47 protein-coding genes, 1 tRNA gene and 1 pseudogene are annotated in these 51078 nt (G+C 54.4%); 26 read left to right on the top strand and 23 right to left on the bottom strand.

Going from position 1 to position 51078, the window contains the following annotated elements:
• Positions 1-325 (top strand): annotated as a pseudogene (locus WCX19_RS10295) (hypothetical protein); the annotation flags it as partial.
• Positions 326-723: 398 nt separating this feature from the next.
• On the opposite strand, the gene WCX19_RS10290 reads toward WCX19_RS10295, so the two are convergent.
• The 4 genes from WCX19_RS10290 to larC all read right to left on the bottom strand — a co-directional run bounded on the left by WCX19_RS10290 (position 724) and on the right by larC (position 6437).
• Positions 724-1809 (bottom strand): radical SAM protein, encoded by a 1086-nt coding sequence (locus WCX19_RS10290; protein ID WP_373007794.1) that lies wholly within the window; start codon positions 1807-1809, stop codon positions 724-726.
• 176 nt (positions 1810-1985) lie between these two features.
• A complete protein-coding gene (locus WCX19_RS10285) occupies positions 1986-4451 on the bottom strand; it encodes a PAS domain S-box protein (RefSeq protein ID WP_373007792.1) in 2466 nt (821 codons plus the stop codon).
• A gap of 100 nt (positions 4452-4551) precedes the next feature.
• Positions 4552-5229 (bottom strand): DNA repair and recombination protein RadB, encoded by a 678-nt coding sequence (radB, locus tag WCX19_RS10280; protein WP_373007790.1) that lies wholly within the window; start codon positions 5227-5229, stop codon positions 4552-4554.
• Positions 5226-6437: a nickel pincer cofactor biosynthesis protein LarC gene (gene larC / locus WCX19_RS10275; RefSeq protein WP_373007788.1), complete on the bottom strand. Its 1212-nt coding sequence runs from the start codon at positions 6435-6437 to the stop codon at positions 5226-5228. The genes radB and larC overlap by 4 nt, the downstream gene beginning before the upstream one ends.
• A 42-nt stretch (positions 6438-6479) precedes the next feature.
• Between larC and WCX19_RS10270 the strand changes: the two genes are divergently transcribed.
• From WCX19_RS10270 to WCX19_RS10240, 7 genes are all read left to right on the top strand, one after another.
• Complete coding sequence (locus WCX19_RS10270; RefSeq protein WP_373007786.1) at positions 6480-9113, top strand: CDC48 family AAA ATPase; 2634 nt, start codon at positions 6480-6482, stop codon at positions 9111-9113.
• 905 nt (positions 9114-10018) lie between these two features.
• The gene (locus tag WCX19_RS10265) at positions 10019-10528 is read left to right on the top strand and encodes a hypothetical protein (protein WP_373007784.1); all 510 of its coding nucleotides are present in this window, start codon (positions 10019-10021) and stop codon (positions 10526-10528) included.
• Positions 10529-10585: 57 nt separating this feature from the next.
• A complete protein-coding gene (locus WCX19_RS10260) occupies positions 10586-10990 on the top strand; it encodes a hypothetical protein (RefSeq protein WP_373007782.1) in 405 nt (134 codons plus the stop codon).
• Positions 10991-11308, top strand: coding sequence for a hypothetical protein (locus WCX19_RS10255; RefSeq protein ID WP_373007780.1), 318 nt, complete (start codon positions 10991-10993; stop codon positions 11306-11308).
• On the top strand, positions 11305-11526 hold the full coding sequence (locus tag WCX19_RS10250; protein WP_373007778.1) for a hypothetical protein: 222 nt from the start codon (positions 11305-11307) through the stop codon (positions 11524-11526). The genes WCX19_RS10255 and WCX19_RS10250 overlap by 4 nt, the downstream gene beginning before the upstream one ends.
• Before the next feature lie 2 nt (positions 11527-11528).
• On the top strand, positions 11529-11885 hold the full coding sequence (locus WCX19_RS10245; protein ID WP_373007776.1) for a FeoB-associated Cys-rich membrane protein: 357 nt from the start codon (positions 11529-11531) through the stop codon (positions 11883-11885).
• A complete protein-coding gene (locus WCX19_RS10240) occupies positions 11836-12138 on the top strand; it encodes a hypothetical protein (RefSeq protein ID WP_373007774.1) in 303 nt (100 codons plus the stop codon). Before WCX19_RS10245 ends, WCX19_RS10240 begins: the two co-directional genes overlap by 50 nt.
• A gap of 60 nt (positions 12139-12198) precedes the next feature.
• Here the strand turns inward: WCX19_RS10240 and WCX19_RS10235 are convergent, their stop codons facing one another.
• The 6 genes from WCX19_RS10235 to WCX19_RS10210 all read right to left on the bottom strand — a co-directional run bounded on the left by WCX19_RS10235 (position 12199) and on the right by WCX19_RS10210 (position 19122).
• Entirely contained in the window at positions 12199-14517 is a 2319-nt protein-coding gene (locus tag WCX19_RS10235; RefSeq protein WP_373007772.1) for a PAS domain S-box protein, read from the bottom strand.
• Positions 14514-14906 (bottom strand): response regulator, encoded by a 393-nt coding sequence (locus tag WCX19_RS10230; protein ID WP_373007770.1) that lies wholly within the window; start codon positions 14904-14906, stop codon positions 14514-14516. The genes WCX19_RS10235 and WCX19_RS10230 overlap by 4 nt, the downstream gene beginning before the upstream one ends.
• Complete coding sequence (locus tag WCX19_RS10225) at positions 14903-16819, bottom strand: sensor histidine kinase (RefSeq protein ID WP_373007768.1); 1917 nt, start codon at positions 16817-16819, stop codon at positions 14903-14905. Before WCX19_RS10225 ends, WCX19_RS10230 begins: the two co-directional genes overlap by 4 nt.
• Before the next feature lie 212 nt (positions 16820-17031).
• Entirely contained in the window at positions 17032-17364 is a 333-nt protein-coding gene (locus tag WCX19_RS10220; RefSeq protein ID WP_373007766.1) for a 4a-hydroxytetrahydrobiopterin dehydratase, read from the bottom strand.
• Between the two features lie 65 nt (positions 17365-17429).
• Positions 17430-19004 (bottom strand): sodium:solute symporter, encoded by a 1575-nt coding sequence (locus WCX19_RS10215; protein ID WP_373007764.1) that lies wholly within the window; start codon positions 19002-19004, stop codon positions 17430-17432.
• Positions 18994-19122 carry a symporter small accessory protein gene (locus WCX19_RS10210; RefSeq protein WP_373007762.1) on the bottom strand — a complete coding sequence of 43 codons (129 nt, stop codon included), beginning with the start codon at positions 19120-19122 and terminating at the stop codon, positions 18994-18996. Before WCX19_RS10210 ends, WCX19_RS10215 begins: the two co-directional genes overlap by 11 nt.
• A 307-nt stretch (positions 19123-19429) precedes the next feature.
• Here WCX19_RS10210 and WCX19_RS10205 point away from each other — a divergent pair, with 307 nt between their 5' ends.
• The 3 genes from WCX19_RS10205 (at position 19430) to WCX19_RS10195 (ending at position 22311) form a co-directional block, all read left to right on the top strand.
• Positions 19430-21550 (top strand): DEAD/DEAH box helicase, encoded by a 2121-nt coding sequence (locus WCX19_RS10205; RefSeq protein ID WP_373007760.1) that lies wholly within the window; start codon positions 19430-19432, stop codon positions 21548-21550.
• A 99-nt stretch (positions 21551-21649) separates the two neighbouring features.
• Positions 21650-22090: a plastocyanin/azurin family copper-binding protein gene (locus WCX19_RS10200; protein ID WP_373007758.1), complete on the top strand. Its 441-nt coding sequence runs from the start codon at positions 21650-21652 to the stop codon at positions 22088-22090.
• Positions 22091-22092: 2 nt separating this feature from the next.
• Positions 22093-22311, top strand: coding sequence for a hypothetical protein (locus WCX19_RS10195; RefSeq protein ID WP_373007756.1), 219 nt, complete (start codon positions 22093-22095; stop codon positions 22309-22311).
• A gap of 152 nt (positions 22312-22463) precedes the next feature.
• Here the strand turns inward: WCX19_RS10195 and WCX19_RS10190 are convergent, their stop codons facing one another.
• The 6 genes from WCX19_RS10190 to WCX19_RS10165 all read right to left on the bottom strand — a co-directional run bounded on the left by WCX19_RS10190 (position 22464) and on the right by WCX19_RS10165 (position 26888).
• Complete coding sequence (locus WCX19_RS10190) at positions 22464-22667, bottom strand: hypothetical protein (protein WP_373007754.1); 204 nt, start codon at positions 22665-22667, stop codon at positions 22464-22466.
• Positions 22668-22993: 326 nt separating this feature from the next.
• Positions 22994-23078: transfer RNA gene (locus tag WCX19_RS10185), tRNA-Ser, on the bottom strand.
• Between the two features lie 151 nt (positions 23079-23229).
• On the bottom strand, positions 23230-24828 hold the full coding sequence (gene thsA, locus WCX19_RS10180) for a thermosome subunit alpha (RefSeq protein ID WP_373007752.1): 1599 nt from the start codon (positions 24826-24828) through the stop codon (positions 23230-23232).
• Between the two features lie 85 nt (positions 24829-24913).
• Positions 24914-25519 (bottom strand): orotate phosphoribosyltransferase-like protein, encoded by a 606-nt coding sequence (locus WCX19_RS10175; protein WP_373007750.1) that lies wholly within the window; start codon positions 25517-25519, stop codon positions 24914-24916.
• 22 nt (positions 25520-25541) lie between these two features.
• A complete protein-coding gene (locus WCX19_RS10170) occupies positions 25542-25997 on the bottom strand; it encodes an NOB1 family endonuclease (RefSeq protein WP_373007748.1) in 456 nt (151 codons plus the stop codon).
• Positions 25998-26042: 45 nt separating this feature from the next.
• Positions 26043-26888 (bottom strand): ribose-phosphate diphosphokinase, encoded by an 846-nt coding sequence (locus WCX19_RS10165; RefSeq protein ID WP_373007746.1) that lies wholly within the window; start codon positions 26886-26888, stop codon positions 26043-26045.
• A gap of 187 nt (positions 26889-27075) precedes the next feature.
• On the opposite strand from WCX19_RS10165, the gene lonB reads away from it, so the two are divergent.
• The 3 genes from lonB to WCX19_RS10150 are packed head-to-tail and all read left to right on the top strand — an operon-like array spanning position 27076 to position 31671.
• Positions 27076-29058: an ATP-dependent protease LonB gene (gene lonB, locus WCX19_RS10160; protein ID WP_373007744.1), complete on the top strand. Its 1983-nt coding sequence runs from the start codon at positions 27076-27078 to the stop codon at positions 29056-29058.
• The gene (locus WCX19_RS10155) at positions 29055-30395 is read left to right on the top strand and encodes a TldD/PmbA family protein (RefSeq protein ID WP_373007742.1); all 1341 of its coding nucleotides are present in this window, start codon (positions 29055-29057) and stop codon (positions 30393-30395) included. The genes lonB and WCX19_RS10155 overlap by 4 nt, the downstream gene beginning before the upstream one ends.
• A complete protein-coding gene (locus WCX19_RS10150; RefSeq protein ID WP_373007740.1) occupies positions 30382-31671 on the top strand; it encodes a TldD/PmbA family protein in 1290 nt (429 codons plus the stop codon). Before WCX19_RS10155 ends, WCX19_RS10150 begins: the two co-directional genes overlap by 14 nt.
• A gap of 305 nt (positions 31672-31976) precedes the next feature.
• On the opposite strand, the gene WCX19_RS10145 is transcribed toward WCX19_RS10150, so the two are convergent.
• Positions 31977-32555, bottom strand: coding sequence for a GNAT family N-acetyltransferase (locus WCX19_RS10145; RefSeq protein ID WP_373007738.1), 579 nt, complete (start codon positions 32553-32555; stop codon positions 31977-31979).
• Positions 32556-32702 (bottom strand): hypothetical protein, encoded by a 147-nt coding sequence (locus WCX19_RS10140; protein ID WP_373007736.1) that lies wholly within the window; start codon positions 32700-32702, stop codon positions 32556-32558.
• A 704-nt stretch (positions 32703-33406) separates the two neighbouring features.
• Here WCX19_RS10140 and WCX19_RS10135 point away from each other — a divergent pair.
• The 3 genes from WCX19_RS10135 (at position 33407) to WCX19_RS10125 (ending at position 38086) form a co-directional block, all read left to right on the top strand.
• Positions 33407-34936 (top strand): hypothetical protein, encoded by a 1530-nt coding sequence (locus tag WCX19_RS10135; protein WP_373007734.1) that lies wholly within the window; start codon positions 33407-33409, stop codon positions 34934-34936.
• Positions 34933-35808 carry a PA14 domain-containing protein gene (locus WCX19_RS10130; protein ID WP_373007732.1) on the top strand — a complete coding sequence of 292 codons (876 nt, stop codon included), beginning with the start codon at positions 34933-34935 and terminating at the stop codon, positions 35806-35808. Before WCX19_RS10135 ends, WCX19_RS10130 begins: the two co-directional genes overlap by 4 nt.
• Positions 35809-36223: 415 nt before the next feature.
• A complete protein-coding gene (locus WCX19_RS10125; RefSeq protein WP_373007730.1) occupies positions 36224-38086 on the top strand; it encodes a PKD domain-containing protein in 1863 nt (620 codons plus the stop codon).
• 435 nt (positions 38087-38521) lie between these two features.
• Here the strand turns inward: WCX19_RS10125 and WCX19_RS10120 are convergent, their stop codons facing one another.
• The 3 genes from WCX19_RS10120 to WCX19_RS10110 all read right to left on the bottom strand — a co-directional run bounded on the left by WCX19_RS10120 (position 38522) and on the right by WCX19_RS10110 (position 40301).
• A complete protein-coding gene (locus WCX19_RS10120) occupies positions 38522-38683 on the bottom strand; it encodes a hypothetical protein (protein ID WP_373007728.1) in 162 nt (53 codons plus the stop codon).
• A 212-nt stretch (positions 38684-38895) separates the two neighbouring features.
• A complete protein-coding gene (locus WCX19_RS10115; RefSeq protein ID WP_373007726.1) occupies positions 38896-39051 on the bottom strand; it encodes a hypothetical protein in 156 nt (51 codons plus the stop codon).
• Between the two features lie 8 nt (positions 39052-39059).
• A complete protein-coding gene (locus WCX19_RS10110; protein WP_373007724.1) occupies positions 39060-40301 on the bottom strand; it encodes a response regulator in 1242 nt (413 codons plus the stop codon).
• A gap of 515 nt (positions 40302-40816) precedes the next feature.
• On the opposite strand from WCX19_RS10110, the gene WCX19_RS10105 reads away from it, so the two are divergent.
• Positions 40817-41080 carry a pro-sigmaK processing inhibitor BofA family protein gene (locus WCX19_RS10105; protein WP_373007722.1) on the top strand — a complete coding sequence of 88 codons (264 nt, stop codon included), beginning with the start codon at positions 40817-40819 and terminating at the stop codon, positions 41078-41080.
• A gap of 266 nt (positions 41081-41346) precedes the next feature.
• Here WCX19_RS10105 and WCX19_RS10100 read toward each other — a convergent pair whose 3' ends face one another.
• Entirely contained in the window at positions 41347-42045 is a 699-nt protein-coding gene (locus WCX19_RS10100; protein WP_373007720.1) for a KaiC domain-containing protein, read from the bottom strand.
• On the bottom strand, positions 42042-42869 hold the full coding sequence (locus WCX19_RS10095) for an RAD55 family ATPase (RefSeq protein ID WP_373007718.1): 828 nt from the start codon (positions 42867-42869) through the stop codon (positions 42042-42044). Before WCX19_RS10095 ends, WCX19_RS10100 begins: the two co-directional genes overlap by 4 nt.
• A 347-nt stretch (positions 42870-43216) precedes the next feature.
• On the opposite strand from WCX19_RS10095, the gene WCX19_RS10090 reads away from it, so the two are divergent.
• The 8 genes from WCX19_RS10090 (at position 43217) to WCX19_RS10055 (ending at position 51015) form a co-directional block, all read left to right on the top strand.
• The gene (locus WCX19_RS10090) at positions 43217-44950 is read left to right on the top strand and encodes a type II/IV secretion system ATPase subunit (RefSeq protein WP_373007716.1); all 1734 of its coding nucleotides are present in this window, start codon (positions 43217-43219) and stop codon (positions 44948-44950) included.
• Positions 44947-46869 (top strand): type II secretion system F family protein, encoded by a 1923-nt coding sequence (locus WCX19_RS10085; RefSeq protein WP_373007714.1) that lies wholly within the window; start codon positions 44947-44949, stop codon positions 46867-46869. The genes WCX19_RS10090 and WCX19_RS10085 overlap by 4 nt, the downstream gene beginning before the upstream one ends.
• Before the next feature lie 216 nt (positions 46870-47085).
• A complete protein-coding gene (locus tag WCX19_RS10080) occupies positions 47086-47241 on the top strand; it encodes a hypothetical protein (protein WP_373007712.1) in 156 nt (51 codons plus the stop codon).
• The gene (locus WCX19_RS10075) at positions 47238-47702 is read left to right on the top strand and encodes an alpha/beta hydrolase (protein WP_373007710.1); all 465 of its coding nucleotides are present in this window, start codon (positions 47238-47240) and stop codon (positions 47700-47702) included. Before WCX19_RS10080 ends, WCX19_RS10075 begins: the two co-directional genes overlap by 4 nt.
• A gap of 127 nt (positions 47703-47829) precedes the next feature.
• On the top strand, positions 47830-48159 hold the full coding sequence (locus WCX19_RS10070) for an ATPase (protein WP_373007708.1): 330 nt from the start codon (positions 47830-47832) through the stop codon (positions 48157-48159).
• Positions 48146-50173, top strand: coding sequence for a V-type ATP synthase subunit I (locus WCX19_RS10065; RefSeq protein ID WP_373007706.1), 2028 nt, complete (start codon positions 48146-48148; stop codon positions 50171-50173). The genes WCX19_RS10070 and WCX19_RS10065 overlap by 14 nt, the downstream gene beginning before the upstream one ends.
• Positions 50174-50176: 3 nt before the next feature.
• The gene (locus WCX19_RS10060; protein ID WP_373007704.1) at positions 50177-50425 is read left to right on the top strand and encodes an ATPase; all 249 of its coding nucleotides are present in this window, start codon (positions 50177-50179) and stop codon (positions 50423-50425) included.
• 14 nt (positions 50426-50439) lie between these two features.
• Positions 50440-51015 (top strand): V-type ATP synthase subunit E family protein, encoded by a 576-nt coding sequence (locus tag WCX19_RS10055; RefSeq protein ID WP_373007702.1) that lies wholly within the window; start codon positions 50440-50442, stop codon positions 51013-51015.
• Positions 51016-51078: the final 63 nt, after the last annotated feature.

Genomic DNA, 51078 nt, shown 5'->3' with positions numbered 1-51078 from the left:
GAGCTATGTCGCAAAGGTCGTCTACCAGGACAGCGACGCAAAAGTCGTGGGGAACGACTCCGGCAAGTACAACACGGTCGCCGGCTTTAATGCCGGGGCCGCAGCCATCCTCGCCGACACCGCGCTCACGGCCGCCCACGGGGGCACGCCCGCCCGGGACTCCGACACCGAGACGTACTCGGCGACCCTCAAGTGCCATGACCCGAACGGCGAGATCTATATGATCACGTTCGGTCGGGACCAGATCAGCCTCACCTCGTACGAGGACGACGCGATCAAAACAAAGGTCGAGACCTGGGCCGACACGGTCGCAGCGCTTGCCTAGAGGTGACAACGATGGACAACGAACTCATCATTGTCGGGGCATTCCTCGGCACTGGCCTCCTCGCCTACGTCATCATCCCCGGCCTCATGGTCATCTGGGACCGGGTGCTCGACCACATGGAGTGGTAAAAAATAAACCAGCAGGGGCACGGCCCTGCCCCTGCCCTTTCATTCATGTTTTTCACATTCCCGGAACGGGTGAGGGCCTTCTCCCCTCATCTGTATTTTTTAGAGAAAACAAAAGGGGTTTTGGGGAATATCCTGTTTTTAACGCGCGGCTCTGTCAACGGATATACGTTCGCACCCCGGGAAACCCCGGCTTTTTTTGATTTTTTTTTGAAAAGTCCGGTACCGGCAATCAACTTTTTCCGGAATGTCCGGTAACCCCTCCAAACTTTTTCATGAAAACCCTGCAAGGGTTGCCTGCCGGGCCGTACCGGAAAATGCCAGGTAGGGCAGCGCCCGTTTCAGGCAGGCACCGGAGACACCGAGATCCCGGGGCGTCCGGATCGTACGGCTTTCCCGGGCCTCTAATATGGCGCGGGCAGTGACCGTCCCGATGCCGGGGACATGGAGGAGATCGGCAAACGATGCAACATTCGGATCGACCGGTTCCCGGTCACGGGCAAGGAGCGCTTTCGGGTCGTCGTTTTTGAGCGTGCCGCAATCTTCGAGAAGGGGCATGAGTTCCGCCCGGCTAAACCCGTACTCCCGGATGAGATAGTCCATCTGGTACCAGCGGCGCGAGCGCCAGGCCGGCGTGTTATCGCGGGACTCAAGCCGGGTTTTACGGAGCGCCTGAAAGGCCGAGTAATAGATCCGCGAGGGGAGCATCCGTTCGTAGAGCGAAGTGACGCAGTCGAAGATCTCCCGGTCGGACTCTCCTGCGGCACCGATCACGAGCTGCGTGGTGTGACGTCCGGGCGCCGCCTCTGCGATCCAGCCGAGCCGTTTCATGATATCGCCGGCATAGTCCTTGATCCCCGAGAGCGCACGGAGCCGGCTCTCCCCGGTCGTCTCGACATTGAGACTGATCCGGTCCGCGAACCGTGCAGCCTCGCAGATATCCTCCCGCCGGGCCCCGGGCAGGATCTTCAGGTGCAGGTATCCCGCATACCCTTCGTTTCTGAGAATCCGGGCGGACTCGATGAGTTCGCCCATCACGTCATCAGTGTCATACGGGATCCCGGAGGAAAGAAAGAGGCCCCCGGCAAGATTTTTCCGGTACAGCCCAAGGAATGTCTCTGCCAGTTCGCGGGGGGAAAACGCGAGCCCCGACCGGTCGGCCCGGACAGGACAGTAGGCGCAGTCGTACGAACAGGACCCGTGCAGGAGCACCTTGAGCATCCGGTTGCAGCCACCTGCGTTCTGGTTATACGTGATGCAGGCCCCTGATGAGAGCATCTGCATGCACTCCCCCGGCATACAGATATCATACTGGCTGCCGGAGGTCAGTTTTGCCAGTTTTTCCCCGCACCCGGGCATGTACTCCCGTTTGAGAGACACGGGATTTAAGGGGTCGGGATGCGGGGAGTGAAAGTAACTCCCGATCTACCGAAAGGGAATATGCCGGATCCGACACCCTGCGGAATGCTTTTATCCGTAGGAACGCAGATCCGTTGAAAACCGATCATGATGACGGGGACTCTCCGATCTTTTTGTCATTCCTTGTTCTTCGCAGGGATCACCCGGTCGATCCCGCGGAACCCGGCAAACGTCCCGTCACTCGTATAGTAGGGTGTCGCGTGGCTTTCAAGGATGACGAGAGAGCCCGTGCGGTCACGCCACCATGATTCAAAGAGGAACTGTTTACTGTGTGTTCTGGCCGCCTCTTCAAACACCTGTCGGTTCTTTTCGGTGCAGGACGGATCGAAGAATTCGAACGGCGTGTGACCGATCAGGTCTTCCGGGGCATAGCCGAGAATCGTCTCAACCTGAGGACTCACGTAGACAAAGCGTGATCCGGTATCGGTCTGCCAGATGATATCCGGGGTCATCGTGATCAGATCGCGGAACCGGGCCTCGCTCTCCCTGAGCGCCTCTTCGGTCCGTCTGCTTGTGGTAATATCGCGGGCTTCAATAATGAGCAACCGGACGCTGCCTTCGGGATCGAATACCGGTTTAATGGAGAAATCGACGAACAGGGTGGTATTGCCGACTCCCTGCAGTTCGGCTTCGTACCTGACAAATTTACCCGTGGCCGCACTCCCGATGACCTCCCGCAACCGCTGCATACGTGCTGCATTGCCCTGCCACCAGGGTGTCTCCCAGAAGGGGCGATTGAGGACTTCCTCCAGCCGGGCACCCACAAATTCCAGGGCCGTGCGATTGATATCAATGAGAATCCCTTTGGGTGTCATCATACCGGTGAACTGGAAGGTACTGTCAAAGATAGCCCGGAGTTTCTCCCCGCTCTCCCGGAGTGCCTCATCTGTCCGCTTCTGCTCGGTCATATCGATCCCGATCCCCCTCATTCCGGTGATCGTACCGTTGCTGACAACCGGTGTGACGTACATCTTTATCGGGAATATGCTCCCGTCACTGCGTTTGGCGCTGTATTCCAGGGTGGTGGGGAACCGGTCCGGCGGGTTGGACAAGGATCGTGCAACGAGGGCCAGGACCCGGGGCTGATCGGCAGGGCTTATCATCTGTTCTATCGTCAGCCCGCGTTCAAAATCGGCCGGAGTATACCGGTACATCGCGAAACTGCACCGGTTGGCAAAGATCAGATGCCCGGAAAGGTCGCACTCCCAGACCGATTGCGGCAGGAGATCTGCGAGCTCGTGGAATTTTCGTTCGCTCTCCACGAGGCGCACCTCTGCTGCCTTTCTCTCTGTAATATCCTCGACAATGGAGATCGTTGAAGTGACCCGGTTTTCCCGGTCCCGGAGCGGGGTGACCGTGATCGCGACCCAGAGAGCAGTACCGTCTTTTCGCAGGTACCGTTTCTCTTCCCGGACAAGGGAGATATGTCCGGCATGGATATGTTGCATATTCTCCCTGTTACGGGGGATGTCGTCAGGGTGCGTTACATCCTCGAATAATTTTCCCGACAGTTCTTCTGCGGTGTAGCCGAGCATATCGCAGAATCTCCGGTTGACGAGAGTGAACCGGTGCTCCGGATCGATGATGGTCATGCCAAGCGGGCCATCTTCGAAGATCCGCCGGAATTTTTCTTCGCTTTCCCTGAGTGCGTCCTCTGCCTGTTTGCGCCGGGTGATGTCACGCGATACGCCAAAGACCGACCGGACTCCACCCTCTCCATCCGGGATTGGCATCAGGACATGGTCGAACCACCGCGTCTCACCGTTCACCGGGAGCGGCCCCTCGCTGTGGGAGGGAATGCCGGTAGAAAAAACATGTTCCAGCATTTTTTCCTGCCGGTGCGCCATTTCAAGTGGGAACAGGTGTGCCCGGATATCCCCGATGATCTCCCCGGGAATTTTCCCGATGAGCCTTGCGGCATAACTGTTGACGTACTCGACACGGTCATCCCGGCCGATCATAAAGATCAGGTCGCTTGACGTTTCGGCTAAGATGCGGTACCGCTCCTCGCTCTCCCGCAGCAACCCTTCTGCCCGTTTCCTCACGGTAATATCTTCAAGGATGATCGAGACGCCTTTCTGCCCGTTGTCTAGAGCAGTCGGGGCAATCCGGCAGAAGAAGATGATCTCCCGGTTTGCAGGGGCGAACTCGCCGCTCCACTCGGTACCGTCGAGTCCGGCTTTCACCCGCACAAGAAACCTGCCGAAGAGATCGTCAAAGGCGGTCACCACGGGAGAATATTCAATATTTTTCCCGATCAGGTCCTGCACCGGTGTGGCAAGAAAGTGGGCAAAGGCCTCGTTGACAAAAACTATCCTCATGCTGCTAGAAAGCTGCATAATGAGTTCGGAGGAGATCGAGAGTACCGCAGAGACGGGCACGCGGTGCGCGAGGGCATAGATCTTGGCCATACCGAAGTGGCGCATCTCTACCTGACCCGATATGAGCAGCTTGTCGAGATATCTTCCTGCGGTATTCCGGTTAATACGGATCTCGCGGACGATGTCGGTGATGCTCAGGCCCTGTGGATTTTTAGCCAGGACGTCCTTGATCTGTGCGGTAATCTCCCGACTTAAAATCATTAAATAAATAATATTGGCTCAATAAGATATAATGGTTCAGCATCTCCCCTTTGTCAGGGCTCACGTCCCGGGGTTTTCCCCCGGGCCGGAAATGCCGGCATCACTCCTTTGCCCGGATCCCGTCTTGCACGATCTCGAACTCGAAACTGGCGCCCTCGGGCCGGGAACGGTGCTTGACGAGCGTTGCCCGCCGCCACCCGGGCGTGTCGAGACGGTCCAGCCGGATGATCGCCTTTGAGATGTGTTCGAGAGAGGTTCCGCCAAGGCCGGCGAACGTGTTTCTCATGGTGTCCATATAGACCTGGTTGGTGACGAGCACCGCAAGCTCGTATCGTTTCGCGTACCCGAGGAGCTGGAGCATCTGCCGGGTGAGCATCTGCATCGCATCCCTCCCCTTTTCGAGATCGGTGCGGTACAGGGCCGTCGCGGAGTCAAGGACAAGCAGGCCGGGCTTGTGCAGCTTCAAGACCTTGTCCGCCTCGGTGATCATGCTTCCCTGTTGTTCGAAGTCGACCGGCTCAAAGAGGAAGAGCCGGTCGGCAATTGCCTCGGTGTCGCTGCCGGCTACCTGGCGGAACCGCTCGATCGAGAAGCCCTCGGAATCGATGAAGACGGTCGATCCCCCCGCCCGAAGGCAGGAGACGGCAGCGATGATACAGAGCGTGCTCTTCCCGCTCGCCGGGCCGCCGTAGAGCTGGGTGATGGTGCGGAATTCGAGGCCCCCGCCAAGCAATCGGTCGAGGGCCGCATTCCCGCTCGTGAGCCGGTCGGTCTTCATGGGTCACCCGGGCGTGCATCCTGCCGTTTTTCCCGTACCTGGTTCCACGCTGCGGTCTCGATGGCGCGGAGCACGTCTCGCACCGGTAGATCCAGTTCTGCCGCCCAGTCACGTGCGGTATCAAACTCGGCCTTGAGCGTATAGATGCGTCCGTCCATCCACCCGCACTTCACCGGCAGGCATTTTTTATGCCCGGCTATCTCTACATCCACGTCTGCCATCGTACGTTCCGCGATAAACCGGTGGACCACCGGGATGCGCCGAACCCCGAGCGTGCCGAGTTCGCGGGCCATGAGCCGTGCGAGGCCGGTGCTTGTTGCCGGGAGGGCGATGACCGTGACAAGGTATCCCGGCCTGCCTTTTTTCATGATAATGGGGGTTGCACTTGCATCCCGCGCCCCGGCGGAGATGAACCGGGCCAGAGCCTCCCAGATCACTTCCCCGCTTACATCGTCCACGTTTGTCTGGAGGAGGTCGACTGTATCCTGCGGCAGCGCACCGGTCGTCTCCACCACCATTGCCCGGATCACATTTGGGGAATGCGGGGTGTCCCGGCTCCCGGCGCCGTAACCCACCGCCGTGATCGTATACGCCCCGAGTGCTTCGGGAGGAATACTTGAGAATTCTGCGAGCAGGGCGGCACCGGTCGGGGTGCAGAGTTCGCCCTCATCATTCCCCTGCATGGTCGCAAGTCCCGATCCTTTGAGGATCGCTACCGTTGCGGGAGCCGGGACCGGGATCGTGCCGTGCGATCCGGTGACCGTTCCCGACCCCAGCGCAAGTGGCAGCACCACAACGCCATCGATTTCGAGCGTGGCAAGGGCAGTACAGGCACCGATCACGTCCGCGATCGCGTCATCGGCCCCGACTTCGTGGAAATGGGTGTGGGCGCCGTGGACTTCTTCTTCTGCCGCGTTGATCCGCAAAAAGACCCGGCGTGCCATCGCAAGCACTTCTTCCGGCACCTGCGGGGCGGCATGATCCAGCCGCTTGTAAACGTCGTCAAGCGACCGGTGTGCCGGGGTTGCGTGGGTATGCACTTTCGTGGCCCGGATGCCGGCCCGGGTCACGGTCTCAACCGCCGGCTCTGCGACAACGGCTCCCATTGCGGCAACGACACGATCCCTGTCTGAGCCGCAGTCGATCAGGGCTCCTGTGATCATATCGCCTGCTGCGCCGTGGAACGGATTAAAAACAAGGACTCGCATTTACAGTACTTATAAATCCCTGCGTATATGATTTTTAAGGTAATGCCTGAAGTGCAACTGCGGGTGGATTCCGCGTATCCCGGAGACCAGGGTGGAGGGAAAGCCCGACTCGACCCTGAAACCATGCTTCTTTTGAAGATCTCCCCGGGGGATCTCGTGGTGATAGAGGGAAAGCGCCGGACTGTGGCAAAAGTCTGGCGGTCCCTTGTCGAGGACTGGAACCAGCGTAAAATACGGATCGACAATTTTACCCGGGTAAATGCCGGTGTCGCCATCGGGGACTCGGTCAAGATCTCGACGCTCACAGAAGAGATCGAGGCAAAACGGGTCGTGCTCGCGCCTCCCGAAGACCTCCCCAAGAAAATACCGATAGCGAATAACCCGCACGTGATTAACGGCCTCCTGGATTTCCCGGTCGTCAAAAACGACTCGATCCCGATTATGCTCGGCCTGCCGTTTGTCCAGCCGCAGATCGTCGCGTTCAAGGTCGTCGAGATCGAACCCGAAGAGGCGGTCATCATCACGAAGAACACCACGGTCGAGTTCTCGGACAAGCCGGCCGCGGGATTCGAAGGGGTCAAACGCTTCAGTTACGAGGATATCGGGGGCTTAAAGGACGAGCTCCAGCGTCTCCGTGAGACGATCGAGCTGCCTCTCCGGCACCCGGAACTCTTCCAGAAACTGGGGATCGAGCCGCCCAAGGGTGTTTTACTCTACGGTCCGCCGGGGACGGGCAAGACCCTGATCGCAAAGGCCGTCGCAAGCGAGAGCGGTGCGCACTTCATCTCGATTGCCGGTCCCGAGGTCATCTCGAAATACTACGGTGAGAGCGAGCAGCGCCTGCGCGAGGTTTTCGAGGAGGCGCGGGAGAACGCGCCTTCGATCATCTTCATCGACGAACTGGACTCAATTGCGCCCCGGCGGGAGGAAGTGACCGGGGAGGTCGAGCGCCGGGTCGTCGCCCAGCTCCTGACCATGATGGACGGTCTCGAAGAGCGCGGGCAGGTCGTCGTGATCGGCGCCACGAACCGGGTCGATGCGATCGATGCGGCCCTGCGCCGGCCCGGCCGGTTCGACCGGGAGATCGAGATCGGTGTCCCTAGCGAGATTGACCGGATCGAGATCTTAAAGATCCACACCCGGGGCATGCCGCTTGCAGAAGATGTGAGCCTGAATGTGCTCGCCCAGCAGACCCACGGGTTTGTCGGGGCAGACCTTGCAGCGCTCGCCCGCGAGGCGGCGATCCGGGCCCTGCGCCGGTACATGCCGGAACTCGATCTCGAGAAAGAGGAGATTGAACAGGAAACCCTCGACAAGCTCCGCGTGCTCGCAGCCGACTTCAGGAGTGCCCAGCGGGACGTGGGCCCGAGCGCGATGCGCGAAGTGATGCTCGAGGTCTCGCACGTGAAGTGGGAGACGGTCGGCGGGCTTGACGCGGCAAAGACCGAAGTCCGCGAGGCGGTCGAGTACCCCTTAACCCACCATGACCGGTTCGACGAGCTCGGGATCGTACCGCCCCGGGGCGTGCTGCTCTACGGTCCGCCCGGGACAGGTAAGACCCTGATTGCAAAGGCCGTCGCAAGCGAGAGCGGCGCCAATTTCATCCCGGTACGGGGGCCGCAGCTCCTCTCCAAGTGGGTAGGCGAGAGCGAACGGGCGGTGCGCGAGATCTTCAAGAAGGCCCGGCAGGTATCTCCGTCGATCATCTTCTTTGACGAGATCGATGCGCTTGCCCCGGCACGGGGGAGTTCAAGCGATTCGCACGTGATCGACAACGTGCTCAACCAGATCTTAACCGAGATGGACGGCCTTGAGGACCTCAAGGATGTCGTGATCATGGGAGCGACCAACCGGCCGGATATCGTAGACCCGGCGCTCCTGCGGGCCGGGCGTTTCGACCGGCTCGTTTACATCGGAGAGCCGACGTTAGAGGACCGCAGGAAGATCATCGGCATTCACACGCAGTACATGCCGCTCGAAGGCTCGGCGCTTGAAGAGGTCGTCGGCCTGACCGAAGGGTACACCGATGACACGCTCGGGGAACTGGTGGAAAAACTGTGGAGTGACGCAAAAATTACTGCGGGGACGGTCAAAGCGGCGATCGAGCCTGTGAAAGATGTGAGTGCAGGGATTACCAAAGAAGCGAGGCAGCAGATTCTGACCGACCAGATAAACAACAAGAGACTGCCGCTTGAGGACTTGGTATTCGAAGAGATTGTTAACCTGACTGAAGGGTACACCGAGCACACGCTTGGGAAACTGGTAGAAAAATTATGGAATAATGCAAAAATTACTGCGGATACCGTAAAATCTGCCATCGTGCCGATAACGGATGCCCGTACAGGGATCTCGAAAGGGGCACGGCGCCGGAGGCTGGTCGACCTGATGCACGAGAAGAACCTGACGTTCGAGGACCCGGTCCGGGACACGAACCTCACGGATCTTGCCCGGATCACCGAGGGCTTCGTGGGCGCAGATCTCGAAGCGCTCTGCCGGGAGGCCGGGATGTTTGCGCTGCGGGATGGTGCGTCAGTCGTGACGCCACTGCATTTTTCAGAGGCACAAAAGAAGGTGCACCCGACCATGAACGACAACCTGCGGGACTATTACGGCAAGATCCAGCAGCACTTCAAGGGCGGACTGCCTAAAAAGGTTCAGCCGCCGGAATACCAGTAAGTCCAATAATTTTTTTCACTTTTTTTCGATCAGTGCAGCTCGGTTCCCCAGTCTTCCAAAAAATCTTCGATCGTCGAAAATTCCGAAAAAGTGTAGTGTTTCCTTATGGACTCACAAGAGTTAGGTCTGACATCAGTACTGCTCTATTTTCACGTTGAAAGACCAACCACCAAAATTCGTATGAGCCAGATCTGGAAGCGGGAGTACCCTTTTTTGGCAGCCGCCATCCCCCTTTTATGCCAGGAGGGGGTACCCCCACCATTTGTACAAAGGTGGCACCCCCCACTCACGGGCAACAAGAGGGGGGTGGGGTATCATGCTTTTAAAAAATCGGTCGGGGGGTGGGGGTACCTCTCCTTTTTGGGAGCGGGGGGTACCCCCTTAGCAAGAAAAGAGGCCCCTACCCCCCAAGCCATCGGCGGGAAAAATATACCTTCAGACGATAACTCCACGCGAAGCACAGGTTTTGGAAATGCCGGAAAGGGGGGGTAGGGGCCCTCTTATGCCCGGACAGGGAGGTGGGGGTATCGTGCTTTTAAAAAATTGGTCGGGGGTGGGGGTACCTCTCCTTTTTGGGAGCGGGGGGTGCCACCCCGGGCTGGTTGAGGGGGGTACCCCCAATGGATCGTGAATCGATTCGGCAAGTCCTGTTAAAAAATTCTGATGTGTATAAAGGAAAATTTAAAGAAGTACTGGCCAGTGAGTTGACATGTTCGGGTGGCCGGGATGCTTGCCCTGGGGGGATGATCATTCAATGTTTATGGAGGATAATTTAGAGAAATACTGAAGGATAATAGCGGGGATATCAGGAACCCCCGGAAGACCTCCAAAAAAAACGGGACCTAGAATGATTGCGAGACTGGAAATCAGGAAGATATATACCTTTTCATGACGGTTAATCCACTATGCAGGAAGTTCGCTTAACCCTCAAGAAACGGGCATTTCCAAGCCAGGGGCGGGTGCGTCTCAATATCGCACATCTGCCCGAACTGGGAATCCATGAAGGGGAACACGTAGATCTCATCAATGAAGCCACTAAAAAATCCGTTACAACCTCCGTTATTGCGGATACCATGGTACGGGAAGGGCAGGTCCGCGTGAGTGAAGAGGATCTCAAGACGCTTGGTCTCAACGATGACGATGAGGTTCTTGTCAGGAAATCACTTCATCTGCAGGAAAAACTCTCCAAAGCCGCTGCCGAAGCCAACACTTCGATTTCAAAAGGTGTTGGTAAACTTGGCAACGCGGCCAAAAAAACTGCAGACGAGGTAAAGTCCGGGGCAGCTAAAACTGCGGATACGGTGAAAAAAGAGACTAAGAAAGCCTCGGTCAGCATCGGGAAGGCTGCTACAAAGACCGTAAAAAAAGTGAAAAAAACGGTGAAGAAGGCAACAGGCACCGGGGATGATCTGTAACATGGTCTGTTTTTGTGCAGAACCGGACAGGGAAACCCGTGACAGGGTGAAGTAACGATGGCAGCAGAAGCAGTTGTGGTACCGGTAGCTGGTATGATCACCGATACCGTTCTTGTAGGAATCCTCATCGTTCTCGCGATGGTGATAATCTATCTCATCATCCGCGAGATACGGATCATGAAGACGGCCAACCGCACGATCGAACTGGACCTTGAAAAGGACAAGCTCAAACTCCTCCAGCAGCACGAAGCGTCAAAGATGTTCCCGTTCACCCGGTTCTCGCCCGAACAGACCTCCGCGATCCGGCAGGTCGAAGATGAGAACATGGCCCTTGAGACGGATAACTTCGCAAAGGAGAACCTCCTTGAGAAGCGGCTGACCCGTCTTGAAAATATCGTGAAGACAAAAAAACTCGATAACCTCCTCAATAACATCGGGGAACAGGAAAAGAAGGTGAAGTAGATGTACCCGGTAATTAACCAGAATCCGGAGCAGAATGCGACCGGGGATTCGTTCTGGGACCAGTTCTCCCATATCCCCGGGACGATCGGATCGCATGTCCCGACATTTGACAAATCGCTCGATACGTATTTCGACCAGCACTTTGCTGCCATCATCGAGGAATGGGACCTCGTGACCGATGCCGATCTCGACCGGCTTGAACGCCGGCTGGCAAACGTGAGCGATGAGATCACCGGTCTCTACGCAGAAAAAACTGCCATAGAGGCCCGGGCTCAGCGGCTGGACGATCTTATCACCTCCATGGAGAGATCGCTATGATCGGCATGAATTCGTATCTCGATGCCTACGTAGACCGCCGGATGAAATACATCGTTGACGAATGGGACCTCTCGACAAAGGCGGAACTTTCGGAGTTCACGAGCCGGCTCGCTGCACTGGAACAGGAGATCCCCCGGATCAAGGCATTCGACCACGCCGCGGCCGACAAACTGACCGCACTTGAAACCCGTGCGGCAAAACTCAAAGGGAGGATCTGACCATGGATCTCCTGACCTTTATCATTCTCGTCATCATCCTCTGTGTCGTCCTGTTCATCGTGTATTATTTCTTCCGGGGCCAGAAAGGGAATATCTCCCTCTCCCGCCCGGTGGAGAGCCGGGTGGACGAGTACCTTGACCGCCGGTTCCAGAGCATGGTCGATGAGTGGGAGCTCGTCTCCCGCCCGAAACTCCAGGCGTGGAAAGAGCAGCGGACACATGAGATTGAACAGAACGAAGCACGTCTTAGTGACCTGAAGAACTACGAGTCCGGCATGCAGTCCCACTTGACGTCACTGGAGGCACGACTTGACACTCTGGAAAAAGAACTGGCCCGGAAAGGCAGCGCCAAAAAGTAAGGACGCTCCTTTCCTTGGCGAGCTCAAAAAAGAGATCGCGGTGATGCGAAAGCAGGGGGAACCCCCTATAAAGGACCCCCAGAGTTTTGCGCAGTACACCTGCGATCTCTGCAACACGCCCCATCCCGTATCAGAGCTCCGCCAGTGCGTGCTCTGCGGGCGCTGGGCGTGCGAGTCGTGTTGGAAGGACGAGTATTATACCTGCAAGTCCTGCGCCGGCCTCATAAAAATCCACATGCTCAAAGGGGAATGAAAGAACCCACCCCTCGTTTTTTCCCATCGGCCTTAAAATAAACTCGTGCCTGGATTAACATCAGGCAAACCGGTACAGCCCCTTTGGTATTGCAATCTCAAACCGGGCGCCTTTACCCGGCGTACCCGTCTCCGAAATTGTCATGCCGGAGGTGGTGAGAAATTCCCGGACAAAGAACAACCCGAATTTACCTCCGCCCCCCACAATCCGATCAAAAATATGGAGTTTTTGATTTTGGGAAATGCCGATACCGTCATCCTCACCGACTAAAACCATTCCATCCCGGGTTTCCTGGCATTTAAAGGAAATACGGGTGAGTGTCTTACCATGTTGTATGGCATTAACCATAAGGTTGTAAAATACCCGGTCAATCATAGGATCGGCATAGATCTCAAGTCCACGCAAATCAATCTCCAGCGAGACATTATGTTTCTCACTTATGAGCGACAACTGCGCCCGGATTGTTTGTTCCAGGTGGATCCAGCGGGACTTGTCCTCCCCTACCTGCTGGTAGTCCTTCGTATGTTGAATCAGGTCATGGATCGAGGCCAGGATCCCCATCTCCCGTTCGATGAAGATTAAACGGTCGTGTTCGCTCTCTGGTTTTTTGCTCAGCTCGACATATCCCCGGAGTCCGGTGACTTTGTTCTGGATATCCTGGTAGGTTACATCGTTCATAAGGGCGAGTTTGCAGTTCGCCAGCCGGATCTTCTCCTCGGCCTTCTTGCGTTCAGTAATATCCCGTACAATGGCCCACATTCCCGCAGGCAGTCCAGCCTCATCCCGGATCAGGGACCGTCGTAACTCTACCGGAAAGACAGTTCCGTCCTTTTTCCGGTACTCTTTCTCGTAGACATCAGAATACTCACGAGGGATAATTTGCGATTCAATAATGTAGTCTTCAAAGGCATGCCATTTTTCCGGTGTCAGGTCCCGGTACGTCAACCTGACCAGTTCCTCATCGGAATACCCAACCATCTCCCTGAATGATTGATTGAACTCCTGGATCTGTCCCGCCATATTGACTTGGATGAACGCGTCCATCATGCTCTCGTATAGTTTCCGGTACCGGGCTTCGGACTGGAGCAGTTTTTCCTCGGCTCTCTTGCGCGCCGTAATGTCAAGCACCGTCCCTACGATGGAGACGAGATTGCCCCGCTCATCATACCGGCCCTCGAAGGTTGAATGGTAATATCCGATGCTCTTATCCGGGCGAAAGAACCGTTGTTCATACATACCAGGCTCGCGGGACTCTGTCGCTCTCCGGATCAGTTCCCTGTCGCGCTGCTGCTCATCAGGCCATGGTGATAATGCAAGGATCGACTCGATATGCGGAATGAACTCTTTGGGATCGAGGCCAAAAATCCTGAATACTTCGTCAGACCATTCGACATAACCTGTTTTTACATCCCATAACCAGAAGCCCAGGTGTGCCATCTCCTGAGCTTCCTGCAATCGTTTCGTGCTCTCCTTAAGTGCGTTCTCTGCATTTTTGCGGTCGGTGATGTCTTCGGAAATCCCCAGCAGATACCGGGGATTCCCGGATTCATCGAGGATTGGAATTTTTTTAGTATGGAGTATTCGTTCTCCCCGATATCGGGTCTTTATCGTCTCCTGAGGAATATCCGTAAACTGTCCCGCACCAAGGGCTTCCCGGTCCTTTCCCGTGAAAAGATCTGCCTCGGGTTTTGGGAAAAGATCATAGTCCGTTTTTCCCAGCAGATCTATTCGTGAATATTCAAGCAGGTCTTCACCCGCCTTATTGATCCGCACAAACCGAAGATCCCTGGCATCTTTCACGAAGATCATGTCCGGGATGCGTTCAACGATATTATCGAGGAAGTTCTCACTCGCCCGCAGACCCACCTCGGCCCGCCTGCGCTCGGAAATTTCAGTTTCCAGCTGCATCACTTTCTTTTCCAGTTTCCGGAACAATACCTCATTGTACTGCCGCAGAACCTCCATCTCATCTCCAAGGGGTTTTTGTGGGGTCGTTGATGTTTTCTGCCGGGATTCTTCCAGGACCTGGCGAACGATCTGGCCGAGGATTTCAGGCTTTTGCGGCTTGATAATGAACCGCTCGGCCCCGAGACTTTGTGCAAACTTCTCATCCTTAGCGTCAATATAAGTGGCTGTATAGAACACGAACGGGATATACTGCAACCGCTCATCAGCCTTCCATTTCCGGCAGAGCTCGAAACCGTCCATGACCGGCATCAGGATATCGGCAATAATCAGGTCCGGCGGATTTTTTATCGCTATATCCAGCGCCTCAGCGCCATTCCTGGTGGTAATCACGTCGAATTTGTACCCTTTGAGGATCGACTCCAGCAGGTACAGGTTCTGCGGGTTGTCGTCAGCGATAAGAATTCTGGTCATCTGCTGGTTTCTCCGGGTGTGACTGGGACGAGGTAGGGTTCGACCTGTTCTGTGAAGGTTTTCGGATTGATGGGTTTTTCGATATAGCCGGTGCATCCTGCTGCGATCGCCTTCTCCCGGTCACCGGCCATTGCATAGGACGTAAGGGCAACGATGGGGATGGAGGCAAGTCCCGGATGCGTGCGCAGTTCGCTGGCAGTCGCGTACCCGTCCATAACAGGCAGCTGGATATCGAGCAGGATGAGGTGCGGGGGGGCCGTCCTGGCGAGATCGATACCTTCCCTGCCGTCACGCGCTCTGACGACTTCGTAACCTTTCGCGCTCAAAATAAAGTTGACCAGGTAGAAGTTCAGGTCGTTGTCCTCGATGTAAAGAATTTTTGGTGTCACGATTTCCTCCTTTCACGGGGCAGGGAAACACTAAAGATGCTGCCCTTGCCCGGCTCACTTTCCACGCCAATGGTACCACCCATCAGGTTCACCAGCTTCCAGCAGATGGAGAGCCCAAGGCCCGTGCCTTCGTACTGCCGGGTCAGGCCGGTCTCCACCTGGCTGAATGGTTTGAAAAGCTTGTCCAGATCCGCTTTCTGAATCCCGATGCCGGTATCCTTGACGCGAACCATAACGTTCTCTCCCTCGTTTCTGCATTCGATCCTGACATGCCCCTGCTCGGTGAACTTGATGGCGTTACTCATAAGGTTCAGGAAGATCTGTTCGACGCGCCGGGAGTCACCCCGGATCACTCCCGCATCCGGGGCAATTGCAAGTTCGATCGCGAGATTCTTCTTCTCCGAAAGTGGCCTCACCGTACGGGCAACTTTTTCGAGCACGACCCGCAGGTCAACAGGCTCGTTTGCAAGGGTAAGTTGTCCGGCTTCGATCTTCGAGATGTCCAGTACATCGTTGATCAGTGCAAGCAGGTGTTCTGAACTGTCGGACACCATGCCCAGCTGTTTTTTCTGCTCCTCGTTTAAGGGGCCTGCCAGTTCCTGGAGAAGAATCCCTGAGAACCCGATGATGGAGTTGAGCGGGGTGCGCAATTCGTGCGACATGGTGGCGAGGAATGCCGATTTGAGGCGGTCGGCCGATTCGGCAGCATCTTTTGCCGCGGCCAGTTCCCGGGTGCGCTCGGCAACAATCTCTTCAAGGTGGTCGCGGTACGCCTCCAGCTCGGCAAGTGCCTGTTTTCGTTCCTCTTCTTCGTTGCGGATCTTTACAACCATCGCTTTGAAAGACCGGGCAAGACTCCCGATCTCGCCGGCCCCACCGGTCTCTATTGTCTGGTCCAGGTCACCGGTCTCGGCAATTTTCCTGCTCACCTCAGTCAGGCGGGTCAGCGGCCGGATAACCGTGTAGTTGAGGCCGACAAGGGTGATCACGCTGAGCAGGACCAGGGCGAGCAGGACGAACAGGAGGATCCGCAGGATGGATTCGTTGATCTTCTGCTCGATGGTGGAAAACGGAATAAAAGTACCGATCTTCCAGCCCAGTTCCGGCGAGGTATAATACATCAGGTAACTCCCGTTGACAATGAGCACCCCCTCCTTTGAAGAGAGGAACACCGGGGTCTTGTCCCCGAGGAGATCGTTGACATTGCCAAACAGCCGGGAAGAATCGCGGGTGGCCAGGATCGTGCCCTGCCGGTCTACAAGGATCATTTCCCCGCCGTCCACGCTGCCGACCGTGGTAATGTAACTGGTCAGGTTGACCAGCGTGATGTCGGCGCCCACGACCCCGATCATTGTCCCGTTCCGGTCAAGGAGCGGGGTGACGATCCCGATGTTCACATCGTCCGTGGTGACCGCCTTGTAGGGGTCGGTCACGGTCACCTGGCCCGGGTGTTCCTTTGCAAGAATATACCAGGGCCGTTCGCGGGGGTCATACGCGGTAGGACGCGTCCGGGGATACGACCTGACGAACGCCCCGTTCTCCCGACCCATATACACTGAACTGACATACGGGTGGGAGGTCTGGTAATCTTTCAGGATATCGATGATCCCCTGTTCCTGATCGCCGACGGAATAGTGGAACGTATCTCCTGAGGCATTCAGGAAATTCGTAAAATGGGTATCATTTTGCGTCTGGACATCGTCATTGAGCGACAGGGCAAGGACGTCGTATTTCGCTTCCCGGATGAAATTGGAGAGGGCAAAATCCATGTGCCTGAGCTGGTTGATGGAATCTCCGGAAATGGTATCGAGGTTCTGCTTGTGCAGGGTCGAGGGAAGTACTCCGCCAATGAGGCCCAGTACGAGTACGGCAATGCACAGGTAGAGGAGCAGAACTTTTGACTGGAGTTTCATCAGTAAGGGGAATGCGTATGGGCTTATAATAATGTTTTCTATATATCCTCGTGATATACAGGGGCGCCGGCCCTTTTATCAGCCTCCGGTATCAAACCGTTCAGGTATGGCAGGTCTGATAATGGCTCTCGCAGAAGATCTGTCCTGATAAAAGATACCGGAAATGGCCCGTCAGTACGGGCTTGTGTCCGAATAAAAAAAAGTGTTCGGCCTTATTCGTTATACCGGCGCTCGTTGATCTTAGCGGCCATGATAAAATCGTTCAACGTCAGCCCGCCGGCCGGGTACGTGTAATACCCCACGTCCACGAACCTGCCCTCCCGCATGGCGAGATCCGGGATGTGCCCCTCTTCAACCGACATCGTCAGCACATCGTTTAAGAATTCGATGGACTTCTCGCTGTCCTCGAACGTGAACGTGCGCTTCAAGTGGCCGTTCTCAAGCGACCATCCGGGCACCTCTTTTAAAATTTCGACCGTATCCTTCCGGGTAATCGGCGGCGAGCCGGGCTTATAGGTTGAACATTTCTTCTGCGCGAGTTCCATGGTTATCTAGTCCACCGTATAACCAAAAAAGGTTTTTCCAATAAAAAAAGTTCAGGATTTGTTTTTTACCCGGCCGGAGCCGGTGCTTCCGGGGCATTCGTACCCCCATAGTGTTTCTGGAGAACCAGCATCACCACAAGCGAGACCGGCAGTGCGATGACCAGCGGATCGATCACCGACCACGGGAGGGAGAGGAGCGACGGCTTGCCGAATATTGCCTGGCAGAGCCCGAGCGGCTTTGCCTCGGCCGTGTGGACAAATGCCGTCCACAAAAACCAGACAACCGCACCGGAGACCATGCTCGCGATCGCGGCCTTTGTGGACGGCTGTTTCACGTACACCCCGATCGCAAACGCGGGAAGGAACGCGGCGGCGCAGAGGCCCATGAACATCGCGGTCGCCCGGGCGATGATCGAGATGGGGAGCGCGAACGCGAGGAGCGTCGAGACCACCATCATAAGGAGGATCCCGTACTGGTTGTTTTTGAGCGAGAGGGCGCACTCCTTGCCCCGGCCCCAGAGATCGCAGGCAAGCGCTGTTCCCATCGCGTGATAGAGCGAGGAGAGCGTCGACATCGCGGCGGCAAGCAGCGTGAGCATAAAGATGGCGATAAAGACATCCGGCATGGCATCGTTGATGAAGATCGGCATGATCGAGTCAACGTTCCCGCCGGCCGCAACGATGGCGATCTGGCCCGTGTGCTGGTAGAAATAGACGTTTGTGAGCGCCCCCACGGTGAACGCGACGCCGGTCATCATCAGGATGAAGATCCCGCCAATCAGCACCGCCCGGTTGAGCGACCGGTTGTCCTTTGCGGTCATGAACCGGACCACCAGCTGCGGCTGGGCGAGCACCCCGATCCCGACACCGAGCACGATCGTTGTCACCAGCGTAAACCAGATGGGAGAACCAAGCGCCGGCATCGATGTCCAGCCGGTCATCCCCTGGTCTGCGAGTGCCTTCGGGACAAGGCCCGCCATGTTCGTGAGCGCGGTGTTTCCTGCCGTCACTCCCCCGACAACGATGTACGTCAGGACTAAAAGGATCGTCATCCCGATGAACATGATCGTTCCCTGGAATGCATCGGTGTACATGACCGCGATGAGCCCGCCGAAGATCACGTAGACCGCGGTGATGACGGCAAAGATCAGAAGCGAACTGGTGTAGCTGATCCCGAGCGTCGGCTCGATGAACCGGGCCCCGCCGATCAGGATCGCCGCCGTGTAGAGTGGCATGGAGATGACGATGATGATCCCGCTGATGTACTGGAGGAGCGGGGAGCGGTACAGCTTGCACATCAGGTCCGGGAACGTGACGGCCGAAAGGCGCTGCCCGATCTCCCGGGTCTTTTTCCCGAAGACAACGAATGCGATCAGGATACCAACACCGATGTTCAAGACCGTCAGCCAGATCAGGCCCATCCCGAGGTTTGCCGCCTGGCCCCCGAAACCGATGATGGCTGAAGTGGAGATAAATGTCGCGCCGTACGAGAGTGCGATGATCGCCGGGTGGCTGCACCGGCCGGCGACAAGGTAATCATCGGAGGTCTTTGTTTGTTTGTAACCGATATACCCGATCACGAGGGTAGCTGCAAGGTAGACGATGACAAGAGCTGCCATCGTGAACGTGTCAACTGCCATCGTTGTCGCTCCCTTTATTCCAGTTCAGTAAGCCGTACACGATACACGCCAGCGTAAAGCCGATGGCAAGTCCATAGCCAGTCAATATCTGCGGATCAGAAATTCCAAGCACGAGCATAGAATAAACCCCGGGTAACCTCTACGCCACGACCAGTACAAACGGGGAACCTTATGCGGATCCCCTAACTAAAACCGAAGAAAAAGAAAAACCGGGCTGCGCCAGAAGAACCAAAACAGACCCGTTGCACCTGCATAGTGTTACCAACCGGTTTTATGAATACAATGGTATATAACAATTTTGATACTTCGGGCCCTGTGCCGGAACCGGCCCCGGACTCCCCCAAAAGACCATAATACCCCCGGACAATGGAAGTACTACGAACAGGCCATCGGTATTTCCCACACTGCACGAGTCGCTTAGGGCTGTGCTTGCTGAACGGCTGGGCTGGAGCGAGCTGCGCGAGGTGCAGGAACAGGCGTACACGGCAGTACGCGGGGGAAACGACGTGCTCGTCATCGCCCCGACAGCCGGGGGAAAATCCGAGGCTGCCCTGATCCCGGTGCTCGACGATATCCTGAAGTCCGGGACAAAAGGAGTCGCCTGCCTCTACCTCTCGCCGTTAAAGGCGCTCATCAACGATCAGGAGGAACGCATTGCCGCGTTCTGCCGGCCGACCGGTCTTTCCGTTGCAAAGTGGCATGGCGATGTCCCGAAAGGCGACCGCGGGTGGAAGGCTGGCGAGGCCCCGCAGTTTTTGCTGATCACTCCCGAGTCGCTCGAAGTCCTCCTGCATGAAAAGGGGCATGGCGCCGATCTTGCGAATCTTAAGTATGTCATCGTGGATGAACTCCACGCATTCGTGGAGTCGGAGCGGGGTGTCCATGTCAAGATCCTTCTCGACCGTCTCGACCGGATCGCAAGAGGCCCGGTGCAGCGGATCGGGCTCTCGGCCACGGTCGGGAACCCGGACGAGATCCTTACGTGGCTCTCGTCCGGCCGCCACCCCCGCCGGCTCGTTGCCGTCCCTGCCCCGGCAACAGCAAAAAAATTCCGGTTTGTGATCGAGCCGGACCCGGCCCGGAGGATTGATGCGCTCACCAGATTTGTTGCCGGGAAAAAAGCGCTTGTCTTTGTCAACAGCCGGAGCGCGGCAGAAACGATCGTGCAGGAGGCGTCCGGCCGGATAAAGAACCTCCACATCCACCACTCGTCAGTCCCGCCCGCCACGAAAAAGGCGGCCGAGGAGGCGTTCCACAGCGGGGAAGGGGCCTGTATCATCTGCACGAGCACGCTCGAACTCGGGATCGATATCGGGGACCTGGATATCGTGGTGCAGGTCGGCCCGCCGGACTCGGTCTCATCGTTCTTACAGCGGATGGGCCGGAGCGGCCGGCGGGAACAGGCCGCGTCTGTCGCGTGGCTCCTTTCTGACCCCGGGGAACTCCTCACGAGCTGTGCCCTGATCGAATGCGCCCGGGAAAAGAAGGTCGAGCCCCTCCTGCCGCTGGTCAAACCGTATAACGTGCTCGTCCAGCAGATCTTCCTCTATGTCCACTCGGTATCCCGGGTCGGTCGGGGCACGATCGTTCGCGACCTCCTTGCGTTCTCCGCATTTGCGCACCTCTCCGCGAGTGACGTGGATCGCATCCTCGATCACTTGGTCGCGACCGGCTATCTTACCGCTGACGGCGAGATGCTGATGCCGGGAACGGAAGCAGAGCGGGTGTTCGGCCGGTCGAATTACAAGGCACTCTACTCGGTAATCAGCGGGGGAAACGAGTACCGGGCAGTGACGCCGGATGGCGAAGTGGTTGGCACTCTTGACGCCCGGTTTGCTAACCGTCCGGACCCGGGGGAATTTGCGCTCGGGGGGGCAACCTGGTCGGTGGTCAAATGCGACGAGAGCCACAATCTAGTCGTCGTGGTGCCGGGCGGGAACGGGAATGGCACGTCCCGGGTCTTCTGGACAGCCGGAGAGGAGGCCGCGCTCTCACTGGTGATCTGCGGTGCGGTACAGAGGATCGTTGCCCGGGGCGGGACCGATCTTCCGCTGGGGGAAAAAGAGACGGAGGCCCTTTCTGCAGCGCTCAGTACCCTTCCAGCCGGGATCTCTGGGCAGGGCATCTTTGTCCGGGAGGAGCGGGGCATGTACGGGAAAGAAGTGGTCGTGTACTCGTTTTACGGCAGCCGGTTCAATCGGGTGCTGGCGTATCTCATAAAAGGCCTGCCCGGCCGGGTCCGGGTCAGGTACGACGATTACCGGGTCCGGGTTACGGGGGCCGGAAAGACCGGTGCCGGTGCGAAGGTGGCAGGCGCGATCCGGGAGATCCCGGCTCTTTCCTCAGAAAAGATAGCTGCGCTTCTCCCGCTGCCGTCCCCGGAGTCGTGGAAGTTTGCCGCGGCACTCCCGGCCCGGGATTTTCAAGAGATGGTGCTTGCGGATTATTACCATATCGGGGCGTTTACCCGGACTCTTGCGCAGGTGCCGGTCATCCTCATGCCGGATGCAGGGCCGGACTCGGGAAAGAGAGAAGCCGGGGAGTGAGTGCTCCGGTACGGGCAAGTGCACAGGTCTCATTCCCGTTCCCGTCAGCTTTTAAAATGCAGGGCTGTACATATCAGTGACAATGTGGAGTGTACTCTCATGAAACGCATTCTTCTCTGTATTGCAGTTGTTTTTCTCCTGCTCGCGGCAGGATGTACCCAGACTGCACAGCAGGGTCAGCCTGCTGCAACCGTAACAACAAAGATGCCGACACATACCTCGACGACTTCGGCACCGGTAGCTGCCGCAGCCACCGCTAATGCGGTCACAACAACCGCCTCGGTCTCGGACAATACCGTCCTCATCCAGAACATGGCATATAATCCGGCGCAGATCACAGTGAAGGCAGGCGAGATCGTGAGGTGGGTCAACAGGGATAAGGTTGTGCACTCGGTCGTGTTTTCCACGGATTCAAAGATCAATCCGTCCGGTGCGCTATCCGCCAGCCAGTCGTTCTCCGTGAAATTTGACGAAGCCGGTGTCTACAAGTATTCCTGCGGTATACACCCTCAAATGCAGGGCTCCGTGGTTGTGACCTGACGATGCTGCAGGAAATCTCTTTTTACCTGATTTTTGGCAAACCGCTCATCATGTACCTGGGGCTCCTGACACTCGCGGTTTTTCTCTTTACGGCTCTCATTGCCATCATGAACCGGCGTGGCATCCACACGATCCCCTTTGTCTGGCACCCCCGGTTTGCTGTGTTCTCCATTGCGTGTGCGGTGGTTCACGGGATGCTTGGCGTCCTGATGTTCTTTTAATTTTTTTGGCGCTTCCTGCGACGGAGTGGTGCGTGGGTAGCTGCGCCATTCCGAAAAAACTGGCAGGATAACGGGTGAAACGATTGACGCCCGAATTATGAGCGAATTTCCTTTGTTTAAAGACAGCCTGCCAAAAAAGAGTATCGGGCCAATCAGTAGCCGGCCACCCGAAGCAACGCACCGACGACTATGCCGAACATGGAAGAGGATGCTGATATCAGCCCGAGCAGGATATACCCGATCACCACCCCGATTTTTAAGGGTGTATAGGTACGGTTGATGTTGAGGCGCCGCACGGTACGGAAGGATTTGACCTCGGCTGAGATCTTCGGTTTGTTCTTTTTGATCCGGAACATAGACTTCACCTTAAGGGTTAGTTGGGAATGCGGTGTGGCAACGGTACGGGATATCTACAGGTAAGCTATAATCAGAATATATTATATTTAAATTTTTTTGTATGCTGGAACTGGGAAATGCAGAAAAATATAAGTTTTAATTACTATTAAAGGCCAAAAAATCCGATTTTTAGAAATCTCCCGACAGATGTCCCACAAAAAGGGGCTGTGGTTGTTTACGCTTTAGGAAAAAAACCATTTTATAATTTGGTAAAGACTCTGCTTCTCTCCCACGCCGAAAATGAAATCATTAATTTTTACGTCGGATTATGAACCAACTGTTCTCACGCCGAGGGGGAGATTTGAACTCCCGAGGCGCAGAGCGCCAGTAGCTTTCGAGGCTACCGCCTTCCCGGACTAGACTACCTCGGCACCCGGTTCAGATCAATTTCTTTGCGATTCCACTAATAGTTATCTGATTTTCATCGCCCCGCACGAATCCGGTATGTTAATCTGGACATGACGTGCCGGGTGCAGATCCGTATTACAAATCACAAAAAAGGTAGGGTATTCTTGTCCGGGCTTATGCCATCGGTGGCATGCCCGGGGCTCTCTTGGACTGCGTGATCATCATGTCGTCAACACGGATCAGCATGATGGCAGTCTCGGAAGCGCTCTGGATGGACTGGCGCTTTGACCGGAGCGGTTCGAGGACGCCCTCGGCCTTCATATCGATAACTTCGCCCGTGTAGACATTGAGGCCGGCGGTCTTCTTGCCCTTTGCATGGGCGTTCTTGAGTGCGACCAGCTTGTCGATCGGGTTGTACCCCGAGTTCTCGGCAAGGGTGCGGGGGATGGTCTCAAAGGCCGTTGCGTAGCCTTCGATAGCGAGCTGAACCCGGCCACCGACGGTCTCGGCATAGTCCCGGATCTTCATTAAAAGCTCGGTCTCGACAGCGCCGCCGCCGACAACATAGGTGCCGTCCTCGATTGCGTCCATGACAACGCGGGTTCCGTCAACGACGGCACGTTCGAGTTCGTCAAGGAGGTAGTCGCTCGTGCCCCGGAGGAGGATGGTGATCGTCTTGGGGTTCTTGCAGCCGGAGATCCTTGTAATATCCAGATCGTTGTCCTCTTCGACAGCCTCGGCATGGCCGAGATCCTTTGCGGTCAGGTCTTCAGGCTTGTTGACAATGTTTGCATTCAGCGCCCGGGCAGCGTACTTGAGATCCTTTTCCGGGACATCTTCAACGGCATAAATACCGTTCTTTGCAAGGAAGAACTGGACCGGGTCCGCGATGCCCTTCTGGCAGAACACGACATTCGCGCCGGCGTTTGTTATGGAATCGGCGAGTTTCCTTAAGGTCGCCCGCTCCTGCTCGGAGAAGGCTGCAATCTGGTCGGCCGTTGTGATCTTGATCTTCGCCTTCATCTGGGTCTTTGTGATCTCCATCGGGGTCGAAATGAGTGCAACTTTGGCTTTGGTGACCTTCTTTGGCATGTCCTCGCTGAGGCGCTTCTTGTCAAGGACAATCCCGCGGACGAGCTCGGCGTCGTCCATGGACTTGCCCTTCTGCTTCTTGATCATCACATCGTCTTCGTCGGCAAGGTATTTTCCGTCGACCTTCTCTGCGATGGTCATGACCGCATCAACAATGATGCCGTCGAGTTTTCCCTTGACCGATTCGATCGATTTGCCGGTGATCGCGGTGTCGGCGATCTTCACGAGCGTCTTCCGGTCCTTCGGGTCGACCTTGAAGGAGAGGGACTCTGTGATCTCAAGAGCCTTCTGCATGCCCAGCCGGTATCCGTGTGCGATAACGGTCGGGTGGATGCCCTGTTCGAGCAGGTGCTCTGCCTGTTCCATCAGCGAACCGGCGATGACGACGGCAGTCGTGGTTCCGTCGCCGACCTCGTCATCCTGGGTCTTTGCCACTTCGATGACCATCTTTGCGCCGGGGTGCTGGACCGAGAGCTCCTGTAAAATCGTCGCCCCGTCATTGGTGATGACAATGTCGCCGGTCGAATCCACGAGCATCTTGTCCATGCCCCGGGGACCGAGTGTTGTCCGGACCGCACCGGCAATTGCCTTTGCGGCCATAATATTCGAGCGCTGGGCCTCCTTGCCCGTGTTACGCTCCACATTGTCTTTTAGGATGATAATTGGTTGACCTGATAACATAGATAATCCTCTAAGTGTTGTAAAAGGTGGAATTGAACTTCTATATATACCATTCCCTTGCGGGGTCCCGGGAAAAAATGAATGGTTAATCAATACGGGATATTTTGAAGAGTGAATAGACCGGCACGCCATCAATATCCTTGATGCCGCGCTTATCGAAGATCACCCAGATCGCGACCGGGACCGCCCCGTGTTTCTTCAAGTACTTGACGACCTCCCGCATCGTATTGCCCGATGTGATCACATCATCGACGATGATGCAGCGCTCATCGGCCACAGCGGCAAAGTTCCCGCTGATCGACCCGATGGGGTGTTCGCTTGTGTTCTGCTTTGACGGATGGTAAATGGCAAGCTTTGTTGCCTCCTGAACGGAGATAACCGTTGCAAGCGGGATGCCCGAGAGAGCGATACCCACGATGACACCGGCAGCAGGAGATGCCGGGTCTTTCTCTGCCGTATAGTACCGGTTGAGGAGCATCTGGGCAATTCCATCGAGAAGCGGGGCCTGGCTGCTTACTGCCGTCCAGTCGATATGGACGTCTTTTGGTGCAGCGGACCCGCCCTTTGCCTGGGTTAAGAGCCAGGTCACCGTTTCCATGGAGAGCGAGAGCTCGTCTGCAATCTGGCCGGGGCTGTGTCCCTCGGATAACAGCACTTTTGCCCGGGCGATCAGATCGTCAAGGGAAGACATGAAAGAAAAGATTTGTGGTAATCTATTTAAGTTTTCGTTTAATATTTGAGCCGCAGACCGGGCATTCCCCGTCGTTTTTAAAATACCGGCCGCAGCCGCTGCACCGGTATTTCCATGCAATCTTTTTTGCGGCCCGCTGCCGGAGCGGCTGCACGGCAATCCCCATCCCCGCTGCCACGTTCTGGATCGCAAAATCGTCCGTGAAGATGGTGGCCCCGAGTTCACCGGCAAGGGCGAGCACATCGCAGTCGGTGCCGGAGATCACCGGGAGATCCCCGGATTTTCTGGCGGCTTCCTTTACCCGTGCGAGTCCCTCTGTGGCAGGAGTGCGGACCTGGAGCCCGGCGGCTTCGAGCAGGTCGAACCGGCATTTGCTCTTGAGATCCACGAGTTCTTCAACCACGGATGGGGTCGTGTAACACTCGCCGTCGACCGGGTAATCCGTAAAAAAGACCGTGGAATCAAGGACGCATTTCATCTCATACTCGCAAACGCTGATGGCAGGGCCGCCGGTTCCTGCCCGTTAGTTCTTGATGGCCGATGCAATGCAGGAGGCGGCGGAGATCCGGCTGCATCCCCGCTCGATGGTGTCGCTGCAGAAAATTTCCCGGATCCCGCTGGCTTTTAAATGGACGTACGCCCCGCCGATCAGGACACCGTGGACGCAGGCGGCGCAGACCTCCGTTGCCCCCTGTTTGTACAGCATACCTGCTGCCGTTGCGATCGTGCTGCCGGTCGAGATGATGTCATCAACGATAACCACAGAGCGCGATGCGGCACAGAGTTTCTTTGGCGCCATCTTCACCTCGACTCCTGATATCCGGGTCTTCTCCAGGTGGTCGCAGTCCCATCCGCCCACGGAGGCTACATCTTCTGCAAAGGCCAGAGCCCCGTCATCGGGAGCGAGGATCAGCGGATCTTCGAGATCCATGGATTTGATGTATGCCCCCACGTCTTTTGCGAGCGAGATGTTTCTGGTCGGCACGCCAAAATATTTCAGCACGTCAGGCTCGTGGATGTTGACCGTGATGCAGTCCTCAATCCCCTCCTTAAAAAGCCGGGCAATGGCACGGGCGCTGATCGGCTCCCCGTCATGGAACCGCTTGTCCTGCCGGGCGTATCCCATGTAGGGGAGGACGAGGTGGTTTTTCGATGTGTCGCAGGCGTCGATCAAGAGAAGCAGCTGGACGAGCGCATCGTTATCAGTGACGCTTCCGATAATAACGGTCTCATCATCGAGCGCTCCTGCCGAAAGATAGAGTTCCCCGTCCGGGAAACGTGAAAATTTTACATCGACAATGTCAGTATTGAGGGCACCGGCAATGCGTGAGGCAAGAACCTGGGATTTTTCCGTGCTGATCACTTTCATGATAACAAACCTGTCCCGTGGGCTTATGTGGGCGTACCTTTCCCTGCCTTACTATTACATCCTGCTGGTTGTATTATTTTTGCATAGCGCGTGAGGTGACAGAGTTTTTGTAATTGCTACAAAGTACTTAAACTATCATGCGTCAAATTATATGGAAACCGAAGGGTGAAAAGAGGTAAAATTTCTAATGGAAAACTCGGAACCAGCAGTACCGGTGCACGATGAGGTAGTCTCCCCGGTCCCACAGCCAGAGCCCGCAAATCCCGGGGCAGCAGCGTCCCAACCTGATACTACCGGTCAGGAGGCAAATGTCGAAGGAGCATCCTCCCAGATCGAGGTTCCGGCAAAGCTGATCGACCAGGTGATCGGCCAGGAGCGTGCGGTCGAAGTGATCCGGAAAGCCGCGATCCAGCGCCGGCATGTCATGATGATCGGGAGCCCGGGGACCGGCAAGTCGATGCTTGCAAAGGCGATGGCCGAGCTCCTGCCAAAAGAGGAGCTCCTTGATATTCTCGTCTACCCGAACTCCGATGATTCCAACAACCCGATCATCCGGACTGTCGCTGCAGGCAGGGGCAAGCAGATCGTCGCCGCCCACAAGGCCGAGGCCAAGAAAAAGGTCCAGTTCAGGAACACCCTTCTCCTGGTCCTCATCATAGGCATTATCGGGTACGCGCTCATCACCATGCAGATTCTCTTTGGGATTCTTGCAGCAGCGTTCGTATTCATGGCACTCCGGTACACGACACCCCGCGAGGAGGTGATGGTGCCGAAGCTTCTCGTTTCCAACGACACCAAGAAAGCGGCCCCCTTTATCGATGCAACAGGTTCGCACGCCGGGGCACTTCTCGGAGATGTCCGGCACGACCCGTTCCAGAGCGGGGGATTAGAGACCCCGGCGCATGACCGTGTCGAGGGTGGAGCCATTCACCGTGCGAACGGCGGGGTGCTCTTCATCGACGAGATCAATACTCTTGACCCCCACTCACAACAGAACCTGCTTACCGCGCTTCAGGAAGGGGAATTCCCCATCACCGGCCAGAGTGAACGATCGAGCGGTGCGATGGTGAGAACAGAACCTGTCCCGTGCAGGTTCGTAATGGTTGCGGCAGGCAATCTCGATGCGATACAAGGCATGCACCCGGCGCTGCGTTCCCGTATCCGTGGCTATGGGTACGAGGTCTACATGGCCGAGAGCATGGATGATACGCCAGAGAACCGTGAAAAGTATGTCCGGTTCATTGCGCAGGAAGTTAAAAACGACGGGAAGATCCCGCATCTCGACAAGAGTGCCATTGAGGAGATCTTCCGCGAGGCCCGCCGGCGCTCGAACCGCAAGGGGCACCTGACCTTAAAACTCCGTGACATGGGGGGGCTCATCCGTATCGCCGGCGATATCGCCCGGCAGGAAGGGGCGACTCTTACCACTGCAGCTCATGTTATCCTGGCGAAGACAACGGCCCGGACGATCGAGGATCAGGTATCGGACGAGTACATCCGCAGGAGCCGGGAATACGAGCTCACGGTGATCGAGGGGACCCGGATCGGGCGCGTCAACGGGCTGGCGGTCATGGGAACTGACTCAGGATCGGTGCTCCCGATCATGGCTGAAGTAACGCCGGCACAGGGTGCGAGCGGTTCGGTGATCGCCACCGGTATGCTAAAGGAGATCGCGCAGGAATCGATCAAGAACGTGAGTGCGATCCTCAAGAAATTCACCGGTAAAGATGTGAAAAATATCGATATTCATATCCAGTTTATCGGCACCTATGGCGGTGTTGAAGGTGACTCAGCTTCGATCAGCGTGGCAACGGCCGTGATCAGCGCAATCGAGGGCATCCCGGTGCGGCAGGACGTTGCCATGACCGGCTCGCTCTCTGTCCGGGGCGACGTGCTCCCTGTAGGTGGCGTGACGTTCAAGATCGAAGCGGCGGCAAAGGCCGGGATCAAGACCGTGCTCATCCCCCGAACCAACATCAACGATGTGATGATTGAAGAGAAATACAAGCCTCTCGTGACGATTATCCCTGTAGATACCATCGATGAGGTACTCAAACACGCGCTTGTTCCCGAGAATATGGACGGGTTCCTTTCGAAGCTCAAACAGATGGCGGTACGGTCTACATCGGTGTTTGTGGAGACTCCGACCATCAACAAGACACCGGCATGACCGAGACGCCTGGCATCCGGTATTACGACCTGCGGCAGGTAAGTGGGCAGTCTACCCATGTTGATGTCGATATGGGTGTGATTGAGTCTGCAGGCACCACTTTTTATAACAAGGCCGTGATCCGGGTCCTTGGCCCCCGAGGGTGGGGGATTCTCCAGATCGATAATTACACGCCCGTATCCGGTAAAAAATTCGAGGAACTTCTTGCATCCGCCGAAAAGCTTGCGCTGGTGGCTGACGATACGGTCAACATTGGGGATGCACCCCGCACGATACTGGCAGTTCCCCCGGTAAAAGAGGACTGCCGTAACGTAAGTATCGAAGAGAAAGCGGAGTTGCTCCTTGCGATAGAGAAGGCAGCGGACCTGCCGCTGGTGACCAGCCGGCGGGCAAATTACCTTGAACGGATCGAGAACGTCCGGTTCATGGACAGCTCCGGCAGCGAATACTCTTATGAATGCTGCCGGTCGGGGTTTTCTGTGATGGCGGTCGCGTCACGGAACGGAATTGTCCAGATGGGCTATGAGCCGGACCACACTATACGCGGCTTCAACCTCCGGCACCGGGAGGATATGGGCAGGAAAGCGGCGGAGATGGCAGTCTCCCTGCTGGATGCAGGTCTCGCAAAAGGCGGGAAGATGCATGCCATCCTTGACCCGGAACTTGCCGGGGTTTTCGCGCACGAAGCCGTGGGCCATGCGAGCGAAGGCGACCTTATCGAAGAGGGAAACTCGGTCCTCAAAGGGAGGACCGGCGAAAAGATCGGGCATGCCTCGCTCACAATCGTTGACGACCCGTCCCTTCATGAGTTCGGGTTTGAGCCGGTCGATGCCGAAGGGATCGCGGTGGCAAGAACCGAGATCATCCGGGCTGGGAGGGTCAACTCGTTCCTCCATAACCGGCAGACGCTTGCGGCGATCGGAAACGGCGTTGCCGGCCATGCCCGGGCGATGCCCGGGGAACCTCCGTTAGTACGGATGAGCAACACGTTCATCGAGGCCGGCGACGCGACCGATGAAGAGATCTTTTCGGAATGCAAAAACGGGATCTTCCTTGCCGGTTCCCGGGGCGGGCAGGTCGATCCGGGTCGGGGCGTCTTCCAGTTCAACGCGGAGTACGGGTACCTGATAGAGAACGGGGAGAAGACTCGTATGGTAAGAGATGTCTCGCTCTCGGGTGAGATCTTAAAAACGCTCCACGGGATCGTCCTGTGCGGGAAAGAAAGGGTAATGCACTCGGGATACTGCGGGAAAGGCGGGCAGAGCGTGCCGGTGAGCGACGGCGCCCCGCTGGTGCTCCTGCGTGATGCGGTGGTGGGTGGCAGTGGCGTGGATTGAGGAACTCTTAAAGCAGGGTGAAAAAAAGGTCGACGAACTTGAGGTCTACTCTTTTTCCGGGACTTCAGTCTCCGCTGACTTAAAACAGCGCAAAGTCAGCCTCTGCTCATCATCGATCGAGACCGGGCTGTGCATCCGCACCATCGACAAGGGGAAGATCGGTGCGTCGAGTACGAACGACCCCGGGCAGTGGCAGGCCTGTCTCGATGCGGCCATAGCAGGCGGCCGGCTTGCCACGTCGCAGGAATGGCAGGGGCTGCCGGACCCGGTCACGCTCCCGGCAGAGGATCTCGCGTACGATCCGTCCCTTCTGGTCGAACCGGCAATGGCCCACGACCTGCTTTTGAAGATGCTGGACGGAGCGGCAGCGCACCCGGAGGCATCGGTAACATCGGGTGGAGCAGGGATCGCGGTGGGGGAGATCACCTTTGCGAACAGTCACGGCATCCGGTACGTGTCCCGGGAGTCTGATGTCTCCATCTCGCTCGAAGCGATCAGCGGCCAGTCCACCGGGTACGAATTCGATCATGCCTTTTCACGGGGGTTGGTGAACCCGGGAAATGTCGGTGAACAGGCAGCATTCCTTGCCTCCCGGTCGGCTGGCGGGAAGGATATCCCGACAGGGGAATACGATGTTATCCTCTCCCCTATGGCATATGCAGACCTGCTTTCGAGCATCTTTGTCCCGGCGCTCTCGGGCAGGAACGTACTCCAGGGCCGCTCGAAACTGGCCGGCCGGATCGGTGAAACGGTCACCGCCCCGCTGCTCTCCCTGTATGACGATCCCCACCGTAAGGGAGAAGGCGGGAGCACGTGGTTTGATGCCGAGGGTACTCCCACGAAAAGGCTGGACTTTGTCAGGGACGGGGTTCTCACGGCATTTGCCTACGATCTCAAGACCGCCTACCGGGCCGGCAGGGAATCCACCGGGAGTGCCGTCAGGGGAGGGTTTGCCGGGCTTCCTGCGATCGGCCATCATAATTTTGTCGTGGACGGGAAGCGTGACGATATTTTCGATGAACCGGCGATCTACGTCAACAGCGTGGTGGGGGCACACACCGCAAATCCTATGAGCGGGGATTTCTCGGTCGAAATGTCAAACCCGTTCCGCGTAGAGAACGGTGAACTTGCGGAGCCAATCCGGGGAGCAATGCTCTCCGGTAACTTCTTCGATCTCCAACGACAGATTGTTGCTCTCGGAAAAGAGAGCCGGGCCGTTGGATCGTATATCCTCCCCCCGGTAAAAATGAATGATGTGCGGGTCATTGGTCAGTGACTATGAGCGGGCAGATATCGATAATGCCACAAAGAGTGGCACCATTCATATTCGTATGATGCGTCTACCTTGAACGTGCGAAAACAAACCGATCCTTTTTCCCAGAAAATTGAATTGCTCGTGCAGAGCTCCTCAGCGTTCGGCGGGATAGTAACTGGCGCATTCACATTTGAAGAGGGAAATCTGGCAGAGAGTATCCTTAAGCAACCCCCGCAATGGATCCCGCCATGCGTTTCTGGTGGCGGATCTCGCAGGGTGACAAGAATTCGCGAATGAAAAGAAATCCGGTTTTGTGGAAACCCCGATTAATGCCGTTTTTCCCCGAAATCGCTTAATACTGAATTCTTCCTTACTCTCTCAAGTTCCTTGTGAATATCGATATAAAGGGGAATGGTTTCCCTCATCGTTAGTTTTTTAGGATCCATAATCGCCTCTTGAAAACCGAACTTTTTATAGAACCCGACTGCGGTCGGTTTTGCATCGACAGTAATAATTCTGCATCCGATATGTGCCGAGAGCCGGATCCAGAGTGCGAAAATCTTCAATAACGCGTAGCGGCCTATCCCCTGCCGTTCGAACTCCTGATGAGTGGCCAGGCGGGCAATTTTTAGGGCAGGGTATGTACCATATTTAAAATCCGGGTCTCCATCTCCATCGACAAGTTCCCCCTTCTTAATAACATCAGTAACCAGTGTAAAATAACCGACAAGCCGCCCTTGATACAAAACAAGTCTTGTGACCGATATACGGTCAATCTGTTTTTGATAAGCGTCCTCGATCAGAAAACCCTTCAATTCAGTATTGTTACATTTAAAAGTGGGGAGAAGATGAAGATGATCGGCAGTGAGGACTAAAAAATCAAGATCTTCAAATTTGACGCTCATTTAAAGACGGGATCTATCAGCTAATTCGGCAGCTTCTCTAATCAGCTTGCGACCTTCTTTGGTATATGTCGGATTATCAATATATTTTTGAAATCTGATAGACTCTTCCCGGTCGAGAACAAGTCCCAGTTCAATCGGCTTTGCCATGGTTGCCCGCACTCCTGTTAATGATATCTACGTATGTCTCGATATTATAAAATTGTGGTCAAAATAACATACCGTTGCCAGTTACGACGGCACCGGGACCGCAGGCCTATAAAGCAAGCAGAGTAGACTCAAACCGCCAGCCGGGTGCCCCCGCTTCCACGCATCCTGCCACAATTTCTTTGTGGACTTCCAGCGGTCAATAAAAAATTCCGGAACGATGGGCAGGGGGGGTACCCGCCACTCCCAAAAAGGAGAGGTACCCCGACCCCCCGACCGATTTTTTTAAAAGCCGTACCCCCACCCCCCTGTCCGGGCACATGACTGGGGACTACCCCCCCTGATTGCACCAGTGCAACCAGTGCTTCGCGTGGAGTTATCGTCGGAACCCCTATTTTGACGACCGATGGCTTGGGGGGGGAGGGGCCTCTTTTCTTGCAAATGGGTACCCCCCACTCCCAAAAGTGAGAGGTACCCCGACCCCCCGACCGATTTTTTTAAAAGCCGTACCCCCACCCCCTTGTTCTGGCTTGAGAGTGGGGGGTGCCACCTTCGTACAAAAGAGGGGGTTGGCACATACACAAATGGCACCCGGGCGGGATTGCAGAAACTCTTAACAACCATATCCTGACAGCGATCATTATCGGGCACCACAAAAACAGACACTAACAACTTTATAAATCAAGCCATAAACGGATAATCTGAATATGAGAAGTGGTAGTGCGGGGCACGATAAGGACCGGGCTCTTTCTGAAGTAATCGGGTTTGTGCTAATCCTCGGGGTCATTACCGCAGCATTTTCCCTGTATCTCATATATGGGGTCCCGGCACAGGGCCGCGAGAACGAGATCCTTCACATGAACGAGGTAAAGGATCAGTTCGTTGCATACAAACTCAGCCTGGATTCACTTTTCAATAACAACAAAGTCGGAACATCGGTGAGCGACTCCTTTACGCTGGGAACTACCGGGGGGTTCACTCAGGGATCAAACAGTATCATCCCGATCATGAGTCCGGTCAGTTCAAGCGGGGTGATCGCGATCAACCAGAGAACACCGGAAACGTTGAATATCTCATCATATTCGATGATTCTGGATCCAAACGTGCATACCTCATCGGCACTCTCCCTTGGTGTATCCACGATGATCAATTCCACGCCACAGCACATCTATGTCAATATCTCAAATATCCTTGCTACCGATCTTCAGACAGCAACCCCTACGAATTACGGACTTCAGATGAAGGGGACGGGATGGATGGCAACGATAAATATCAGCCCCCGCATGACCCCTTACATGAAGTCTACAATAACCACATCCACATCATCAACTGCCTGCACATCCGGACAACCAACCGGAACGTCTGGAACTGGATCTGGTACTACTTATTATTGCCTTAATACCGCTCAAGGAACTCTTTATAATGGAACTGATATCAGCATATCAGTATTCAAGAATAATGGATCATCGATCCAAAGTCTTCCGGTGTACAATACGATCTCAACCGGGAATTATACGGTTGACATAATGGATCCTGCATATGGTATCCAGTCGATAATGCAGTATCCGGATACTCTCACGCTGTCAAACACGCTCTACATCTACAATCACACGAATAACAATGCGCATATAACCGGAAACGGTAACGTGGTATATGGTTACACCGAAGGGACATACACTATGCCCCCACTGGCTCTCGGCGCACTGGAATACCGTACAAATAATAACTACTGGATCCCCCAGACCTATTATTACCAGATGGGGGGTGTATTCCTCGCCCAGAATGACGGGAATATCACCTGGAAACTCCCCCCGGAAATCTCGTTTTCAAACAATATGACAACCAATATCGTCACCGTGAACATCAATGCCCTTACACTTGACGACAGTTCTACAGGGATCGTTGGCGGCAACAGCGCAATCCAGGTTAGAACAACCTTAAACAGTATCACCCCGCTCCCCTTTGCTCCGGTTGCTTTGGGAAGGGCCAATACCAAATGGATTCGTATAGGTGTCAAAACGTCCGATGATCAGGCTCGGGCAATGTGGAAAAATTACTTCACGGAAACAGCCATGGTTGCCGGAATTTCCAATACCACTATCGGCAATACCACGACCGAGAGTTACATCATTATCAATGGCATCGACGGGTCCAATGGTATCTATGATATCAACGTCATTGCATCGAATGGAATATACAGCCCCTCAGTTCATGGCGTGGGCGGGATACTGCAGTGACCCCCCGGGGGCTGAACGATGCCGGGTTATCCGGTACTGTCGGTGCCGTTTTGCTGATCGTCGTCGTGGTCGCCGGGATGGCGATCCTGATGGTTGCCGTGCTCTCCCAGCCCCAGCCGCAGAAAATCCCGGCCATGACTGCTGAAGTGATAAGTAATACCAATGGATTTTACCTCAAACATGATGGCGGGGACCCCCTGCAGAAAGGACAATTCCGGATCCTTGTCGACGGGCAGGATAAGACTGCGGCATTTGGCGACCCGGCAACCTGGGCGATAGGACAGACTCTGAAATATTCCGATTACGATCTCCAGAACATCCCGGTCACGATCCAGGTTGTATATACCGGGGGGGGTTACTGGCAGACCCTTGAACAGCTCTGGGTAAAACCACCCACATACACACACGGTTTTATCGCGAATTACTATAATGACGAGACCTGGACTAATCTGGCAGGAACCAGAATTGACAATGAGATCCAGTACGCAAATGCAGATGCCAATACGACCTTTTGGCTCCATGCACCTACGGATGAGTCAAACTGGCCAGTCCCGATGGTCGGGCGATATATAAGTTTCAGCGTTACATGGGAGGGGTATTTACTCGTGACACAGGCGGATACCTATACCTTTAGTCTTACGTCAGATGACGGATCCTGGCTCTGGATTGACGAAAGGCTGGTGATTGATCACAGTGGGAGTGATCCTCAGGTGCCAAAGACCGGGACAATCACCCTTACCCCCGGCTACCATCATATTGTTGTGAAGATGTACCAACACTATAGTCTGGCGGTTGCCCGGCTCCAGTATTCCAGTTCGACAATGTCTCTCCAGCAGGTTACTAATGTCTGGCACACGTCAACCAGCTCATAACCCCGGGATACGTCCCAAGAACCCCCCAGGTACCCTCCAGATTGTGTATACAGGGAGTGGTGGCGAAAAAACGATCGAGCAGGTCTGGGTAACTGCCCCGACCCCGACAGGGTGACCAGTATCCTTCCAGGGCCGGTGACATCATAACTTTTGGACATTCAGGGAACGGGAGTACAGCCACCTGTCAGAATCCGGCCCCTGCCAGTTTTCCCCAATTTAGAGGAGATTCTGGGGTCAGTATCAGCATCTCCGATGAGGCACCAAGTACAATCACAAAACCATGGCATTCCGATCATGGAGTTCTCTTGGGAGGAGATCCTATCACCGTGGCTGTTTTAACTCCCATGAGGGAATAGGTTAATGTGATAAGATTCCCAGTGTGAGTAAGAACTATTGCATCAGAAAAGGGAAAAACATGAAGAGAACGCCATCGTCATCCCGACAGGAATCTGCGGTTTCAGAAGTAATCGGATCCATCCTTCTCGTCAGCGTGGTGGTAATCGGCATAGCCGTTATCGGCGTTGCACTCATGTCGCATTCCACCCCGGAAAAAATTCCGGCTCTGAGTGCGGTTATTTCCGAAGATACCTCGCAGGAGTCTATAAGGATCTATCATGACGGCGGGGACTCGATCTCTGCAGAGAATATGAAAATTCTCGTTGATGGCGTGACTCAACAGTTCTCCAAGGGTGGATCGCCAACCTGGTCCACGTGGGCTATGGGTGAATCCCTCAATTATACGTACTTAGGCGCCGCACCCGGCATGGTCCAGATTGTCTACACGGGCGGCAGTAGCTCGACCATTCTTGCCTCTTCGGATTTTGGAGGCCATGGCGGCAGCCCGACCACCGCAACAACCACCACAACGACGCCTGTTCAGACACCGGTAGCCAACTTTACCGCTACACCACTTAACGGCACCGCCCCGCTCATAGTCCAGTTCACTGACATTTCTGCGAACTCACCCACAGCCTGGTCGTGGGACTTTGGGGACTCCACAACTACCATAAATCAAAGCCCCATTCACAACTATACTGCCGCTGGCACATATACGGTTAAACTTACAGCCACCAATGCTGCCGGTAGTAACACGAACACAAAAGTGGGCTACATCACGGTCACGGCGGCACCACTTCTGCCGGTTGTCAACTTTACCGGGACACCCCTCTTGGGAACCAACCCGCTTACCGTTCAGTTCACCGACCTGTCAACGAACTCTCCCACTTTATGGTCATGGAACTTTGGCGATGGGAATACCACAAATGCCACGGTACAGAACCCGGTGCATACCTATTCGTCCATAGGGTTGTACACGGTATCGCTGAACGCCACCAATGTCTGGGGCAGCAACTCGCTCACAAATACGAACTACGTCAATGTATCCGTCTCGAATTTCACCTCGTACATCGTCCAGAACAGCGTCTTTGTCTACGGGACAAAGTTGAACTTCGCAGGAAGTAACGTGTATGGAGACGGATCGACCATCATCATTACCAGTCCTCTGTACAGCAGTACCCTGAACGGTGGTGCACAGATCGCTGTAAGTTACATCTATATTGACGGCGATGTCACCTTAAACACCGGGAGTACCGGCATGGGATCCCAGACTACACCGGGGAATATCACCATCAACGGAAACCTGAACCTGAACGGCGGGACACGGCACATCTACGGTGATGTCTATGTCGCCAAAAATCTTGTCCTTGAAAACGACAACATTCATGGGAATATGTACGTCAATGGTGATGTTACCTTAGCCTATGGGGTTCCTACCATTGATACAGATAAGTACATCTACTATACCGGCACGTTAACCTACCCCACAGGGTATGATCTGGATTTCGTAAACCGGTGCATTAAGCAGACCTCGGTCGCAAGTGTCTCCATGCCAAGCCTGACGATGCCTTCGTTAAAACCCGATTCATGGTACCAGACGCAGGGATACTCTACCAGTACCAGTGGTACACTGACAAATAACATGAAAGTAATTGCGGATAGTTATACTGCGTCAGACACTTGGGATACACCTGGTGTAAGTAATATCGTAATTATCGCCAGAACAGGAGATATCTCACTGGGTAGTGCAAGTGGATTCAACATGCATTATCCGGTTACCGGGGTTTTATTTGCGCCCAATGGGCAAGTGACCTTTAATGGGAACTCTTTCAAGGGGGTTGTCCTCGCCAAAAATGGGTTTACGGTTACAAGCGGCTCAACGACGATTACATTTACGAGCCTTGCCAATTACTTCAGCAGCGCGAACGATTACCCGTTCTAAAAATAGCCGCGGGTCTGACCGTTCACGTGGTGGGAGGGGGCACGATCTCCCCAAAGTATTTTTTTTGTTCTGCTGAAAACCCTGCTGATCCAATAAAACAAACACCCGGAAAACTGCGAATTGCCGGAAACGTGGAGGCAAACATGTTTCGTGCCGGAAAAATTCCGGCAAAAAACATTTCAGCCCGAAAAAGAGGTGTCAGTTAACTAACCGATAATCGGATAATTATCCGATTATCGGATGTGCAACTGACAAAATAATTTTGGCGCTGACGTGAATTTTCCGGCAGTTCCGGATTTTTACCAAAAAAACCGGATCGCCCGGGTCGGCAAATTTTTTTGGACCGAAAAAAATTCCGGATTTTTTCTTTTCGCGTGGAAAAAACAGGGATCTGATCGGGCCGGTTGCGGAATTACAGACACCACACTAACAACTTTACAAACCAACCCACATGCGAATAAACGGGACGGGATTTGCCAGTGCGACCACAATAAAGTTTAGTACTATGGCACCATTGTTCACGGTTAATAGCGATATACAGAGTTCAGCGACCAGCCCGTCCGGTTCAAGTGGAACAACCGTTGACATTACTGTCACAGCACTTGGCAGACCTCGTGACCGTAACTAAAGCCTCGGCACTCTCTGTTACATGATCCAGAATTTTTTATTTTGAATGGAGTGATACCTGCGTTTTCCTGCTTACGAGCAGATTATACGCATCGTGTGTCGGATTGTGCCGCACCAGCACCAAAATATCAGGCACCGCCCCGTACGGCGCAGAGACCCGTTCACGGTTCAACGGTATGCGATCAAAATTTCAGGAGGTAACCCAATACGTCACCCATTTTCATATTGAACTCTTCAGATAGGGGGAGGATGTCCCTCTCTCTTCCCATGTGAACGTTGAGGGCTGCCATCCCGGTGGAGTAATGACTGTAAAGCACTACAAACAACGCCCTTGCCACACGGTACCTTACAGGGGTTTAAAGAGAACAAACACAGCGACTGCGACAACAAGGATTACGATAATAATCCCGGCGATAATCAAAGTCTTCGGCTTTGTTGATCCTGGTCTGGACTCCGGCACCGGTGTGCCTGCCGTTCTCGCAGGAGCCGGTGATGTGGTGGAAGATAATACCGGAATTCCTTTTTTGATAACCAATGTCGGTTCTGTTGTGGGCACCGGATCCATGATGGCCGGATCGTCCTCCAGGCTCATATCAACGGAGGGCTGAATCATGGGCACGTCGGGAACGGAAGTATCCGGAATGGAAACTGAAGGTATGACCACTGGTATTACGGGTGTAACCGGAGGAACAGGTACCGGATCAGCAACCGGCACCGGTTTCTTTGCGGGCACCGGATCCATGATGGCCGGATCGTCCTCCAGGCTCATATCAACGGAGGGCTGAATCATGGGCACGTCGGGAACGGAAGTATCCGGAATGGAAATTGAGGGTATGACCACGGGTATTGTGGGAGTAACCGGCGGAACAGGTCCCGGATTAGCAACCGGCACCGGTTTCGTTGTGGGCACCGGATCCATGATGGTCGGATCGCTCAAATGGCTCACGTCAACGGAGGCCTTGGGCGGAACCGTTCTTGTTTCGTTAAGCTCTTTCAAATGCCGTTCATCGGTCCTGATCTTCTCTTCGAGTTTCTTCACAGCGGCAAGATCCTCGGCAGGCACCCTGTGCAAATGCGCATTTCCCCCGGTGGACTTCTTAAGGGTGAAGAGCAGGTCCTTATCGAGTTCAATGCTTGAGGGCAATGCGGTATATTCATCGATCAGGGCTTTATCGGGATCGGTGTCCGGCGTGGCCAATCCTTCAACCTTCATATCGTTCCTGCGATCCAGGATCCGCTGGATCGAATTAATCAGCTGGACGAAATTGACGGGCTTTGTGACAAAGCCATCAATGTCTTTGCGGTGCTCCAGCGCTTCAGAAGGAGATATTTTTTTAGCCGAGAACATAAGGACGGGGATCCCCGCCGTGGCGGGATTTGCCTTGAGATGACTCAGCGTCTCCCACCCGTCCATGGGTTCCATCAGGATATCAAGGATGATAATGTCGGGAGTCGTGGTTTTTAAGATATCCAGGCATTCGTCCCCACTCTTCACCGAGAGGGTGGTATACCCGTTTCGTTTAAGGATAGCAACAAGCCCCTCTTCGATGAACGTACTATCATCTACAACAAGGATAGTCTCATTCATGGCAACCAGTCTCGTACCCGATACAAATAACGGGAATACATTGATTATTCAACAAAATACACCGAAATCCCGGATAATCCATCACTGTCTGCTTTTATATTATTCAAGGCTTACGGCGAACCGATTCATAATGGCGGAAATGTCGCTTCAGGTACGTTCCCCTCAAATTTTCTGGAGACGGGTTTTTAAGGGACTGGATTTTTGTCTCCCTTGCGCTTAATCGCGCGGGAGATATCGTCGCTTTCCCTCAAATTCAGATGACCCCGTGCACTATCCCGCTTATGAAATCCCCCGGGTGTATGGGAGGTGGAAATCGGGATGTGGATGCCATTCATACATTGTTGATCTCAGGAATGACAGATCCACAGTACCGTGAAATGACGGCAACCATTTAAACGATTGAGGAACAGATACGTGCATGAAGCACCCGTTTTTTCCTGTTCAAAATCCGGGCATTTTGGGAACGATTTTGACAAACAACTATTGGGTTAACCAAAGAACCGTGGTAAGTATCTATGAGTGACATTATCCTTGCCGTCATCCTTATCGTCGTCGTCCTTGCCATCGCGTATTTTCTGGTAAAAAAACTCGCAGTGCTGGTCATCAACGCTGTTCTCGGCCTCATCTTTCTCTTTGTCTTAAACACGTTCCAGATCATGCAGTGGGTGGGCAAACCCGATCTCGGGTATAGTCTTGCAACGCTGATCATCTGCGGCGTTGGAGGGCTACCGGGCGTGCTCGTCCTTGTCCTGCTCAACATTCTCGGCATCACGGTCTAAGATAAAAAAAGGCTCTTTCTTCATTTCACGGGGGTAAGTTACACGATTAATTTATCGTACATTCCCTTGCTTGAACTTCACCCGGGGTTTTCCTTCGGCGTTAGTCCCCATCAACGTGCTTGACGAGAACTTGATTTATCCCCACAATTACAAGCGGAGAGCCATAATAAAAAGATCTTCATCTTTGGGAAATAATTTCCGGGTGGAGGATCCATCTGGTGCATGCAGGTTCACCCAGAGTAATCCCGTAAAAAGAATATACCCCTTCAGAACACGTTTGCTTCCGAGTAGACGGTAACCTGATCCTGCTCAATTTCGTACGGCTTGATCTCCCGTGAATGGGCAGACATCCGCATTTTTACTACTTCAAGCGCAAGATGCACGTCGGTGAGATCGCCAGACCGGACGTATCGGAGAACGATAACCGTATCGGCAAGGTACTCGATCAGAGAGTGCCGGCTCGCAAAGATATTTTCCGGGGCAGTCTCCGAGGTCATCATGATGGTACAGTCCTTGTCCCGCAGCCCCTCGACAAACCGGAACATCTCGCGACGCCGGTCTGCATCATTCTCGAAAAGATCCTCAAAAAGGGAGATAGGATCGATCACCACCCGGCTGGCTTTCACCTCGTTTATCAGGTTCGGGAGCTCGTTTTTAATCCGGTTGTTTGCCAGATTAAAATCCGTCGGGTCGAGTTTGATGACAAAAAGGGCCGTATTCAGATAGGGTACTGGGTCCCAGCCTTTCTGCCTCATGTACCCCAGGATCCGGTCCTCGCGCTCTTCGAGACTTATGTAGATCACGTGTTCGCCTTTTTTGAGCCCGTCCCAGACAAATTCAAGGGAAAACGTCGTCTTTCCAGTCCCATAGGTGCCGATGATCGCAGAGATGCTTCCCGGGAGAAGTCCCCCGCCCAGCATATCGTCAAGGCCGATGATCCCAACGTTCACACGGTTTTTGCTCATATGACCATCCTGATGTTGCTCACTTCAAATCCTTCCGTGGTGGATATGCGGACAGCAAATTTCACCAGATCCTGCTCTTCAAGATGAGGCATAACCCCACGGAACTTCTCAAAGAACATCACGCGCTGGCGCCGCGAACTGGTGCTCTCTTCCCACCGGAACAAAAAGACCGCGTCGGCAATATCGGCAATTTCGTGCTCTTTTGCCGCATCGATGATCCCCTTGCTGAGTAGCAGGTAGAGTGTGCATCTCTTCTGTTTTACGAGCCGCTGGGCACCACGCAGGAACCCGGTCAGGTCCTGCCAGAGATTGGGGAGGTTGGTCTGGGTGGCGATATCCGTTATCGAATCGAGAATAATCAGGCTCTCTGGTTCTGTGGAGTTGAATACCTCGGAAAGTTTCATAAAAATATTGGAACGCTCCGAACGTTTCTGGAGCTGAGTCAGGGTATCGCTGTGGCTGTACCATTCATTAGGAACAAGGCTTCGGTCAAAATAGAAGTCGGAGAGATCCACAAACTGAAAGTTCACCGAATCCTCGCTCACCCCGTCCGCCGCAAATGACTGGACGATCTCGTGGCGGACATCGCTCTCAAGCCGGGTGAACGTGATGTACCGGATCTTTGCCGGGAAACGAGGTTCGGATGCAGGAAGTTTTGCCATTCGTGCGAGAGTATTGATAATGGAACTGTAGGCAAATTCATAATTACCCGCTCCGAGCTCACCAAAAAGGAGGATCATGGAGCCAACCGGTACACCTCCATCGAGAATCGGATCGAGTGTGGGGAGTCCTGTAGGCATCCTTGTCGTTTGTGGCTCCTGCATTATACACTCCCATCAACGAGAAAATTCGTCAAATGATTCTCTCTTTGAGTATGATAATAAAGATATCTTCTGGTTTAACTACGCATGCCGGGTATATCGGAGGGAACGGCAGTGAGAAAAAATTTGCACCGTGCCTGAATCTCCTCCGGAGGGATACGCTCCCTTTGATGGATGTGTTGCCCGTTAACCCAAATGGGGATAAAAAATCAAAAAAATTATAAACACATGTCCGGACTGCGCATTAAAAAAAAGCGAAAACCCTGTCCGGGGCTCTGCATACTATAATATAGGATCATCCCCCGAAATATTATCGGTGACAAACAGGTATCTGGTGGGAGTACAGGACTATGGGGCTTTCTGATATTTTTGCACGCTTCAAAAAAGATCCGCTCCCTAAACCGGAGGCTGCAACCGGGAAGGATACCGGGGAGCCCTACAACGATTACCCGGAAAATATTACGGATGCTCATGCAGAAAAGCCCGGGCCTAAAAAATTCCGGTCGAGTTACCGGCAGTATCTCTCTTATCTTCGTATCAGCAAACAGTCAGCGCCGGAAGAATATGATTACGCGAAGCACGGCACTCTTGTAACCGGGAGCGTGCCGGAAGGACATGAGTTGCTCGACCAGTACTGGCTCGCGATGGGTCAGACCCTGGTGTATATCACCCTGAATAAAAAGACCAACCAGTCTGAGTACCTGCTCTTTGAACCTACCCTGTCCGAATTTGAATACGAACTGCTTGAACGGCTCCACAGGGATCTTCTCGATGTCCTGGTCCTGACCACCGATGAGCTCAACAAAGACCGGCGCAGGATCCTGCTTGAAAAGGTGTACGGCCTCCTTGATAATTACGGGCTTGCTCTCGAAGACACCTCGCTCTTTAAACTCCAGTATTACCTTGTCCGCAATTTCATCGGCTGGTCACGTATCGATCCGCTGATGAATGATACACATCTCGAAGATATCTCCTGCGACGGAAGCAGGATCCCGATCTTTTTATACCACCGGAAATACCGGAACATCCGGACCAACATTGCGTTTGAATCTGATGTCCTCAACTCGCTTGCGATAACGCTTGCCCAGCGATCAGGGAAACACATCTCAACCGGCTCGCCGATGCTGGACGCCACCCTCCCCGACGGCTCCCGGCTCCAGCTAACCCTTGGGACCGAAGTGACGACCCGTGGGACCTCGTTTACCATCCGGAAATTCCGTGAAGAGCCGTTCTCTCCTGTAGAACTTCTGGAGTACGGCACGTTTACCAGCGACGAACTCGCCTATTTCTGGCTGGCCATAGAGAACAACATGAGCATGCTCTTTATCGGAGGAACCGCATCCGGCAAAACCTCGTCCTTAAACGCGGTTTCCCTGTTTATCCCGCCCTCAGCTAAAGTGGTCAGTATCGAGGATACGCGGGAGATTACGCTCTACCACGATAACTGGATCGCAAGCGTAACCCGTGACGCCCTGACCGAAGGGGGAAATGCGATCAATATGTTCGATCTCCTGCGGGCCGCCATGCGTCAGCGGCCGGAATTCATTATTGTCGGTGAAGTTCGGGGCGCCGAGGCGCAGACACTCTTCCAGGCGATGAACACCGGGCATACGACGTTCTCCACCATGCATGCCGGCAGTATTGATGCGGCCATTCACCGGCTGGAAAGCGCGCCGCTGAACGTCCCACGTAACATGGTGCAGGCATTGAACGTCGTCAGCGTGCAGGCGCTCATCTACCGGGGGACGGAACGGGTCCGTCGTGCGCAGGAGATTGTAGAGGTCGCCGGTATCGACCCGGCAACCGGGAACCTCCAGGTCAACAACGTATTCGTATACGATCCGATTCATGACCGTGCAACCTTCACCGGAAGATCCCGGATCTACAACAATATCGCCGAGAATCACGGGTGGACCCGGGAGCAACTGGACACCGAGATTGCTGTGCGGAAAAACCTTCTCGAAGAGATGAAAAAACAGAAGATCTTCGATTATATCTCCGTCGCATCGATCTTCCACATTTACCATATCCGGCGTGAGGAAGTGCTGGCCAACAGCACGGATCTCAGACAGGTATTGAGATGAAGTTCAGCCGTGTGATTACGGATTGGATGGTGCGCGATCCACTACATCATCGCAGCCTCCATGCCGATCTGGTCTCCTCGCGTTCCGGCAAGACTCTCGAACAGTACCTTTGGCGCTCCACGAAGATCTCCATCCTTGTTGGTCTTCTCTTTGGCATATTCGGTCTCCTTGCAGGCCGGTTTATCATTATGGATATCCAGACCGGGAAGGGCGTCTACAATGTCCTGAACCTCCAGATGCCTGAAATATTAACGAACCCTGTAATTGTCGAATGTTTCGCCCTTGTGGTCTCGTTTGCATTCGGGGCATATCTCACATACCTTGTCCTGCTCCGTTTTCCCGCTACCGAGAAGAATAGCCGGTCCATCAGGATCAACCTGACGCTCCACAATGCGGTCGCTTACATGTATGCGATGCGCCAAGGCGGTGCGCAGTTGATGACCATATTTTCCGCCCTGTCTGAAAATGCTCATATTTACGGTGAGGTTGCTCTTGAATTCCGGCAGGTAACAAGAGACGTGAACTTTTTTGGGAGCGATGTCCTCACGGCAATCCACCACCTCGCGGAAACCACTCCCTCGGAAAAATTCAAGCAGTTCCTCGAAGATCTGCTTTCGGTGATCGAAAGCGGAGGGGACATGACCGGATTCCTCGCCAGCCGGGTACGACTGTACCAGGAAGAGGCACGGTTTGAACAGAAGCAGTTCCTGCTCGTCCTTTCCATGGTGGCTGAATCCTATGTCACGCTCTTTGTCGCGGGCCCGCTTTTTTTAATCATCATCATGGTGGTTATGGGGATGATGGGAGGAGCGGCCGTTCTCCAACTCACGTTAGTAGTCTATCTCGTCCTGCCCGTTGGATCGGTTTTATTTATCCTGTTCATCGATTTCATTTCCACCAACAAAGAGAAGGCCGAGCGTTATACACGGGAGGTCCTGCTCAACACCTATGCTGATGTGCAGATCACCAAAAAAGCCGGTGAAGAACAGTATTTCGAACAGCTCAGAAAATACGATCGGGTCCGGAACCTGGTACATTACCTCGTTCATCCCCTTGAGAGTTTTATCAACAACGTTAACCTTACACTGTGCATTACCGTCCCCGTTGCACTCCTTTACGTAACCGTTGTGTTATTAAATACTCCTCATTACGCCGATCCTGAACTTTTTATCGATGTTGTGGACGACCATATCATCATCGCGCTCTTAATCGTGCTTATCCCCTACGCGATCTTCTATGAACTCTGGGCGCGGAAGATGAACGGGATCCAGATGCTCATACCGGATTTCCTTGAAAGGATGGCCGGTATTAACCGGGTCGGCCTTTCAGTTGCCCAGGCCATTGGGATCATGGTCACTACCAATCTTGGGCTCCTCAGCTACGAGATCCGCCGGATAAAACGCGACATGGACTGGGGAGCGAATTTCACCGAAGCCCTGATGCGGTTTGAAAAGCGGATCAGTACGCCTGCCATTGCACGGACGGTCACGCTCATTACAAAAGCAAGCGAAATGAGCGGGCAGATTGGGGAGGTGCTTGCCATTGCCGCGAGCGATGCAAAGATGAGCGAGACGCTAAAAAAAGAGCGCTTTGCGGAGATGTTTATCTACACGGCGATCGTGTATCTCGCATTTCTGGTCTTCCTCTTTGTCGTTGGCGTCCTCACCACCCAGTTCCTTCCGGTCCTTTCCCATGTCGGAACCTCCGGGTTATCGTCTGCCGGGTCGCTGTCAGCTATCGGGTCGGTGTCGGTCAAGTCGTTGGATCGCCTCCTCTACCATGCGTGCCTCGTACAGGCACTCTTTTCAGGACTCATTGCCGGGCTGATGGGTGAGTCGTCACTTGCCGCTGGTATAAAACACGCTTGTATCCTGCTGATCATCACACTTGTCACGTTCAATTTCATCCTGGGGGTATAACACCAAAGAGGATTTTAAAAACCCTCTTTTTGTACGATCCGCGATTAATTTTTCCGTCGTAGACATTACAATGAACCTAAACATTTTTGCTAGTTAATCGAAATCCTCAAAAAGCAGATGCTCTTGCTCCCCTTGACAAGCAACCGGACTACACCGGAACCGTAAACAGACATAAATAATACCATGGGGAGATTAGAGTAGTGAGGTGATTGGAGCATGTGTAGTGTTGGCGGACCAACGGACATCGATCTCCCCGAAGACCGGGTCACGGGAAAAGATTACCGGTGCAAGGAATGCGGCGAGCGGTTCAAGGGGATCGGCAAACATCCCATGTGTCCTTCCTGCCAGTCTGAAGACGTTGTCCAGATATGACCGTCTCTGTTGGCAATGACGTCCTGTATGTTAAGGGCGCCCATTCTTTTCTTCTCGTTGCATCTATCCGTAAGGCATTTCCTCTCTGCATCGAGGCAAGTCATGATGAATACATCCAGGGAGTCCATGCTGGCGACCTGGTGGTGGTTTCCGCACCTGAAGCAGGCCCGGTCGAGCCCGCCCTGATGCTTCTCGAACTTGTCAGGACGTACCACCTGCCGCTCGTGGTTCTCCCCCGCGACCACCCGGGATCGAAACGGATCCCCTACGTGGTATCCGTTGGACCCGCGATCCAGACCAACTGTTCGATTGTCCGGGGGACGCACCCGGAACAGCACCTCGTCTGTTCATCGGATGAACTTGCAGGTATAACGTTTTCAGGAACTGCCGACGGTATCGTGATCCCGCCTCTTCCGAAAACGCTTGCCCTTGAGTGGATAAAACCCGATAAATATTACTGATTTTTTTTAAAAAATCTTTTTTTTAGGAAATTTTCCCCCCCCTTAAAAGCCGGCCTGAAAATCGTAAATAACAATAGTTATATTGTTTTTTCCACCACATATTCTATTGCCGTGAGTGGAGGGTTGGATGAAAACTGAGGTCTTAGACGACATCAAGAAAACTGAAACTGAATATCAGTCGATGATCAGTACGGCGCAGGAAGAAAAGAAGAAGCGACATTCCCAGGCCGAACTGGAAGCTGATACCCTGATTACAAAGGCGCAGAGCAATGCTGAACAGTACAAGAAGCTGAAACTGGAAGAAGCACGGCACCAGGCAGCTCAAAAGCACGCTGACATCATAAAAGAAGGCAATCAGCGTTCAGCGGCATTGAAAGAGAAGGGAAGAAAGAACCTTTCAAAAGCAGTGCAGCTGCTGGTATCGCGGTTTAAGGAGCAGCTGCATGTTGGCGCCTAAACCGATGAGCCGGTTGCTCATCGTTGCATCCCGTGACCAGGCGGCACCGATCGTCCAGGAGCTGTACCGCGAGAACCTGTTCCATATCGAAGACTATGTGGATCAGGGTCGCGAGGGGTACGAGGGCTTTAAGATCGGCACGCCGCTTGAAGGGGCAACCGAGGCATCAACCGAGCTTGTCAAAGTCAGGGCAATCGAGAACGTCTTTGCAATCCGTGGCGAGGATATTGACGCAAAGCAGAAACTGAGCCTGCCGCAGATCCGTTCACAGATCGAACAGGATCTTCCCGGCATCGAAAAAGAAGTCGAGAAACTGGCCGGTGCCCGTTCGAAACTTGACACAAAGGCGAAGGAGTACGAGCAGAAAATTGCAGAACTCGCACCATTCCTGGCGATTTCCGTAGATCTCGCTCTTTTGCGCGGGTTCCGGTTTTTCTCTGTATTTGCCGGCTACGTCTCCCGTGACGTGTCCATTACCGTCCCGCACGAGATGCAGGTGGTAAAAGGCAAGGACCGGTCGTTTATCCTTGTTGTGGTTCCGGAAAAGAACCGGGCAGAGGTCGAACGGCTCTTACAGGAAGCGCAGTTCCAGATGGTTACCATCCCCGAAGAGGATGGTGCCGCATCGGTACGCACTGCGTATTACACGGAACAGATCGCGTCGCTTAAAAAAGAGATCGATGCAATCAACGAAAAACTCGCAAAGATCAAGGAGTCGCATACCGATCTCCTGGTTGCCTGTGAAGAGGCGTTCCGGGCAAAGATCGAGCAGACCGAAGCCCCCCTCCGGTTTGCCACGACCTCGAAAGTGTTCGTGGCAGAAGGCTGGGTACCGACAGACCGCACACAGGATATTAGTGCGGCTCTGGACAAGGTGACTGGTGGGAAAGTCTTTGTCTCGGAACTCCCGGTTGACCCCGTGCACGATTCGGTGCCGGTGGAGTTCAACAACCCATCGTTTGCAAAGCCGGCACAGATGCTCATGGATATCTACTCCCGCCCAAAGTACACGGAAGTAGATCCTACCCTGATGCTTGCCATCGTATTCCCCCTCTTCTTCGGGATGATCCTTGGGGATGTCGGGTACGGCCTTCTGCTTCTCATCATGTGCCTGGGGCTCCGAAGGGTGTTTAAAGGCGACGATGGCCGTCAACTCCTTGTGGTTCTCCGGAACGCGAGCATATCGACGATTATCTTCGGTTTGCTCTTCAACGAGTTCCTCGGGTTCAAGTTCTCCCAGATTGTCGGGTGGATTCTCGGGATCGGGCATGTAGTAAACCCAATCGAGCATTACGAGTCTCTCATTTACAGCAGGCACCTGCTTATCGGTGCAACGGAAGTCGGAGGGCACGGACCTGCGATTGCCGAGCTGATGATTGTCTCTATCTGGATCGGTATCCTGCATATCACGCTCGGCCGGGCGCTGGGCATGATCAACCATGCACGCCAGGACCATGGCGAGCACCGGATGAAAGCCGTCCTCGCGAACCTTGGCTGGATTACCGTGATGTGGGGTATTATCATCGCCATCTGGTCGATGTTTGCCATACCCCTCATGCCGGACCTTCGCGGGCTTCCGATTGTAGCCGCGGGGCTCTCGCTTGGTATGGTTATCGCTATCGTCTTCATCGTGATGGGCGTCATCTTTATCGCACGGGACTCGGTCCTTGAGATTGTGGAACTGCCAACGATCATCTCGCATGTGCTCTCTTATGCACGTCTGATGGCGGTCGGCCTTTCATCGGTGGCAATCGCGATGGTCGTGAACTACCTGTCCATCGGGATGTTCATAGGCCCCTCACTGAAAAATCTCTCGATTGTCGGGATTGTAATGATCATTGCCGGTATCGTGATCTTTTTACTGGGGCATACCCTCAATCTGGCACTGGGTATTCTGGGTGGCGGACTCCACTCTATCAGGTTGCATTACGTCGAATTCTTCACCAAGTTCTATAAGGGTGGAGGCAGGAAGTATATTCCATTTGGAATGAAACGAAAATTTACGGAGGATTAGATTATGGCAGATGTAGTTATGACTCTTGAAATGGTACAGGCATCGCAGGTTGGAATGAAGGCAATCGGAGCCGGTCTTGCAGTCGGTCTCACCGGTCTTGGTACCGGTGTCGCCGAAATGGGTATCGGTTCCGCAGCTGTCGGCGCAGTTGCAGAGAACAAAGATATCTTCGGTCTTGCACTGCTCTTCACGGTCATTCCGGAAACCATCGTTATCTTCGGTCTTGTTGTTGCACTTCTGCTCCTGTTCTAAAAGAGGCTAGAACAATGGGACTGGAAGCAGTACTTGAAGAGATCAGGGAAAAAGGCAAAAAAGAAGCGGATGCGATCCGTGCCGAATCTATGGCGGATTCAGACAGGATCTTAGCGGAAGCAAACCGTAAAGTTGCAGAGATCAAAACGGGTGCCGAGGATACCTCAAAGAAGCAGGAGTCCCGGATCATCGCCCAGGATGTCTCTGCTGCAAACCTTCTTGTCAAGCGTGAGCTCTTAAACACTCAGAAGGGACTTCTCGATGAAGTGTACGAGAGTACCCGCTCTGAAATTGCCAAACTCCCTGAAAGCTTCCATCGTGAAGCCATCAAAAAACTCCTTTCGGAAGCGAAAAAGGAGATCCCGAAAGGCAGCATCCACTGCAACGCACGGGATGTTGCGGCAGCAAAAGCCGTCCTTGCCGAGAAGGAATTCTCAGGTTTTACCCTGGGTGCACTGGTCGATATCGACGGCGGGATCCTGATCGAAGGGGAAGGTAACGAGCTGCAGATCGATTACAGCTATCGTACATTCATGAACAAAGTGTGGGAATCCGGGCTCAAGGATGCATCTGATCTCCTCTTCGGATAGGGTGGTACAGGTATGGCAGGGATGAAAGGAATTTCAGCGCCCACTATCTACGTCTGTACCAGG

Source organism: Methanoregula sp. (genome assembly GCF_041663825.1).
Classification (GTDB): domain Archaea; phylum Halobacteriota; class Methanomicrobia; order Methanomicrobiales; family Methanospirillaceae; genus Methanoregula.
Note: the sequence above shows the minus strand (reverse complement) of the source record. Positions and strands in the feature narration are given on the sequence as shown.

Excerpts from the sequence above, each read along its gene's own strand:
- WCX19_RS10245 (WP_373007776.1), top strand. The coding sequence starts at position 11,529 with ATGGATCTCCTGACCTTTATCATTCTCGTCATCATCCTCTGTGTCGTC.
- WCX19_RS10220 (WP_373007766.1), bottom strand. The coding sequence starts at position 17,364 with ATGGAACTCGCGCAGAAGAAATGTTCAACCTATAAGCCCGGCTCGCCG.
- WCX19_RS10215 (WP_373007764.1), bottom strand. The coding sequence starts at position 19,004 with ATGGCAGTTGACACGTTCACGATGGCAGCTCTTGTCATCGTCTACCTT.
- larC (WP_373007788.1), bottom strand. The coding sequence starts at position 6,437 with ATGCGAGTCCTTGTTTTTAATCCGTTCCACGGCGCAGCAGGCGATATG.
- WCX19_RS10210 (WP_373007762.1), bottom strand. The coding sequence starts at position 19,122 with ATGCTCGTGCTTGGAATTTCTGATCCGCAGATATTGACTGGCTATGGA.
- WCX19_RS10090 (WP_373007716.1), top strand. The coding sequence starts at position 43,217 with ATGGGGCTTTCTGATATTTTTGCACGCTTCAAAAAAGATCCGCTCCCT.
- WCX19_RS10155 (WP_373007742.1), top strand. The coding sequence starts at position 29,055 with ATGACCGAGACGCCTGGCATCCGGTATTACGACCTGCGGCAGGTAAGT.
- WCX19_RS10105 (WP_373007722.1), top strand. The coding sequence starts at position 40,817 with ATGAGTGACATTATCCTTGCCGTCATCCTTATCGTCGTCGTCCTTGCC.
- WCX19_RS10265 (WP_373007784.1), top strand. The coding sequence starts at position 10,019 with ATGCAGGAAGTTCGCTTAACCCTCAAGAAACGGGCATTTCCAAGCCAG.
- WCX19_RS10140 (WP_373007736.1), bottom strand. The coding sequence starts at position 32,702 with ATGGCAAAGCCGATTGAACTGGGACTTGTTCTCGACCGGGAAGAGTCT.
- WCX19_RS10110 (WP_373007724.1), bottom strand. The coding sequence starts at position 40,301 with ATGAATGAGACTATCCTTGTTGTAGATGATAGTACGTTCATCGAAGAG.
- lonB (WP_373007744.1), top strand. The coding sequence starts at position 27,076 with ATGGAAAACTCGGAACCAGCAGTACCGGTGCACGATGAGGTAGTCTCC.
- WCX19_RS10165 (WP_373007746.1), bottom strand. The coding sequence starts at position 26,888 with ATGAAAGTGATCAGCACGGAAAAATCCCAGGTTCTTGCCTCACGCATT.
- WCX19_RS10235 (WP_373007772.1), bottom strand. The coding sequence starts at position 14,517 with ATGACCAGAATTCTTATCGCTGACGACAACCCGCAGAACCTGTACCTG.
- WCX19_RS10200 (WP_373007758.1), top strand. The coding sequence starts at position 21,650 with ATGAAACGCATTCTTCTCTGTATTGCAGTTGTTTTTCTCCTGCTCGCG.
- WCX19_RS10170 (WP_373007748.1), bottom strand. The coding sequence starts at position 25,997 with ATGAAATGCGTCCTTGATTCCACGGTCTTTTTTACGGATTACCCGGTC.
- WCX19_RS10095 (WP_373007718.1), bottom strand. The coding sequence starts at position 42,869 with ATGCAGGAGCCACAAACGACAAGGATGCCTACAGGACTCCCCACACTC.
- WCX19_RS10075 (WP_373007710.1), top strand. The coding sequence starts at position 47,238 with ATGACCGTCTCTGTTGGCAATGACGTCCTGTATGTTAAGGGCGCCCAT.
- WCX19_RS10195 (WP_373007756.1), top strand. The coding sequence starts at position 22,093 with ATGCTGCAGGAAATCTCTTTTTACCTGATTTTTGGCAAACCGCTCATC.
- WCX19_RS10145 (WP_373007738.1), bottom strand. The coding sequence starts at position 32,555 with ATGAGCGTCAAATTTGAAGATCTTGATTTTTTAGTCCTCACTGCCGAT.
- WCX19_RS10250 (WP_373007778.1), top strand. The coding sequence starts at position 11,305 with ATGATCGGCATGAATTCGTATCTCGATGCCTACGTAGACCGCCGGATG.
- WCX19_RS10060 (WP_373007704.1), top strand. The coding sequence starts at position 50,177 with ATGGCAGATGTAGTTATGACTCTTGAAATGGTACAGGCATCGCAGGTT.
- WCX19_RS10055 (WP_373007702.1), top strand. The coding sequence starts at position 50,440 with ATGGGACTGGAAGCAGTACTTGAAGAGATCAGGGAAAAAGGCAAAAAA.
- WCX19_RS10290 (WP_373007794.1), bottom strand. The coding sequence starts at position 1,809 with ATGCCCGGGTGCGGGGAAAAACTGGCAAAACTGACCTCCGGCAGCCAG.
- WCX19_RS10285 (WP_373007792.1), bottom strand. The coding sequence starts at position 4,451 with ATGATTTTAAGTCGGGAGATTACCGCACAGATCAAGGACGTCCTGGCT.
- WCX19_RS10125 (WP_373007730.1), top strand. The coding sequence starts at position 36,224 with ATGAAGAGAACGCCATCGTCATCCCGACAGGAATCTGCGGTTTCAGAA.
- radB (WP_373007790.1), bottom strand. The coding sequence starts at position 5,229 with ATGAAGACCGACCGGCTCACGAGCGGGAATGCGGCCCTCGACCGATTG.
- WCX19_RS10270 (WP_373007786.1), top strand. The coding sequence starts at position 6,480 with ATGCCTGAAGTGCAACTGCGGGTGGATTCCGCGTATCCCGGAGACCAG.
- WCX19_RS10260 (WP_373007782.1), top strand. The coding sequence starts at position 10,586 with ATGGCAGCAGAAGCAGTTGTGGTACCGGTAGCTGGTATGATCACCGAT.
- thsA (WP_373007752.1), bottom strand. The coding sequence starts at position 24,828 with ATGTTATCAGGTCAACCAATTATCATCCTAAAAGACAATGTGGAGCGT.
- WCX19_RS10255 (WP_373007780.1), top strand. The coding sequence starts at position 10,991 with ATGTACCCGGTAATTAACCAGAATCCGGAGCAGAATGCGACCGGGGAT.
- WCX19_RS10190 (WP_373007754.1), bottom strand. The coding sequence starts at position 22,667 with ATGTTCCGGATCAAAAAGAACAAACCGAAGATCTCAGCCGAGGTCAAA.
- WCX19_RS10065 (WP_373007706.1), top strand. The coding sequence starts at position 48,146 with ATGTTGGCGCCTAAACCGATGAGCCGGTTGCTCATCGTTGCATCCCGT.
- WCX19_RS10070 (WP_373007708.1), top strand. The coding sequence starts at position 47,830 with ATGAAAACTGAGGTCTTAGACGACATCAAGAAAACTGAAACTGAATAT.
- WCX19_RS10135 (WP_373007734.1), top strand. The coding sequence starts at position 33,407 with ATGAGAAGTGGTAGTGCGGGGCACGATAAGGACCGGGCTCTTTCTGAA.
- WCX19_RS10080 (WP_373007712.1), top strand. The coding sequence starts at position 47,086 with ATGTGTAGTGTTGGCGGACCAACGGACATCGATCTCCCCGAAGACCGG.
- WCX19_RS10100 (WP_373007720.1), bottom strand. The coding sequence starts at position 42,045 with ATGAGCAAAAACCGTGTGAACGTTGGGATCATCGGCCTTGACGATATG.
- WCX19_RS10225 (WP_373007768.1), bottom strand. The coding sequence starts at position 16,819 with ATGAAACTCCAGTCAAAAGTTCTGCTCCTCTACCTGTGCATTGCCGTA.
- WCX19_RS10085 (WP_373007714.1), top strand. The coding sequence starts at position 44,947 with ATGAAGTTCAGCCGTGTGATTACGGATTGGATGGTGCGCGATCCACTA.
- WCX19_RS10175 (WP_373007750.1), bottom strand. The coding sequence starts at position 25,519 with ATGTCTTCCCTTGACGATCTGATCGCCCGGGCAAAAGTGCTGTTATCC.